51 protein-coding genes, 1 pseudogene and 2 riboswitches (1 of these 54 running past the window's edge) are annotated in these 57,671 nt (G+C 69.7%); of the genes and pseudogenes, 13 read left to right on the top strand and 39 right to left on the bottom strand.

The window, feature by feature from the left end:
- The 7 genes from murC to NLI01S_RS13735 form a co-directional block, all read right to left on the bottom strand.
- A protein-coding gene (gene murC, locus NLI01S_RS13765; protein WP_067604372.1) for a UDP-N-acetylmuramate--L-alanine ligase crosses the window boundary here: on the bottom strand, positions 1-917 show its 5' portion. 538 nt of this gene lie to the left of the window's left edge; the window shows 917 of its 1,455 coding nt (coding positions 1-917); it begins with the start codon at positions 915-917; its stop codon lies off the left edge, out of view.
- Complete coding sequence (gene murG, locus NLI01S_RS13760) at positions 914-2,074, bottom strand: undecaprenyldiphospho-muramoylpentapeptide beta-N-acetylglucosaminyltransferase (protein ID WP_067604371.1); 1,161 nt, start codon at positions 2,072-2,074, stop codon at positions 914-916. The genes murC and murG overlap by 4 nt, the downstream gene beginning before the upstream one ends.
- Positions 2,071-3,459, bottom strand: coding sequence for a putative lipid II flippase FtsW (gene ftsW, locus NLI01S_RS13755; RefSeq protein ID WP_067604370.1), 1,389 nt, complete (start codon positions 3,457-3,459; stop codon positions 2,071-2,073). Before ftsW ends, murG begins: the two co-directional genes overlap by 4 nt.
- Positions 3,460-3,636: 177 nt before the next feature.
- On the bottom strand, positions 3,637-5,103 hold the full coding sequence (gene murD / locus NLI01S_RS13750; RefSeq protein ID WP_067604368.1) for a UDP-N-acetylmuramoyl-L-alanine--D-glutamate ligase: 1,467 nt from the start codon (positions 5,101-5,103) through the stop codon (positions 3,637-3,639).
- Between the two features lie 4 nt (positions 5,104-5,107).
- Entirely contained in the window at positions 5,108-6,181 is a 1,074-nt protein-coding gene (gene mraY / locus NLI01S_RS13745) for a phospho-N-acetylmuramoyl-pentapeptide-transferase (protein ID WP_067604366.1), read from the bottom strand.
- Positions 6,178-7,620, bottom strand: a complete 1,443-nt coding sequence (locus NLI01S_RS13740) for a UDP-N-acetylmuramoyl-tripeptide--D-alanyl-D-alanine ligase (RefSeq protein WP_067604364.1) — start codon at positions 7,618-7,620, stop codon at positions 6,178-6,180. The genes mraY and NLI01S_RS13740 overlap by 4 nt, the downstream gene beginning before the upstream one ends.
- 389 nt (positions 7,621-8,009) lie before the next feature.
- Positions 8,010-9,674, bottom strand: a complete 1,665-nt coding sequence (locus NLI01S_RS13735) for a UDP-N-acetylmuramoyl-L-alanyl-D-glutamate--2,6-diaminopimelate ligase (protein WP_067604362.1) — start codon at positions 9,672-9,674, stop codon at positions 8,010-8,012.
- A gap of 141 nt (positions 9,675-9,815) precedes the next feature.
- Between NLI01S_RS13735 and mmuM the strand changes: the two genes are divergently transcribed.
- Positions 9,816-10,715, top strand: coding sequence for a homocysteine S-methyltransferase (gene mmuM, locus NLI01S_RS13730; RefSeq protein ID WP_067604419.1), 900 nt, complete (start codon positions 9,816-9,818; stop codon positions 10,713-10,715).
- A 49-nt stretch (positions 10,716-10,764) separates the two neighbouring features.
- Here the strand turns inward: mmuM and NLI01S_RS13725 are convergent, their stop codons facing one another.
- The 4 genes from NLI01S_RS13725 to mraZ form a co-directional block, all read right to left on the bottom strand.
- Positions 10,765-12,738, bottom strand: a complete 1,974-nt coding sequence (locus NLI01S_RS13725) for a peptidoglycan D,D-transpeptidase FtsI family protein (RefSeq protein ID WP_067604360.1) — start codon at positions 12,736-12,738, stop codon at positions 10,765-10,767.
- Positions 12,735-13,178 carry a hypothetical protein gene (locus tag NLI01S_RS26395; RefSeq protein WP_067604358.1) on the bottom strand — a complete coding sequence of 148 codons (444 nt, stop codon included), beginning with the start codon at positions 13,176-13,178 and terminating at the stop codon, positions 12,735-12,737. The genes NLI01S_RS13725 and NLI01S_RS26395 overlap by 4 nt, the downstream gene beginning before the upstream one ends.
- Positions 13,179-13,187: 9 nt before the next feature.
- On the bottom strand, positions 13,188-14,216 hold the full coding sequence (rsmH, locus tag NLI01S_RS13715; protein ID WP_067604417.1) for a 16S rRNA (cytosine(1402)-N(4))-methyltransferase RsmH: 1,029 nt from the start codon (positions 14,214-14,216) through the stop codon (positions 13,188-13,190).
- Positions 14,217-14,490: 274 nt separating this feature from the next.
- On the bottom strand, positions 14,491-14,922 hold the full coding sequence (gene mraZ / locus NLI01S_RS13710; RefSeq protein WP_067604356.1) for a division/cell wall cluster transcriptional repressor MraZ: 432 nt from the start codon (positions 14,920-14,922) through the stop codon (positions 14,491-14,493).
- A 472-nt stretch (positions 14,923-15,394) separates the two neighbouring features.
- On the opposite strand from mraZ, the gene NLI01S_RS13705 reads away from it, so the two are divergent.
- Genes NLI01S_RS13705 through NLI01S_RS13695 form a run of 3 tightly spaced genes read left to right on the top strand, consistent with a single transcriptional unit; the run spans position 15,395 to position 20,009 of the window.
- Positions 15,395-16,387 carry an AAA family ATPase gene (locus NLI01S_RS13705; protein ID WP_067604354.1) on the top strand — a complete coding sequence of 331 codons (993 nt, stop codon included), beginning with the start codon at positions 15,395-15,397 and terminating at the stop codon, positions 16,385-16,387.
- A gap of 38 nt (positions 16,388-16,425) precedes the next feature.
- A complete protein-coding gene (locus tag NLI01S_RS13700) occupies positions 16,426-17,667 on the top strand; it encodes a DUF58 domain-containing protein (protein ID WP_067604352.1) in 1,242 nt (413 codons plus the stop codon).
- Between the two features lie 8 nt (positions 17,668-17,675).
- Positions 17,676-20,009: a transglutaminase family protein gene (locus NLI01S_RS13695; protein ID WP_067604349.1), complete on the top strand. Its 2,334-nt coding sequence runs from the start codon at positions 17,676-17,678 to the stop codon at positions 20,007-20,009.
- Between the two features lie 177 nt (positions 20,010-20,186).
- Here the strand turns inward: NLI01S_RS13695 and NLI01S_RS13690 are convergent, their stop codons facing one another.
- The 14 genes and pseudogenes from NLI01S_RS13690 to NLI01S_RS13630 all read right to left on the bottom strand — a co-directional run bounded on the left by NLI01S_RS13690 (position 20,187) and on the right by NLI01S_RS13630 (position 31,797).
- Complete coding sequence (locus NLI01S_RS13690) at positions 20,187-20,606, bottom strand: DUF3040 domain-containing protein (protein WP_067604347.1); 420 nt, start codon at positions 20,604-20,606, stop codon at positions 20,187-20,189.
- Between the two features lie 244 nt (positions 20,607-20,850).
- Positions 20,851-22,137: a DNA polymerase IV gene (gene dinB / locus NLI01S_RS13685; protein WP_067604346.1), complete on the bottom strand. Its 1,287-nt coding sequence runs from the start codon at positions 22,135-22,137 to the stop codon at positions 20,851-20,853.
- A gap of 119 nt (positions 22,138-22,256) precedes the next feature.
- Complete coding sequence (locus NLI01S_RS13680; protein WP_223809234.1) at positions 22,257-23,054, bottom strand: methyltransferase domain-containing protein; 798 nt, start codon at positions 23,052-23,054, stop codon at positions 22,257-22,259.
- 68 nt (positions 23,055-23,122) lie between these two features.
- On the bottom strand, positions 23,123-23,536 hold the full coding sequence (nusB, locus tag NLI01S_RS13675; protein WP_067604344.1) for a transcription antitermination factor NusB: 414 nt from the start codon (positions 23,534-23,536) through the stop codon (positions 23,123-23,125).
- Positions 23,536-24,099 (bottom strand): elongation factor P, encoded by a 564-nt coding sequence (gene efp / locus NLI01S_RS13670; RefSeq protein ID WP_067604341.1) that lies wholly within the window; start codon positions 24,097-24,099, stop codon positions 23,536-23,538. Before efp ends, nusB begins: the two co-directional genes overlap by 1 nt.
- A 138-nt stretch (positions 24,100-24,237) precedes the next feature.
- Positions 24,238-25,338: a 3-dehydroquinate synthase gene (aroB, locus tag NLI01S_RS13665; RefSeq protein ID WP_067604339.1), complete on the bottom strand. Its 1,101-nt coding sequence runs from the start codon at positions 25,336-25,338 to the stop codon at positions 24,238-24,240.
- Complete coding sequence (locus tag NLI01S_RS13660; RefSeq protein ID WP_084392575.1) at positions 25,335-26,003, bottom strand: DUF4276 family protein; 669 nt, start codon at positions 26,001-26,003, stop codon at positions 25,335-25,337. The genes aroB and NLI01S_RS13660 overlap by 4 nt, the downstream gene beginning before the upstream one ends.
- Before the next feature lie 4 nt (positions 26,004-26,007).
- Positions 26,008-26,955, bottom strand: coding sequence for an AAA family ATPase (locus NLI01S_RS13655; protein WP_223809236.1), 948 nt, complete (start codon positions 26,953-26,955; stop codon positions 26,008-26,010).
- 63 nt (positions 26,956-27,018) lie between these two features.
- Positions 27,019-27,219: pseudogene (locus NLI01S_RS26745) on the bottom strand (AAA family ATPase); the annotation flags it as partial.
- Positions 27,212-27,727: a shikimate kinase gene (locus NLI01S_RS13650; protein ID WP_190318463.1), complete on the bottom strand. Its 516-nt coding sequence runs from the start codon at positions 27,725-27,727 to the stop codon at positions 27,212-27,214. The pseudogene NLI01S_RS26745 and the gene NLI01S_RS13650, both read right to left, overlap by 8 nt.
- A gap of 159 nt (positions 27,728-27,886) precedes the next feature.
- Positions 27,887-29,068, bottom strand: coding sequence for a chorismate synthase (gene aroC / locus NLI01S_RS13645; RefSeq protein ID WP_067604410.1), 1,182 nt, complete (start codon positions 29,066-29,068; stop codon positions 27,887-27,889).
- Positions 29,069-29,366: 298 nt separating this feature from the next.
- Positions 29,367-30,296: a prepilin peptidase gene (locus NLI01S_RS13640; protein WP_067604333.1), complete on the bottom strand. Its 930-nt coding sequence runs from the start codon at positions 30,294-30,296 to the stop codon at positions 29,367-29,369.
- A 91-nt stretch (positions 30,297-30,387) separates the two neighbouring features.
- Positions 30,388-31,095, bottom strand: coding sequence for an SseB family protein (locus NLI01S_RS13635; RefSeq protein WP_067604331.1), 708 nt, complete (start codon positions 31,093-31,095; stop codon positions 30,388-30,390).
- Positions 31,096-31,320: 225 nt separating this feature from the next.
- Positions 31,321-31,797, bottom strand: a complete 477-nt coding sequence (locus NLI01S_RS13630; protein WP_067604329.1) for a MarR family winged helix-turn-helix transcriptional regulator — start codon at positions 31,795-31,797, stop codon at positions 31,321-31,323.
- 160 nt (positions 31,798-31,957) lie between these two features.
- On the opposite strand from NLI01S_RS13630, the gene NLI01S_RS13625 reads away from it, so the two are divergent.
- The 4 genes from NLI01S_RS13625 (at position 31,958) to NLI01S_RS13610 (ending at position 37,003) form a co-directional block, all read left to right on the top strand.
- A complete protein-coding gene (locus NLI01S_RS13625; RefSeq protein ID WP_067604327.1) occupies positions 31,958-32,500 on the top strand; it encodes a YceI family protein in 543 nt (180 codons plus the stop codon).
- Positions 32,501-32,743: 243 nt separating this feature from the next.
- Complete coding sequence (locus NLI01S_RS13620; RefSeq protein ID WP_067604325.1) at positions 32,744-33,052, top strand: DUF2470 domain-containing protein; 309 nt, start codon at positions 32,744-32,746, stop codon at positions 33,050-33,052.
- 220 nt (positions 33,053-33,272) lie between these two features.
- Positions 33,273-35,978, top strand: coding sequence for a protein kinase domain-containing protein (locus NLI01S_RS13615; RefSeq protein ID WP_067604408.1), 2,706 nt, complete (start codon positions 33,273-33,275; stop codon positions 35,976-35,978).
- A gap of 98 nt (positions 35,979-36,076) precedes the next feature.
- Entirely contained in the window at positions 36,077-37,003 is a 927-nt protein-coding gene (locus NLI01S_RS13610) for an aldose 1-epimerase family protein (RefSeq protein WP_067604323.1), read from the top strand.
- A 38-nt stretch (positions 37,004-37,041) separates the two neighbouring features.
- On the opposite strand, the gene NLI01S_RS13605 is transcribed toward NLI01S_RS13610, so the two are convergent.
- The 10 genes from NLI01S_RS13605 to fmt all read right to left on the bottom strand — a co-directional run bounded on the left by NLI01S_RS13605 (position 37,042) and on the right by fmt (position 47,388).
- Positions 37,042-37,662: a nucleotidyltransferase family protein gene (locus tag NLI01S_RS13605; protein WP_084392579.1), complete on the bottom strand. Its 621-nt coding sequence runs from the start codon at positions 37,660-37,662 to the stop codon at positions 37,042-37,044.
- A 125-nt stretch (positions 37,663-37,787) separates the two neighbouring features.
- Positions 37,788-38,954 carry an XdhC family protein gene (locus tag NLI01S_RS13600; protein WP_067604321.1) on the bottom strand — a complete coding sequence of 389 codons (1,167 nt, stop codon included), beginning with the start codon at positions 38,952-38,954 and terminating at the stop codon, positions 37,788-37,790.
- A gap of 376 nt (positions 38,955-39,330) precedes the next feature.
- Positions 39,331-39,792, bottom strand: coding sequence for a PH domain-containing protein (locus tag NLI01S_RS13595; RefSeq protein WP_067604319.1), 462 nt, complete (start codon positions 39,790-39,792; stop codon positions 39,331-39,333).
- Positions 39,793-39,886: 94 nt separating this feature from the next.
- Positions 39,887-40,360, bottom strand: coding sequence for a 6,7-dimethyl-8-ribityllumazine synthase (ribH, locus tag NLI01S_RS13590; protein WP_067604317.1), 474 nt, complete (start codon positions 40,358-40,360; stop codon positions 39,887-39,889).
- Positions 40,361-40,435: 75 nt separating this feature from the next.
- Positions 40,436-41,740, bottom strand: coding sequence for a bifunctional 3,4-dihydroxy-2-butanone-4-phosphate synthase/GTP cyclohydrolase II (locus tag NLI01S_RS13585; RefSeq protein WP_067604315.1), 1,305 nt, complete (start codon positions 41,738-41,740; stop codon positions 40,436-40,438).
- A gap of 100 nt (positions 41,741-41,840) precedes the next feature.
- Entirely contained in the window at positions 41,841-42,479 is a 639-nt protein-coding gene (locus NLI01S_RS13580; protein ID WP_067604312.1) for a riboflavin synthase, read from the bottom strand.
- A gap of 116 nt (positions 42,480-42,595) precedes the next feature.
- Positions 42,596-42,726, bottom strand: a riboswitch (FMN riboswitch).
- 67 nt (positions 42,727-42,793) lie between these two features.
- Entirely contained in the window at positions 42,794-43,795 is a 1,002-nt protein-coding gene (locus tag NLI01S_RS13575; protein WP_067604404.1) for a phosphatase PAP2 family protein, read from the bottom strand.
- A gap of 284 nt (positions 43,796-44,079) precedes the next feature.
- A complete protein-coding gene (gene rpe, locus NLI01S_RS13570) occupies positions 44,080-44,748 on the bottom strand; it encodes a ribulose-phosphate 3-epimerase (protein WP_067604310.1) in 669 nt (222 codons plus the stop codon).
- Between the two features lie 164 nt (positions 44,749-44,912).
- Positions 44,913-46,376 (bottom strand): RsmB/NOP family class I SAM-dependent RNA methyltransferase, encoded by a 1,464-nt coding sequence (locus tag NLI01S_RS13565; RefSeq protein ID WP_067604308.1) that lies wholly within the window; start codon positions 46,374-46,376, stop codon positions 44,913-44,915.
- A gap of 76 nt (positions 46,377-46,452) precedes the next feature.
- The gene (gene fmt, locus NLI01S_RS13560; protein ID WP_067604306.1) at positions 46,453-47,388 is read right to left on the bottom strand and encodes a methionyl-tRNA formyltransferase; all 936 of its coding nucleotides are present in this window, start codon (positions 47,386-47,388) and stop codon (positions 46,453-46,455) included.
- 126 nt (positions 47,389-47,514) lie between these two features.
- On the opposite strand from fmt, the gene NLI01S_RS13555 reads away from it, so the two are divergent.
- The gene (locus NLI01S_RS13555) at positions 47,515-49,725 is read left to right on the top strand and encodes a primosomal protein N' (protein ID WP_067604304.1); all 2,211 of its coding nucleotides are present in this window, start codon (positions 47,515-47,517) and stop codon (positions 49,723-49,725) included.
- On the opposite strand, the gene NLI01S_RS13550 is transcribed toward NLI01S_RS13555, so the two are convergent.
- The 4 genes from NLI01S_RS13550 to NLI01S_RS13535 all read right to left on the bottom strand — a co-directional run bounded on the left by NLI01S_RS13550 (position 49,726) and on the right by NLI01S_RS13535 (position 53,583).
- Positions 49,726-50,256 carry a DinB family protein gene (locus NLI01S_RS13550; protein WP_067604302.1) on the bottom strand — a complete coding sequence of 177 codons (531 nt, stop codon included), beginning with the start codon at positions 50,254-50,256 and terminating at the stop codon, positions 49,726-49,728.
- Entirely contained in the window at positions 50,247-50,963 is a 717-nt protein-coding gene (locus NLI01S_RS13545; protein ID WP_190318462.1) for an SAM-dependent methyltransferase, read from the bottom strand. Before NLI01S_RS13545 ends, NLI01S_RS13550 begins: the two co-directional genes overlap by 10 nt.
- 293 nt (positions 50,964-51,256) lie before the next feature.
- Complete coding sequence (locus tag NLI01S_RS13540) at positions 51,257-52,057, bottom strand: SAM-dependent methyltransferase (protein WP_067604402.1); 801 nt, start codon at positions 52,055-52,057, stop codon at positions 51,257-51,259.
- Positions 52,058-52,191: 134 nt separating this feature from the next.
- Positions 52,192-53,583 (bottom strand): aminotransferase class V-fold PLP-dependent enzyme, encoded by a 1,392-nt coding sequence (locus NLI01S_RS13535; protein ID WP_067604298.1) that lies wholly within the window; start codon positions 53,581-53,583, stop codon positions 52,192-52,194.
- 64 nt (positions 53,584-53,647) lie between these two features.
- Positions 53,648-53,762: riboswitch (SAM riboswitch) on the bottom strand.
- 216 nt (positions 53,763-53,978) lie between these two features.
- Between NLI01S_RS13535 and NLI01S_RS13530 the strand changes: the two genes are divergently transcribed.
- The 4 genes from NLI01S_RS13530 (at position 53,979) to NLI01S_RS13515 (ending at position 57,509) form a co-directional block, all read left to right on the top strand.
- The gene (locus NLI01S_RS13530) at positions 53,979-54,362 is read left to right on the top strand and encodes a DUF3870 domain-containing protein (protein ID WP_067604296.1); all 384 of its coding nucleotides are present in this window, start codon (positions 53,979-53,981) and stop codon (positions 54,360-54,362) included.
- A 3-nt stretch (positions 54,363-54,365) separates the two neighbouring features.
- Positions 54,366-55,667 (top strand): CaiB/BaiF CoA transferase family protein, encoded by a 1,302-nt coding sequence (locus NLI01S_RS13525; RefSeq protein WP_067604294.1) that lies wholly within the window; start codon positions 54,366-54,368, stop codon positions 55,665-55,667.
- A 43-nt stretch (positions 55,668-55,710) separates the two neighbouring features.
- Positions 55,711-56,901 (top strand): acyl-CoA dehydrogenase family protein, encoded by a 1,191-nt coding sequence (locus tag NLI01S_RS13520; protein WP_067604292.1) that lies wholly within the window; start codon positions 55,711-55,713, stop codon positions 56,899-56,901.
- A 140-nt stretch (positions 56,902-57,041) separates the two neighbouring features.
- Positions 57,042-57,509 (top strand): nitroreductase/quinone reductase family protein, encoded by a 468-nt coding sequence (locus tag NLI01S_RS13515; protein WP_067604289.1) that lies wholly within the window; start codon positions 57,042-57,044, stop codon positions 57,507-57,509.
- The last annotated feature ends 162 nt before the right edge of the window (positions 57,510-57,671 follow it).

Genomic DNA, 57,671 nt, shown 5'->3' with positions numbered 1-57,671 from the left:
TCGTGCCCGAGTTGGTCGGCCACGGCCACCGCGGCGGCCGCGTTGAGGACGTTGTGCAGCCCCGGGACGGCGACCGTGCCGTCGATCGGGTCGCCCCCGACGGTCTGGAGGGTGAACTCGGTGGTGAAGCCACGGGCGCGGATCCGGGTGATCCGGTAGTCGGCGTCGGCCGCCTCACCATAGGTCAGCACCCGCTTGCCGCGCTCTCGGGCCAGCTCGGCGACCTTGCGGGCACCGGGGTCGTCGACACCCACGATGAGGGTGCGCTCGACGCGGTCCACAAAGTTCGCGAAGTTGTCGTGGATCTCGTCGAGACCGCTGTAGTTGTCCAGGTGATCGGCCTCGACGTTGGTGACCACGGCGATCTTGGGCGAGAGCATCAGGAAGGAGCCGTCGCTCTCGTCGGCCTCCACCGCGATGGCGTCACCGATCCCCGCGTCGGCGCCCAGACCCGTGGTGACCAGCTTGCCGCCGATCACGTAGCCGGGTTCGGCGCCCAGGTGCTGCAGGACCACGGTGACCATGGAGGTCGTGGTGGTCTTGCCGTGGGTGCCGGAGACGGCGATGCCCTCACGGTTCAGCAGCAGGGCTCCCAGGGCCGCGGCCCGGGGCAGGATCCGGATGCCGCGGCGGCGCGCCTCGACCAGTTCGGGGTTGTCCTCGCGGATCGCGGAGGAGACCACCAGGGTCTCGGCGGGGCCGAGGTTCTCAGCGGCGTGTCCCACGTGGACACGCGCCCCCATCTGTTCGAGTTCGCGCAGCGTGTCACTGTCGCGGGTGTCACTGCCCGAGACCTCGACCCCGGACTGCAGCAGCACACGGGCGATACCGGACATGCCGGCTCCTCCGAGGCCGATGAAGTGGGTGCGTCCCAGCTTGTCGACGGGGACCGGTTCGGTCTGCCGGACCAGGCTCATCTCGCGTCCTTACCGTCGTCGTAGTAGACCTCGTCGCCCTCGTCCTCGGGCAACGGCATCTCCGGGGTGGGTTTGTCACCGCGCGCGATCGCCATGACCTCGCGGGCCAGCTCCATGTCGGCGTCGCGGCGGCCCATGCGGGCGGCCGCCTCCGACATCGCCACGACCCGGTCGGTGTCGGTGAGCAGCGGGATGAGCTGCTGGACGATCCAGTCGGGCGACAGGGCGGCGTTGTCGATCGTGATGCCGCCGCCCGCCTTGACGATGGGCTCGGCGTTCAGGGACTGTTCGCCGTTGCCGATGGCCAGCGGGACGAACGCGCCCGGCAGGCCGACGGCGGTGAGTTCGGCGCAGGTCAGCGCACCGGAACGGCACATGGCCACGTCCGCGGCGGCGTAGGCCATGTCCATGCGGTCGACGTAGGGAACGGCGACGTAGGGAATGCCGTCCTGGGTGAGGTCCTGGGGTTCGTCGGCGTTCTTGGGGCCGACGACGTGCAGAACCTGCACACCGGCGTCACGGAAGGCGTCGCGGGCGGCGAAGGCGGCCTCGTTGACGCGCTGGGCGCCCTGGGAGCCGCCGAAGATCAACAGGGTGGGCAGGTCGGGACGCAGACCGAAGTAGGTGCGCGCCCTGTCGCCCATGGCCAGACGGTCCAAGGAGGTGACCTGCTTGCGCAACGGGATGCCGATGAAGCGCCCGTTGCGTATCTGGGCGTGGGGGTGCCCGGTGAAGACGTGCGGGGTGAGCCGCGCGCCGAGCCGGTTGGCCAGGCCGGGCAGCGGGTTGGCCTCGTGCACGATGATGGGCATCTTGCGACGACGGGCCGCGAGGTATCCGGGAGTGGCGACGTAACCGCCGAAACCGACCAGGACGTCGGCCTGGATCCGGTCGAGCTGTTCGCCCGCGGCGCTGAGGGCGCCGGCGAGTTTGCCCGGCACGGTGAGCAACTGTGGGGTGAGCCTGCGTGGTAGGGGGACCGCGGGGATCAGGCCCAATTCGTAACCGCGCATGGGGACGAGTCGGGTCTCCAGACCACGCTCGGTTCCCAGGCAGAGGATCTCGGTGTTCGGGTCGATGCGCCGCAGCGCGTCCGCAAGTGAGAGTGCGGGCTCGATGTGCCCGGCCGTGCCGCCTCCGGCGAGGGCTACCCTCATCGTCGTCGATTCCTCCTTGGCCGGTCACCCGCCGGGACCGGGCCGCTCTGGTTCTTGGCCGTTGTCTTGGTGTCGCGCTTGCGCGTCGGGCGAGGGGTGCTCGGCGCGGACGTGCGCTTGGAAGTCGTGCCTCCGGCCCGATTCTGGACGGAAGCGACGAAGTTCTCCAGGCCAAGCCAGCTTAGAGCCCTTTGGAGCCAACCGGGACCGCGAGCCGCCAGCACCTTCTGCGCTTGGGGCTCGTTACGGGCGAGCGCGAGCAGCACACCGAGGGCGAGCATCGTGGGGATCAGCGCCGAACCGCCGTAGGAGACCAGAGGCAGCGGGATACCGGTGACCGGGACCAGGCCGATGACGGCGGCGATGTTGATCATGGACTGGCCGATGATCCAGGCCGAGATGGCGAAGGCGGCCAGGCGCGAGAAGGGGTCCTTGACTCGGAAGGCGACCCGCAGTCCGGCGTAGCCGAGCATGCCGAGCAGGCAGAGCACGAGGATGGTGCCGATGAGACCGAACTCCTCGCCGATGATGGCGAAGATGAAGTCGGACTCGGCGAAGGGCAGGAACCCCCACTTCTCACGGCTGGCGCCGATACCGACCCCGAAGATGCCTCCGGTGCCCAGCGCGTACAGGCCGTGCAGGGACTGGAAGCCCGATCCGGAGGGGTCGGCCCCCGGGTCGAGGAAGGCGGTGATGCGGGTCATCCGGAACGGCTCGATCGCGATGACGATCGCGGCCAGGCCCAGGACCAGTCCGAACATCGCGACGAACAGCTTGCCCGGAGCCCCTACGACCCACAGCAGGGCGAGGAAGACCAGCAGCAGCACCAGGGTCGTGGACAGGTCCGATCCGATCAAGACCAGCAGGGTGAGCAGACCACAGCCGGGCACCAGCGGGATCAACAGCTGTCGCCACTCGGTGAGCTCCTTGAGTTCCTCCTTGCGGGCCAGGATGTTGGCGCCCCACAAGGCGAAGGCGAGCTTGGCGGGTTCGGAGGGCTGGATGACCAGGCCGCCGATCTCCAGCCAGCGCATCGCTCCGTTGACCTCGGTGCCCTGGAAGGCGGTGAGCAGCAGCAGCGCCACCGACACGATCATGGCCGGGTAGCCGACCATCCGAAAGATCCACAGCGGCATCTGGGAGGCCAGCAGCATGAGGGGAAGACCGATCGCCGCCGACACCAACTGACGTTGGAAGACGGAGAAGGCCGATCCGGTCTCGGTGATGGAGTTGACCATCGTCGAGGACAGGACCATCACCAGCCCCAGGGCGATGAGCATCATCCCGGTACTGAGGATCAGGTAGTAGGAGGTGAGCGGCCGGTTCAAGGACCTGGCCCACTCACGCCAAAGCGCACGCTCGCGCCCAGCTTTCGTCTCCGCCATCCACACACCCTCCGCACGCTCGGCGCCTCAATAGTGGCGTACCGGCGGGTCGGGACCGGTGGACATTTCCCGCGTGTTGGCCATCTTCGGCCGACTCGGGGGGTGGTACGGCGCACAACGGGGCCACCGGGACACGGAGTGTCGTGACCCGGTGGCCCTGAGTGTGGGATCGGTGTCTCAACCGAGGCGGTGGACGGCCTCGGAGAAGAAGCGGCCCCGCTCGGGATAGTTGGTGAACATGTCCATGGACGCGGCGGCCGGGGCGAGCAACACCGTGTCACCCTCCCGGGCCAACGCGGTGGCCTCACCGACCACGACGTCCATGACGGTGTGCTCGGGCGGAGCATCCGCGGCGGGCCCCTCGACCTCCACCACCGGCACGTCCGGGGCGTGCGCGTCCAGGGCCTCCCGGATGCGCGCACGGTCGGCGCCGATCAACACCACGCCGCGCAACCGGGCGGCGGCCTCGGCGACCAGGTCGTCCACCTCGGCGCCCTTGAGCAGCCCACCGGCCACCCACACCACGGACTCGTAGGAGTTCAGGGAGGCCGCGGCGGCGTGCGGGTTGGTGGCCTTGGAGTCGTCGACGTAGTCCACGCCCGCCACCTTGGCCACGTGGGCGATCCGGTGGGGTTCGGGAACGAACGCGTTCAGACCGGCGCGGATCGACTCGGCTGCCACACCGATCGATCGGGCCAGTGCCGCCGCGGCCAAGGCGTTGGCGACGTTGTGCGGGGCGGGCGGACGGACGTCGCCCAGGGTCGCCAGTTCCTCGGCGCTGCTGTGGGGTTGGGCGACGAAGGCCCGGTCCACCAACAGGTCCTCGACCACGCCCAGCTCCCCCGCACGCGGGGTGTCCAGGCGCAGGCCCACCAGCGGGGTGTGCGGGTCTCCGTCCTCCTCGGCCAGGCGCACCGACCATTCGTCGGCGGTGTTGACCACGCGCACGGTACCGCGGGCGAACACCTTGCCCTTGGCTCGGGCGTAGGGGTCGAGTCCACCGTGCCAGTCCAGGTGGTCGGCGGCGATGTTGAGGACGATGGCGGCGTCCGGGCGCAGGCTCTCGGACCAGTGCAGCTGGAAGCTGGACAGTTCCACGGCCAGGACGTCGTACACGTGACCGTCGGAGTCCGGACGGACCGCGTCGATGACGGGGGTGCCGACGTTGCCGACGGCGAGCGCGTCGCGGCCGTCCGCGCGCAGGATCGATTCGAGCATGCGCACGGTGGTGGTCTTGCCGTTGGTGCCGGTGATGGCCAGCCACACCTGGTCGGCGGGCTTGATCCGCCAGGCCAGTTCCACGTCACCGATGACCTCCACGCCGGCCTCGGCGGCGCGGAGCAGCAGCGGCGAGTCGGGGCGCCAGCCGGGTGAGGTGACGACCAGGTCACAACCCTCGGGCAGGGGCGTGTCACCGAGGAGGACCTTCGCGCCCGCCTCGGTGAGTTCGGCGGCCACGGCACGGGTGGTCTCGTCGTCACGGCCGTCGACGACGATCACCCGGGCCGCCTGTGCCAGAAGCGCCCTGGCGACGGGGGGACCGGAGACGCCGAGACCGGCGACACAGACCAGCGCGCCCGCGAAGGGGTTCTCGCCTTCGGCGGGCGCGGTGGTCCGGGAGGTGGAGGAACGGTGGTGCGGCATGCCTCTAGCTTGGCATCCATTCGAGGTAGAACAGGCCGATCGCCACCGCCATGAACAGACCCTGGATGATCCAGAAACGGATCACGATGGTCGGTTCGGCCCAGCCCTTGAGCTCGAAGTGGTGTTGCAGTGGCGCCATGCGGAACACGCGTTTGCCGGTGAGGCGGAACGACGTGATCTGGATCATCACGGACATGGTGATGATGACGAACAGACCACCGATGATCAGCAGCAGCAGCTGGGTGCGGGTGGTGATGGCCAGACCCACGATGAGACCGCCCAGGGCCAGCGAACCGGTGTCGCCCATGAAGATCTTCGCCGGGGGTGCGTTGAACCACAGGAAGGCGATGCAGGAGCCGAGCACGGCGGAGGCCACGACGGCCAGGTCCAGGGGGTCGCGGACCGTGTAGCAGCTGGAGGTGAGGGCCTCCACGCAGGACTGTCGCAGCTGCCAGTTGCCGATGATGACGTAGGCGGCCAGCGACAGGATGACCGCGCCGGTGGCCAGGCCGTCCAGACCGTCGGTGAGGTTGACCGCGTTGGAGAACCCGACGATGAGGAACAGCGCCCAGATGACGAACACGCCGATCATCAGCGGCGGTCCGAAGTCGCGCAGGAAGGACAGTTGGGGGGCGGCCGGGGTGTAGCCGTACCCGTTGGGGAACTGGGTGACGCCGTAGGCGAAGCCCACACCGATGACGGCCTGACCGACCATCTTGGCACCACTGCGCAGACCCAGGCTGCGGCGCTTGTAGATCTTGATGAAGTCGTCGAGGAACCCGACACAGCCCATACCGACGAACAGGAACATCACCAGCAGACCGGAGGCCGTGGGCCCGGAGGCCGTCGGCTGGACGATCCACAGCACCAGGTGGGAGCCGAAGTAGCCGATCACCGCACCGAGGATGACGACGATGCCGCCCATGGTGGGCGTGCCCTGCTTGGTCTTGTGACCCTCGGGTCCGTCGTCGCGCACCTCCTGCCCGAACTTGAACCGGTACAGGAGCTTGATGAGCGGCGGCATCAGCAGCATGGAGACGATCAGCGCGAGCGCCGCCGCGATGGTGATCCCGATCATTGATCATCACCCTTGGTGATGAGGTCGATAACCCTTTCGAGCGCAGCCACGCGCGATCCCTTCACAATGACGACGTCTCCTGTGCGCATCCGCTCGCGCACCGCTTCGGCTGCCGCCTCGGCGTCGGGAACTCGGATGCTCTCACCGCTCCACCGGTCGGCGGCGCGTTCGGCACCGACGGCGATGCCATCGGCCGCCTCCCCGACCACGACCAAGTGGTCCACGCCGATGTCGGCGACGAGCTCGCCGATCTTCTCGTGTTCGGCGTCGCCCTCCTCACCGAGCTCCGCCATATGGGCGAGCACGGCGATGGCGCGGCGTTCCCGGGCCAAGGAGGCCAGGGTGGTCAGCGCGGCCCGCATCGATTCGGGGTTGGCGTTGTAGGCGTCGTTGACGAGGGTGACACCGTCGTGTTCGGTGACCTCCATCCGCCAACGGCTGACCGGGGTGGCCGCGCCGAGGGCGGCGGCGATGTCTTCGATGTCCATGCCGAGCTCGTCGGCGACGGCGGCGGTGGCCAGGGCGTTGCTCACCTGGTGGGCGCCGACCAGTCCCAGTCGGACCGGGGTCGAGCGACCGTTCAGGTGCAGCGTGAACGCCGGGGCTCCGCTGCCCTGGGTGGTGATGTCGGTCGCGCGCACGTGGGCGTCCTCGGCGGTGCCGTAGAGGACGACGCGCGCGCCGGTGCGGGAGGCCATGGCGCGGACCAGTGGGTCGTCGGCGTTGAGGACGGCCACGCCGCCCGCGCCGCGCCGCTCGGAACCGGCCGGGAGCGCCTCGACGAGTTCTCCCTTGGCCTTGGCGATGGCGTCGCGGCCACCGAATTCGCCCATGTGCGCGCTGCCGACGTTGAGCACCACGCCGATCCGGGGTGGGGCGACGCGGCACAGGTGGGCGATGTGCCCGACGCCGCGCGCGGCGACCTCCAGGATCAGGTGGCGGGTGTCGTTGTCGGCTCGCAGCACCGTGAGCGGGTGACCGATCTCGTTGTTGAAGGAGCCGGCCGGGGCCACGGTGTCCCCCATACGACCCACGACCTGGGCGATGAGGTCCTTGGTCGTGGTCTTGCCGGAGGAGCCGGTGACGCCGACGATCCGCGTCGTGGCGTCCTCGCGCGTCGGATCGCCGAGTTCACCGGCCACGTACCTGGCCAGACGGGCCAGGGCCGCTACGACCTCGTCGTCTGCGCCGTCCACCAGCAGGTGCGGTGCGGGGACCGGGCGCGAGACCAGGACGGCGACCGCCCCGGCCGCCACCGCGGACTCGGCGAAGTCGTGTCCGTCGACCCTCTCTCCGTTGAGCGCGACGAAGAGCGCTCCGGACTCCACCTGTCGGGAGTCGATGACGACGGGGCCGTCGATGACGGCGTCTGGGCGCGCTGATCCGCCGATGGCGGTTTGGGTGATCTCAGCGATCCGATCGAGCGTGAGCGCGATCAAATCCACTCCTCAGGTCAGGCCCGGCCCACAGCGCCCCAAGGGCATTGGCCACCCGGCCTCGGGTTTCGGGTCAGGGGATGGCACCGCGGATACCGTGCGCGCGGTGCCGCACCGGGCCACTGACGACCCGACGATGCCGGGTCATGGGCGCCACGTGGGGCGGCACTATCGGGCTGCGATTGCCGGACCTACCTTAGAACATGTTGGGGCGTCCGGGGTCCCGGCAGGGCCCTGTGAGCGCCAATATGCTCCACTTCGTGACCGCCAAGGACCATACCGAGAGTGATACGTACACGTCAGGGCGCTCTATGTGACCGGGACACGACCACGGGCCGTGTCCCGGTGAGTGGACGGCACCATTTTCGGCGCGTCTTCGGTGTGTCGGAGCCTCAGCCCTGGTCCGGTGCGCGGTGCACGTCCCGCAGGGCGTCTCCGAGCCGTTGTCCGGCCCGGATGCGCAGCGCGTCCTCGATGGCCCCCCGCAGCACCTCGCGGTCGTCGAAGGGCAGGACCTCGCCCTTGACGTACTGGCCGGTCTCGTGGCCCTTTCCGGCGACCACGACGACGTCGCCGGGGCCGGTTCGGGCCACGCCCAGACCGATCGCCTCGGCCCGGTCGAACTCCACGGTGACGCGTGCCCGTCGATCCTCGGGAACCTTGGCGACCCCTTCGAGCATCGCCGTGGCGATCGTCACCGGGTCCTCGGTGCGCGGGTTGTCGTTGGTGATGATCAGGTGGTCGGCCAAGCGCGCGGCGGCCTCGCCCATGAGCGGGCGTTTGGCCCGGTCACGGTCGCCGCCGCAGCCGACCACCATGGTGACCCGACCCTCGGTGGTGGCGCGCAGGGCGCTCAGGACGGCCTCGATGGCGCCGGGCTTGTGCGAGTAGTCGACCAGCGCGGTGAAGTCCTGTGGCTGCGCCGCCTCGCGGGCGTCCACCTGTTCCATACGGCCCGGGACACCGGGCGCCGCGGCGACGCCGGCGATGGCGGTCTCCATCGGCAGGCCCGCCTCGACCAGACCGACGATGGCGGCCATGGCGTTGGAGACGTTGAAGGGTCCCGGTAGCGCCACGGACGCCTTGGACTCCATGCCGCCGGGCCCGACGACGCGGAAGGTGCTCCCGGTGGCCCCCAGATGGACGTCCACGGCGTTCCAGTCCGCTTCCATGGCGCTCTCGGGGTCGGCGTCGGAGAAGCCCTCCACGGCGAAGGTGGTGACGGGGACGTCCCCGCGCGGCTGCACCATGTCCACCAGTGCGCGGCCGAAGCGGTCATCGACGTTGACCACCGCGATGTCGCAGTACTCGGGGGTGAACAGGAGCGCCTTGGTGTCGAAGTAGTCGCGCAGGTCCGAGTGGAAGTCCAGGTGGTCCTGGGACAGGTTGGTGAAGATCGCCACGTCGAAGCGTGCACCGCCGACCCGACCCAGGGCGAGGGCGTGGCTGGAGACCTCCATGGCGGCGGCGGTGACGCCGCGTTCGGCCATGACGGCGAAGAGTCCGTGCAGGTCGGTGGCCTCCGGCGTGGTCAAGGAGGAGGCGACTCGTTCGTCGCCCACCCGCATCTCCACGGTACCGATCAGGCCGGTGCTCATCCCGGCCTGGCGCATTCCGGACTCGATCAGGTAGCTGATCGTGGTCTTGCCGCTGGTGCCCGTGGTCCCGACCAGGAGCAGGTCGCGGGCGGGCTCGTCGAAGACCCAGGCCGCGACCGTGCCGAGCGCGGCGCGTGCGTCGGGAACCACGATCACGGGCAGGCCGGTGGCGGCCGCCTCGTCGGCGCCGTCGGCGTCGGTCAGGATCGCGGCGGCCTCGGCGTCGGCCGCCTGCCGGGAGAACCGGGCGCCGTGGACGCGGGTTCCGGGCAGGGCTACGTACAGGTCGCCTTGGCCGACCTGTCGCGAGTCGTGGGTGATGCCGCGGACGTGGATCTCACGTGGAGGCATGTCCGCGGGCCGGTCCGGGTCCAGGTCCGGGCGCATCAGGGTGATGTCCGGACCGAGCTTCGTCGCCAGGTCGGACAGTGGACGGAGTTTGGAGTGTTCAGGTCGCATTACCGGTGGCACGTCTGGAGATTAACGGCTGTGGAGGGCCTGTCGGTAATTTCCACGCTGGGTCGGTCCGCGTTTCCCTGTCAAGGGATGGTGCGGCCTTTCGTCCAGGTTGGAACAGGTGGGTCGAGAAGGGTGGTCACGATGGCGGACCGGGCACTGGTGTTGGACGGGGGACTCGCGACGCGGTTGGAGTCCTACGGCCGTGACCTGGGCGACGGCCTGTGGTCGGCCCGGCTGTTGGCGCGGGAGCCGGAACTGATCGCGCGGGTGCACCGCGACTACTTCGAGGCCGGTGCGGACGTGGCGATCGCCGCCGGCTACCAGGCGAGCGTCGACGGGTTCATCACCCATGGGTACTCGCGCGCCGAGGCCTTGGGGGCGATGGCGCGGTCGGTGAAGCTGGCGGTGACCGAACGGGACGCGTTCGGCTCGGGTCTGGTGGCGGCGGGTGTGGGCCCCTACGGAGCGGCCCTGGCGGACGGGTCTGAGTACACCGGCGACTACGACTTGGACGAGGAGGGGCTGTACCGGTGGCACCGGGAGCGGTGGCGGGTGCTCACCGACTCCGGAGCGGATCTGGTGGCCTGTGAGACGCTGCCGTCGGCCGCCGAGGCGCGGGCGCTGGCCCGCTTGGCGGAGGAGACCCCGGGGGTCCGTGCGTGGTTCTCCTTCTCCTGCGCCGACGACGCTCGGATCGCCGATGGGACGCCACTGCGCGAGATGGCGGAGGGGTTGGCGCCGTTGTACCGGGAGGGGCGGGTGGTGGCCGTGGGCGTGAACTGCGTTCCGCCCTCGGACGTGTCCGCGCTGGTGCGGGAGGTGGCCTCGGTGGGTCTGCCCTCTGTGGCCTACCCGAACTCGGGCGAGGTGTGGGACGCCCGACGCCGGACGTGGACGGGTGCCACGGACGTCGAGGGCTTCGCCGCGGCGGCGGCCGGTTGGTGCTCGGACGGCGCGGTGCTGGTGGGTGGTTGCTGCCGTACCGGTCCCGCCCACATCCGGGCCCTCCGCGAAACCGTGGACGCCGGCCACGCCGATTAGAACACCACGCCCGGGGGAACGGCGTGCCGTCCGCCCCGGGTGTGGTGTGTCAGCCCTCGGCGTCCTCGTCCTCCACCAGGCGGATGGCCGGGGCCTCCTCGTCTGTCGGTGGGACCTTGTAGGACTTCAGCGCGAAGGACATGATGTCGTTGAACACCGGGCCCGCCGCCTCACCGCCGTAGTAGGTGCCCTGCGGGTTGTGCAGCACCACCTGGACCACCAGTTCCGGGTCGTCCGCGGGGGCGAACCCGGCGAAGGTGGCCGTGTAGCCGCCCTCGTCGTAGCGGCCCGTCTCCGGGTCGATCCGGTTGGCGGTGCCGGTCTTGCCGGCCACCCGGTAGCCGTCGATGCGGGCCTGCGGCGCGGTTCCCTCGTCACTGGTGACCGCCTCCAGCATCAGTTGGAGCTGTTCGGCGGTCTCCTCGCTGATCACCCGCTGACGGGCGGGCTCCTCGGCGGCGGTGAACTCTCCCTCCGGGTCGACCGTCCCCGAGACGAGCGTCGGTTCGACCCGTACTCCCCCGTTGGCGACGGTGGCGTAGACCGAGGCCATCTGTACGGCGTTGACCGACAGACCGTGTCCGATGGACACCGACGGCAGCTGGGTGCCCCACCAGTCGTCGGGGTCGGTGAGCACACCGGTCTCCTCGCCCGGCAGGGCCAGTCCCGTGGGCTGCCCCAGACCGAAGTCGGTCATGTAGCGGTGCAGGACCGAGGCGCCCACCTGGTCGGCGATCTTGATCGTGCCCACGTTGCTGGACTGGGCCATGATCCCGTTGGTGGTCAGGCGCTGGGTGCCGTCGTTGCTGGAGTTGCGGAAGGTCTGGTCGTAGTACTGGAGCGCGTAGGGCACGGTGTAGACCGTCTCCGGGGTGGTCTTCTTCTCCTCCAGGGCGGCCGCCAAGGTGATGACCTTGTTGGTGCTGCCGGGCTCGAAGGTGGAGGACACCGACCCGTTGCTCCGGTCCTCGGGCTCGGAGGAGGCGATGTCGGTCTGGTCGTAGGTGGGGAAGTCGGCCATGGCCAGGATCTCCCCCTCCTTGTTGGAGACCACGACGCTGCCCGCTTCGGCATCCAGTTCCTCGACCCGATTCGCCAACGCCTGCTGGGCGTACCACTGAAGGTCGCGATCCAGGGTCAGGCGTACGTCCTTACCGGCCTCGGGTTCGCGAACCAGACCGCCGGCCATGGGGATCTGGGTGCCGTCCTGGCCGACCTCGACCTGCCGCTTGCCTGCCTCACCGGCGAGCGTGGAGTCCATGTAGCCCTCCAGGCCTTCGAGGCCGTGCCCCTCGGCACCGACGAAACCGACCAGGTCGGAGGCGCCGGTCTCGTCGGGGTAGACCCGGTTGTAGTCGACGTCGGCGCCCACTCCGCTCAGGCCGAGCTCCTGGAACTCCCCCCAGTCCCCGGGCGAGATGTCCTTCGCCACGACCTGGTAGCGGCTGGGTTTGGCGTCGACCTTGGCCGCCACCGTCTGCTCTTCCAGGTCGAAGCGGCTCACCAGTTCGTCGATGAGCCGGTCCCGTTCGTCCTCGGCGACCTCCTCGGGGTCGACGAAGACGTTGCGCACCTCGACCGACAGGGCGAAGGGGTTGCCTTCGGAGTCGGTGATCCGTCCACGCAGGGTGGGGATGTCGATGGTCTGCATGCGCAGGTTCGCCGCGGCCTCGGCGTAGGTCTCGGCGTCGATCCCCTGGATCTGGGTGAGGCGTCCGGCGAACAGCATCAGGATCACCACGATGATGACCCCACCGGCCTTGATCCGCTTACGCGGGTCACCGGCCCTGAAGGTACGGCGTAGCAACGGCGGGGGCGGAGGCGGACTCGACCGACGGCGGGGGCGTTCCCCCCGCCGCACAGGACGGCCCGTGCCGCCGGATCCACCACCGGCCCGGGCTCGCCCGCTCTGGGCCGGCCGGTTCGGTCTCCTCTGTGGGCCCTTGTTCGGCCGCGACCCGGAGCGACTGGTCGCTCCGGGTCGGCGGGGGTCACGTGGGCGTCGGTCCCGAGGGGTGCTCAATCATCGCTCCCGGCGTCCCCGGTGATCTCACCGTTGTCCAAGTCCAGGAAGAGCGGGGCCTGACCCGGTTCCATCCCCATCTCCTCCGCCTCCTGCGCGATGCGGTCGGAGGTCTCCAGGTGGGCGACGGACTCCTCCAGCCGTTGTTCCTCGTAGGACATCTCGCGGTTCTCGGACTGCAGGCTGGTGATGGCGTAGGCCTCCTGCGCCACGAGACTGCGCAGCAGCAGCAGGCTGACGAGGGCCCCGCCCAACAGGCACAGGATGAGCAGCACGAAGGGGATCTTCGGGGCGCGACTCGCCGCGTCTCCCCCCGTCGTGCGTGCCGTGGCGGTCGGTGCCTTGTTGCGCACCGAACGCGAGGGTGCGTCGGTACGGGTGGTGGCCCCGGTGTGTCCGCGGTCCTTGCCCTTGCGGCGGGTGTCCGTCTTCGTGCCCATCTGTTCTCCCTACTGCCGCGACGGTTCGCGCACACGCTCGGCCGCCCGGAGACGAGCGGACTGCGCGCGCGGATTGCGTTCGTTCTCTTCCTCCGTGGGGAGTTCGGCGCCCCTGGTGAGGAGCTTCAGTTCCGGCTGCCGGTCCGGGAGCGGGACCGGGAGGTCGGGAGGAGTGGTGTCGGTGGCCAGCGCGGCGAAGGCCTTCTTGGTCATCCGGTCTTCGAGGGAGTGGTAGGACAGCACCGCGATGCGTCCGCCCATGGCCAGCCGGGACAGGGCGGCGGGCAGGGTCTCCTTGAGGATGGACAGTTCGGCGTTGACCTCGATGCGCAACCCCTGGAAGGCGCGTTTGGCGGGGTGTCCTCCGGTGCGCCTGGTCGCGGCGGGGATGGACTCGCGGACCAGGTCGGCCAGTTCCCTGGTGGAAGTGATGCGGCCCTGTGCCCGGCGGCGTTCGATGGCCTTGGCCACGCGCGGCGCGAAGCGTTCCTCGCCGTAGTTGCGCAGGACGCGGATGAGCTCACCGACGGGATAGTCGTTGACGACCTCTTCGGCGGTGAGTCCCTGGGTACGGTCCATGCGCATGTCCAGGGGCGCGTCCTGGGCGTAGGCGAACCCGCGGTCGCTCTCGTCCAACTGGGGTGAGGACACCCCCAGGTCGAGCAGGACGGCGTCGGCCCGGTCGAATCCGGCCTCGTCCAAGGCCCGCGGGATCTCCGAGTAGACCGCGTGCACGAAGTGGGTGCGCTCGGCGAAGGGCTTCAGTCGTTCGGCGCTGCGCTCCAAGGCGGTGGTGTCGCGGTCCACACCGACCAGCCGCAGGTTCGGACAGGCCTTGAGCAGCGCCTCGGAGTGGCCGCCCAGACCGAGGGTGCCGTCGACGAGCACCGCGTCGGGGCGGGTGAGCGCCGGGGCGAGCAGTTCGACGATCCGGTCCAGCATCACCGGCACATGGGCCCGCGCGGTGTCGCCGAGGTCGTCGTGGTCCTGTGACGCGTCGTCCCCGTCGGGACGGTCGTGCTTGCGGGTCTCCCCCATGCGGTGCTGTTCCTCCACGCTGTCGCGGTCTCCCCCTGAGTCCATGAGCGCGCCCCGGGGGCGCGTCACGGTGTCCTTCGCGTGGCCCGGCCGGAAGTCACCGGCGGGCCTCCGGACACGGCCGCTATTGTCCACCCTTCGGTGGGATCAGCGTCCACGACCTGGCACCGGGGAAGTCGCGCCAGCTCGTGTCGGTCGTGTCCGGAGACCACTGCCGGTCCCGGCATTGCATGGACGTAGTGCCGTCCGCGCGGCGCGGAAAGGGCCGCCCCGCTCACAGCACCCCGGGCAGCACCTCCTCTGAGAGTTGCGCGAACTCCTGCTCCTGTTCGGCCTCGTAGTCCGACCACGCCTGGGAGTCCCAGATCTCCAAACGCGTGTTGGCGCCGATGACGACGCATTCCCGGTCCAGGCCCGCGTACTCGCGCAGTTTCGGCGGGACGGTGACCCTGCCCTGCTTGTCGCAGGCCTGATCCGACGCGCTGGCGAAGAGGACCCGGCTGTAGTCGCGAACCGCCTTGGCGGTGACCGGTGCGGAGCGCAGGGCTGCGGTCAGACGAGCGAACTCGTCCGTCGGAAAGACGTAGAGGCAACGCTCCTGGCCCTTCGTGATCACCACACCCCCCGACAGTTCGTCGCGGTACTTCGCGGGAAGGAACAGCCGTCCCTTCTGATCGAGGCGAGGTGTGTGGGTGCCGAGGAACACACGCTCACCCCCTCACCCCCCAGAGTGGAGAATTCGCCCTCTCCACGCCGCTCCACCTTACTCCACTCTTCCCCACCGTCAACAGTTCGAATCGGCGCGTGACGCTGGAAAGATCGATGAATGCGCAGGTCACAGCGGTGACACCTGAGTGGTGCGGTGGAGGGGGCCGGGCGTCGCGGCGCCACCCTCGGCCGGTCCCCCACCACGGCGACGCCGCAGAAACGGAACCGTGTAGCACCACGATGTTCCGTTGGCCACTCCCCGGCTCGCACCATGGCCGGCTCCTCGCATCCGTCCGGCTTCCCGAAACCCATCCCGACCGATGATCAGAAGCGCCATTTCGGGCCGTGTGGAACATTGCTCCACAGGTCCCCCCATTCCACGGCCGATTTCGGCACTTTGGTTTGCTTAGGGCCTGATTGGGCCTAGCCTCGGATCGATACACCGAGACATATGGAGCGAGAGGGGTCTCGTGTCACTCGGCACACAGCACGACGGTCACGGGGGTGACGTCCAAGAGGACGTGGACGCCGTCGCGACCGTGGCCGACCGCGTCCGCGACGCGATCGAGACGGTCATCGAAGGCAAACCCGACGTTCTGCGCATCACGCTGACCGTTCTGCTCGCCGAGGGCCACCTGCTCATCGAAGACGTCCCCGGTGTCGGCAAGACCATGCTGGCCAAAGCCCTGGGACGGGCGGTGGACTGTTCGGTCCAACGCGTCCAGTTCACCCCGGACCTGCTGCCCAGCGACATCACGGGCGTCAGCATCTACCACCAGGACCGCGGCGAGTTCGAGTTCAACCCGGGCCCGGTGTTCGCCAACATCGTCCTCGGCGACGAGATCAACCGTGCCTCGCCCAAGACCCAGTCGGCCCTGCTGGAGTGCATGGCCGAACGACAGGTCAGCGTGGACGGCGAGACCCGCGCCCTGGAACGCCCCTTCATGGTGGTGGCCACCCAGAACCCCACGGACATGGAGGGCACCTACGCCCTGCCCGAGGCGCAACGGGACCGGTTCATGGCCCGCGTCTCGGTCGGGTACCCCTCGCCGCAGGCCGAACTCGACATGATCGACTCCCACGGGTCACGCTCCCCGCTGGAGCACCTGGCCCCCGTGACCAACGCCGCCGAGATCCGGGACCTGGTCGAACGGGTCCAGCACGTCCACGTCGCCCCCGGCATGCGTCGCTACGTCGTCGACCTGGTCAACTCCACCCGGACCGCACCCGAACTCAAGCTCGGTGCCTCCCCCCGCGCCACCCTGCACCTGGTGCGCGCGGCACGAGCCCACGCCGCCTTGGAAGGCCGCCACTACGTGGTGCCCGACGACGTTCAGGCGTTGGCCGTTCCCGTCCTGGCCCACCGGCTCCTGCCCGGGCCCGAGGCCCATATGGAACGCCTCAGTCCCGAACAGATCGTGGCCAAGCTGGTCGCTCGACTTCCCGTGCCCGGACCCCGCTGACCCTTACGGCAGCGCCCGATCCCACCCAGAGACGGACGATGCGCCCGCAACGCACCCTCACCGCCCGTGGCGGCCTGATGCTGTTCTTCGGAGCGGTCGCACTCGCGAGCGGTCTCGTCGTCGGTCAACGCGAGATCGTCGGTGCCGGACTGCTCCTGATCCTGGTACCGGCGATCGGCGCGCTCACGCTCATCGGAGCGTCCGCGCGCATCGTCGACAGCCGTGACCTGCGTCCTCGCCGGATCCCCGCGGGCACCGAAGCCCAGGTCCTGGTCCGCGTCGGCAACGTCTCCCCCGCCTGGCCGGTGGGCTGGGTCCGTCTGCGGGACACCCTGCCGGTCCGACTCGGCCACGAACCCCGTTTCACCGTCGGCTTCCTGGGTCCGCGCACCGTCAGCGACATCACCTACCTGGTGCGTCCGCCCATTCGCGGTCGCTACCCGGTGGGGCCCTTGCGAGTGAGCGTGCTCGACGCGCTGGGTTGTGTTCGCGTGACCCGTTCCCTGGGCTCGCCCACCCCCTTGTTGGTCACGCCCCGCTTCGTGTCCCTGCCCGAGCGGGGCCGCACCGACGGTGCCCCCGGCGACGACGCCCCTCGTCGATCGGTGACCGGTGTCGGCGAGCAGGACCCGATCCCCCGGACCTACCGTCACGGCGACGATCTGCGCCGGGTGCACTGGCGTTCCACGGCCAAGCACGGCGAACTGATGGTGCGCCGGGACGAACAGCACCGACGCGAATACAGCACCCTGTTACTCGACACCCGCGTCGACGCCCACGCCGGAGACGGCCCACACGACTCCCTGGAGACGGCGGTGAGCGTGGCCGCGTCCGTGGCCCTGCACGTGCTCGAACACGGGCACGAATTGCGCTTCCACACCGATCGCGGTCCTCTGGCCACCGAGCACGCCACCGGTGTGCTGGACGGACTGGCCGTGGTGGAGGCCTCCGACACCCCCCGGCTCGGCGGCGGCATCACCGAACTGGAGGGAGTGCGCGGGATCTCGGCCGGGCTGGTCGTCGCGGTCGTGGGCGCCCTGGACAGCGAAGACGCCGTCGCCCTGTCGCGGGTCGACGGTTCCGCGACACGGGTGGCCGTGTTGTGCGTCAACGCCGCCTGGCCCGACGCCGAGGCCGCGCGACGAGTGGGCGACCTGCTGTCCGCCAACGGCTGGCGGGTCCTCCCCGTCGCCGAGCCCGCCGAACTTCCCGCCCTGTGGCACGGCGCCGTCGCCCCCGCCGCCTCGGCGACACGAAACCCCTGGGAGGGCCCGCGTTGAGAGCGTTGATGCCCCTGGCCGCCCTGGTCACGATGCTGGCCTCACTCTCCCTGCTGAGCGGCCTGGTCCGCGGCGACACGTGGTGGGTGCCGGCCGCCGTGCTCATGACGGTGGTCGCCCTCGTCTCCGCGGCCTACCGGTCGCTGGTGGGCGGGGCCTTCGCCGTGCCCTTCCTCCAGCTGTTCGCGGTGCTGCTGCTGTACGCGCCGCTGTTCTCTCCCGAGACCACCGTTCTGGGTTTCCTGCCCACACTGGACACGCTCGACCACACCGGGGCCCTGTTCGTAGAGGGTCTGCACACCGTCAACACCAACACCCCCGCGGTGTCGCCCACGCCGGGGCTCATCGTGATCATCGCCATGGTGTTCATGGTGTTCACGATGACCGCGGACTTCCTCGCCGTGACCGCCCGCTGCCCCGGCATGGTCGGTGGTCTACTGCTCTCGCTGCTGGCGGTACCGCTGTTCGTGGACGATGCCGGGGTGTCCTGGGGCCCGGCCGCGATCACCGCGATCGGCTTCCTCGCCCTGTTGGCGGTGGACATGTGGGTCCGTTCCCACGAGTGGGGGACGCGTGTCTCCACCAGGCGTGGGCCCGGTACGCCCCCCGACGGCGTGCTCGGTCGCGTGGGCCTGGCCGCCGTCTCGGTGGTGGCTGTCGTCCTCGCCCTGCTGTTGCCGCAGGCCCTGCCCTCACTGCGCACCGACGCCCTCTACACGCTGGCCGAGGGCGGGATCGTGGCCAACGACTCGGTGACCACCACCCACCCGATGGTGTCCCTGCGCCGGGACCTGGGGGCCGACTCCGATCGCACCGTGCTGACCTACCGGACCGACGACGAGGAACCCGAGTACCTGCGCACCTTCGCCCTCGACGAGTTCGACGGTGAGAACTGGACCATGACGCCGGTGCACGCGGGTCGGGACAGCGGGGTCGACGGCACGCTGCCCACTCCCCCGGGCCTCGCGTTCGCGCCCGACGAGGACGAGCTCGTCACCACACGGATCTCCCTGGACTCCGACACCCCGCCGATGGACTTCCTTCCGCTGCCCTACCCGGCCCGCTCGGTGGAGATCGCCGGGGACTGGTACGTGGACGAGAGCAGCCTGATGGTGTTCACCACCGAGACCCCGCCCAGCGGCTACAACTTCGTGGTGACCTCCGCGGAGAACCGGCCCGGGGCCCGCGAGTTGGACACCGCCGGGCCGCCGCGTTCCCTGACCGACGACCGGCTTCACCTGCCGCAGGACCTGGACGAGCGGGTGCAAGAGCTCACCGGCACCCTCGTCGAGGGCGCCGACTCCGACTACGAGAGCGCCCTGGCCCTGCAGGAGTTCTTCATCGGCGGGGACTTCACCTACGACCTGAGTCCGCCACCGGTGCCCGAGGGCACCGACCCGCTCACCCACTTCCTCTTCGAGGACCGGATCGGCTACTGCGAGCAATACGCCGGCGCGATGGCGGTCATGGCCAGACAGGCCGGCATCCCCGCCCGCGTCGCGGTGGGCTACACCGCGGGAAAGCCCAGCGGTGAGGACCGATGGACGGTGACGGCGAGCGACGCCCACGCCTGGCCCGAGCTGTACTTCGAGGGGTCGGGCTGGGTGCGATTCGAGCCCACCCCGGCCGACCCCGACGGTGGGCAGGGCACCGCCTCCCGGCCGGACTACAGCTCCGGGGTGGACGAACTGCCGGACGACGTCGCTCCCGAACCGAACACCGAGGACGAGCCCGAGGCCGACGAGTCACCCGAGGAGGGGCCCTCCACCGCCCCGGAGTCGAGTGAGGCCCCGGACGAGGAGTCGGGTGCGGCCACCGACGGGTGGGACGAGACCAGCGCGGTGAGCGGTGGCCAGGGTCCGCCCGGGTGGCCGGCCGCGTTCCTGGTCGGCCTGTTGGTGTTGTCGGCGGCGGCACTGCCCGCGCTGATCCGCGCGCTCGTGCGCCGGGCACGCCGGTCCGCGGTGACCGCCGGTGGGCCGGCGGCCGCGCACACCGCCTGGCGGGAGGTGCGCGACACCTGTCTGGACCTGGGGATGGACTGGGACCTGACCGAGAGTCCGCGAAGTACCGCCGCGCGACTGGCCGCCGTGGGTGAGAAGGGGCTCGGACAGGAGACCGAAGGCGCCCTGTGGCGGCTGGCCCTGGCCGAGGAGGCTGCTCGATACGCCCCCGACCCGCGACCCGTCCAGGGGCTCCAGGGTGATCTGGGCACCGTCGTGGCCGCGCTGGCCGGATCGGTCACGAGCGGTCGGCGGTGGCGTGCGGTGCTGTTGCCGCGATCCCTGGCTCCCTGGCGTCGGCCCCGGATCGAGGCGGATCCGGTCCCCGGACTGCTCTGATCGGTCCGTCCTGAGGCCCGCACGGCTTTCAGGCCCATACGAAGGGTCCACACGTAGGTGGGGCCCGTGGATGACCGATGGCGGTCATCCACGGGCCCCACCTACGTGAAACCTCTTGTGTTCGGGGAACACCCGGCTCCGGGGCGGAACGGATCCCGCCGATCGGTCACCGGTCGTCTACTGGTCGTCGCCCTCTTGGCGGCGTCGCCAACGCTCCTCGAACCGGTTCATCATCCCGGGCCGTTTATCGCCTTTGCGACGCTTGGGCTCGGGTTCCTCGGCCGCCATCTCGGCACCACCACCGGACGCCTTGCGCCATGCGTTGGCCCCCATGAGGAAGGAGGCCAGCATCAAGACGAACCCGAGGACGCTGATGGCCACCGGCAACACCATGGAGGTGTCGGGGTTGCTCAGCAGCAGTCCCAGAAGCAGCAGCACGATACCGGCGACGAAACCGGCCCCGGCCCTGATGATCCAGCGCTTGTAATGCACCGAGGGGTTCGTCTGCCGAACGGTGTTGGCGAACTTCGGGTCCTCGGCATACAGCGCCCGCTCGATCTGGTCGAGCATGCGCTGCTCGTGTTCAGAGAGCGGCACGGCGCCTCCCTACGGCAGTCCCCGGTTGGGGTGACGGGTACTGATGAACTGTCTCTTGCTCGGTGATATGCCCAGAATACGGGGCGCTAGCGCCTGATGGAAAGAAAAGCTGCGTGTGTACCTGGCCCACCACAGCCACGATACCCTCGCCCTCTTGAGGAAACACCGGCTTCCATGCCTCTCTTCTTACCCTGCACTCCGGTTCTACTCTTGCAACGCTCAGAGGGCCCCGGAAGTTGCCGTATCATACGTCGTTTTCGTCACGTTTGGCCAACACTGCCGACTGTATCGCGCCCGGCCCGAAACGTGCCGTCACACGGTCCATAACCCGTTCAACGTCACGCCAACCGGTGTCCTCCTCTCCCAGTGCCAACTGTCGGTGGTTCCGTCCCTCGGCGATCACGCCCTCCACCCGCACACCCACCAACCTCAGCGGGACGCCTTTGAGCCCCGAGGCGGCGTGGAGCTCACGCGCCACCGTGCTGATCTCCCGGGCCACGTCGGTGGCCTCCGAAAGGGTGCGCGATCGGGTGACGGTGGAAAAGTCGGCCCGACGGAGTTTCAGGCTCACCGTGCGCCCCATCTGACCGGTGGCGCGCAGCCGGCGCGCCACCTTCTCGGACAGACGCAGCAGTTCGCGATCGATCGTCTCGGGGTCGTCGACGTCCTCCGCGAAGGTCTCCTCCGCGCCGAGGCTCTTGTCCGGTGTATCCGGCACCACGGGGCTGGGATCTCGGCCACGCGCCAGTTCGACCAGACGGGTGCCGGCCTTGTCGCCCAGCTCCATCCGCAGCAGTTCGGGATCGGTGCGGGCCAGGGCGCCGACGGTGCGCAGCCCCAGCCGGCCCAGCACACGTTCGGTCTTGTCTCCCACACCGGGCAGCGCACCCACCGGCAACGGGTCCAGGAAACCCTGCACGGTGTCGGTGGGCACCACCAACATCCCGTCGGGCTTGCAGTGGGTGGAACCGAGCTTGGCGACGAAACGGGTGGCCGCCACCCCCACCGAACAGGTCAGGCGCTGCTCGCGGCGGACCCGTTCCCGGATCATCGCCGCGATGCGGGCGGGGCCGCCCAGCCGTCGACGGGCACCGGACACGTCCAGAAATGCCTCGTCCAAGGACAGTGGCTGCACCAGCGGCGTAACCGACCGCAGGATGTCCATGACGGCTTCGGAGGCCTGCCGGTACGCCTTACCGTCGGGTGGGAAGACCAGGGCCTGCGGGCACAGGCGCATCGCCTGGGCCATGGGCATGGCCGAGTGCACGCCGTGGCGGCGGGCGATGTAGTCGGCGGAGGAGACGACGCTGCGTGGCCCGGTACCGCCCACGATCACCGGTCGGCCGCGTGCTCGGGGGTGGCGCAGCTGTTCGACGCTGGCGAAGAACGCGTCCATGTCCAGGTGCAGGATGTCGCAGTCCGAGTCGGGACCGGAGCCGTCCAAGGGGAAACCCGAGTCGAGGGGCACGATGGCGTCAGGGGTCACCACTCCCCGCAACGCGGCCCCACGTTCCAGTTGACGTCGGCTCATGTGTCCAGGTTATGCGCTGTCCCGGACCGACCCGCCCGGGCCCCGGAACTCCGTCGCCCCGCCGGACCGGACGTGACCCGGTCGAGCGGGGCGACGGTGCCGTACATGCGAGGGATCGCTCAGGCCCGGTGCGCGATGACATGCAGCTGGGTGGCGATACCGAGCAGCTCCGGGTGGTCCGCGGCGGCCTTCTCCAGCTCCACCAGGTGCTGGCCGACCTGTGCGTCCCCTTCCCAGGCGTGCCCGGGAAGGACGTCCGCGAACACCCGTACCCCACGGATGGTCTCACCGGTCAGACCGGCCCGGGCGATGAGCTCCAACAGCTGCTGTCGGGTGAAACGTCGCGGCATCGGGTCGGCCTCGCCCCACCGACCGTCGGCGTCCGACAGCAGGTGCTGGGCCTCGCTGATCCGCCCGGCCAGGGCTCGGTGCAGGGCCCCGGCGACCGCGTTGGTCACCAGCAGGCTCACCGCGCCGCCGGGTCGGGTGATCCCCACGACGTCGGCCAGCGCGGCGGCCGGTTCATCGACGTATTCCAGCACGTTGTGCACCAGCACCAGGTCTGCGCTGCCCTCGGGGAACAGGGACGCCAGGTCCCGGGTCTCCCCTTGGACCCCACGCACCGTCACACCGCTCTCCGCCGCGCGGCGTTCCAGGGCGGCGAGCGAGTCCGGGCTGGGTTCGACGACGGTCACCCGGTGACCCAACTCGGCGAGCGGGACGGCGGCTCCCCCGGTGCCCCCGCCCGCGTCGACGATCTCCAGGGGACCGTCCTCGGACAGGCGGCTCAGCAGCCGGGACAGCGCGTCCCACACCACCGCGGTCCGTGCGGCGTTGGCCGCGCGCGCCGGGCCGGTCAAACCGCTCACTCCGAAACCACCGGTGGCGGTCGCGGGCGTGCCGCTGCTGTCAGTCACCTGTTCCCTCATTCAGCTCGTGGCCCCTCACCCGAAGCGCCGGCGGGCGTCGTCGCCGGTAAGGCGCCTCAGAGCGAGAGCGTGGACTTGTTCTCCATCAGCCTAGACAGAAGACCGCTGATGAAGTTGGGCGAATCGTCGGTGGACAGCTCCTTGGCCACGCCGACCGCCTCGGCGATCGCCACGCCGTCGGGGATGTCGTCCGCCCACAGCAGCTCGAAAGCGCCCATCCGCAGGATGTTGCGATCGACCACCGGCATGCGTTCCAAGGTCCACCCGATGGCGTACTCGTTGAGGAGCCCGTCGATACGCTCACGTCGTTCGTCGACGGAGCGGGCGAGCCGCTCGGTGAACTCGTTGATCGGCGGTTCGGGCTGGGCCAGGCGACGCTTGATGACGTCTTCGACCGTCGTGCCGCGCACCTCGGCCTCATAGAGGACCTCTACCGCGCGCCTACGTGCCTTGCGCCGTGCACCGCTCATCAGTTGACACGCCCGAGGTAGTCACCGGTGCGGGTGTCGACCTTGACCCGCTCGCCCGTGGTGACGAACAGGGGCACCTGGATGGTGGCGCCGGTCTGCACGGTGGCGGGCTTGGTGCCGCCGGTGGAGCGGTCGCCCTGGACGCCCGGGTCGGTCTGGGTGATCTCCAGCTCGACGGCGGCGGGCATCTCGATGTACAGCGGGTTGCCATCGTGGGTGGCGACCGTGACCTTGGTGTTCTCCAGCAGGAAGCCCTTGGCGTCGCCGACGACGGCCTCGGGGACCGAGAGCTGGTCGAAGGTCTGGTTGTCCATGAAGATGAAGGAATCACCGTCGTGGTACAGGTACTCCATGTCACTGCGGTCGACGTTGGCGAACTCGACCTTGGTGCCGGCGTTGAAGGTCTTGTCGACGGTCTTGCCGGTGAGGACGTTCTTCAGCTTGGTACGGACGAACGCGCCGCCCTTGCCCGGCTTGACGTGCTGGAACTCGATGACATTCCAGAGGACGCCGCCGTCGAGTCGAAGGGTGGAGCCGTTCTTGATGTCGTTCGTCGTGGCCACTTCGGTCGTCTCTCCAAGAGGTTTGACACGTCGGAGACCGGACATGGCGGTCCGGTCGATGATCGGTGTGACGAGGCGTGGGGTCCGTTACCGTGCTACTTCACGGCCCACGGACGCTCCCCGCCTTCCTTCCGCAGTCTAGTGGCAACGCGGCGCGCCGGTGTCGCCCGAGATCAAGCGGTAGGCCTCGTCGAGCAGTTCGGGGGCGGGGCCGGCGAGGATCGCCGGGGTGGCCAGGTCGTCCAGGACCACGAACCGCAGGGTGTTGCCACGGGCCTTCTTGTCCACGCTCATGGTGGCGCGCAGTGCCTCCCAGGACTCGGCCGTGTAGGAGGTGGGCAGGCCGACCGAGGCCAGGACGTCGCGGTGGCGGCGGACCAGCGCCTGGTCGACGCGCCCGTCCAACCGGGCCAGTTCCGCGGCGAAGACCATGCCGATCGCGACGGCGTAACCGTGCCGGAAGGTGTAGTTCTCGGCACGCTCGATGGCGTGCCCGAGGGTGTGGCCGTAGTTGAGGACCTCCCGGCGCCCACTCTCCTTGAGGTCGCCGGAGACCACGTCGCCCTTGAAGCGGATGGCGCGCTCGATGAGCTCCCGGGTGTGCTCGCCACCGGGGGTGGTGGCGCCCTCGGGGTCGTCCTCGATCAGCTCGCAGATGACGGGGTCGTCGATGAACCCGGCCTTGATGATCTCCGCCAGGCCACCGATGTAGTCGGCCTTGGGCAGGCTCTCCAAGGTGGTGAGGTCGCACAGGACCCCCACCGGTGGGTGGAAGGCGCCGACGAGGTTCTTGCCCTGGGGGGTGTTGATACCGGTCTTGCCACCCACGGCGGCGTCGACCATGCCCAGCAGCGTGGTGGGCACCAGCACCGAACGCACTCCGCGAAGCCAGCTCGCGGCGACGAACCCGGCCAGGTCGGTGGCGGCGCCACCGCCCACGCCGACCACGGCGTCGCTGCGGGTGAAGTTGAACGAGCCCAGCCTGGACCACAGGTCGGTGGCGACGGCGGCGGTCTTGGCGGCCTCTCCGTCCGGCACGGGCATCGGGCGGACGGTGTATCCACCGGCCTCCAGCGCGGCGACCACGTCTTGGGCGATGTCGGTGAGGCCCGCCGGGTGGATGACGGCGACCTGCGCGGCGCCCTCCACCAGTCCGGGCAGCTCGCTTCGGAGGTTCTCTCCGACCAACACGTCGTAGCGTCCGGCGGGGTCGCCCACACCGATGCGGGTCACGCTCATGTCTGCTCCTTCAACAGGTTGTGCACACCTTCGAGGAACACTCGAAAGCTGGTTGATCTGTTGCGTACAGGATCCATGTGCGGACCGATGCGGTCGGCCCAGTCAGGCTTACTCGCATTACGGATGCCAGCGGCCTTTAGCGTGTTCTCGAAGACTTCAGAGGTCTTCTTATCCCGCTGATCGGCGTTACCTCGGTAAGCGGCAGGGACCCTTGCGTTCAACTTGGGGAAGGCACTCTTTGCAGCGTCCCAATCACCGAAGTACCAGTTCTCCAGTTCACGCACGACGATGCGATTGACTACGAAATGGGCACCCGATCGGGCACTGCTCCGTGTCACCATCCCCGCTTTCTGAGCCATTCGGTCAAGTGAGGTCTTGAGCTTGACACAGTCATCTCTGTCCTGGTCGACCAGGACCAGCACCCGAACGTCGTACCCCTTCCTACGCAAATCGGCGTAGCCGGACAACAAAGTGGGCAGCTTCTGCATCAGCGCCGGTTTTCCCCGAAACGGATGAACTTTGATGTCGACCCCGAGGTCGCATGCGATCCAGGAACGCAGGTTCTTACGCAGCAATCTTGCTGCGGACTCCTCCTCAACCAGGACCTCTAACTGAACGCCGCTGCCGACCTTTTTCTTGGTCTTGGGGTGCTGTTTTCTTCCCAAGAGTTCAAACCCCGTCCGCGAGGAATCCGACCCGAGGCTCTGGCAGGTTGAAGTACTGCGCCTCCCACAACCACCCCAATTGTGCCCCTTGTTCCATCATCGACTCGACGACCGGCAACTCCGAAGGACGGATGACCTTCGTGTACCCGTCTTCACCTCGATAGAGGGCAAGAACCTCGCTGGGCTTACAAGCGTCCACGAACTCGGTCGAATGAGTCGTCACGAGGACCTGAGAGTTCTGTGTGGCGCTCCGACAGCGCTCAGCCAGACCAGGCAAGAGACTCGGGTAGAGGAAGTTCTCCGGCTCCTCGATGCCGATAAAAGGCGCCGGGTCCGGATCCGCGAGCACCACCAGGTAAGAGAGCATCTTCAGTGTCCCATCCGAGACGTAGCGCGCCAGTACAGGTTCACTGAACTGCTCGTCACGCACTAGGAGCACCAGGCGCCCATCGGGCGAGGTTCGATACTCGACTTCTCCCAAGGTCGGGATCGCGGCCTTGAGTTCGTCAACGATCTGGGTCAACCGCGCCGGATACCTTTCTTTAAGGTATTGGAGCACGTTGGTCAGATTGTCACCCGACTTACTCAACCGTTCCTGAGGGCCGGCCATAGGGACACTGCGCTCGTCTTCGATGTTCAGGTATGACATGTACCATCCTGAAACAAAATCCTTGAGCGCCATGACACGAGGATGATTACGCAGTTGCCCCAATGCACTGACCGCCAAAACATCCGGCCCAGAGAGCTCCTGATCTTCTCGACCTTCTGCCTCCTCGTCCGCAACCTTTCCCACACCTCGACTGAAATCGATGACGTGCTTGGGTCTTCCCGGACCTGGGCTACTGTTCCAGCGCAACAATTCGCGTTCGATGACCGGGCGGCCGTTTTCCTCACCAAGGGAAAGATGGTAGGTGAGTTTTCTACGGCTGCTCTTCGAAGCCAGAGTCACCATGCTCTCGTATGTGATCTCGACCGTAACTGGCCCTTCTGAGCCACGAGACCTTAGTTCCGGAACACCTCCTCGTATGTCGCACGCCCTACGAATCCCATCAGTGAAGCAATCACTGAGAAAGGCGAAGACATCGAAAAAGGTTGATTTACCACTCCCGTTAGGCCCAACGAGGACAGTGAAAGAGTTGAGGTTATCGATGTCCAGCCGGCGAAGCGTACGGTAGTTTTCCACTTTGAGCCGGGTAATTCGAGGAGGCTTAGCCATGGGCTTGTCCCAGGGAAGCGATAATGGTGTCCACGATCTCCTCGGGGTGGAAGTCCGTGGTCGGCACCGTCACCGAGGCCAGGCCCTCGTAGACGGGCAGGCGCTCGTTGAGGAGCTTGCGCAGCCGGGTACGGGGGTTACCGGACAGCAGGGGGCGGGCCACGTCCATGCCCACGCGCTTGGCGGCCTCACCGAAGTCGACCTGAAGGTAGACCACGTGGTGTTCGGCCAGGTCCTTGCGGGTCTCCTGATCCAGGACGGCGCCGCCACCGACCGCGATGACGCCCTCCCAGGCCCGCAGTCCCTCCGCGACGACCTCTCGTTCCAAGGCGCGGAAGTGCTCCTCGCCGTCCTCGACGAAGATGTCGCCGATGGGCTTGCCCGCGCGCTTCTCGATCTCGGTGTCGGTGCACAACAGGTCGGCGTCCAGGCGGCGGGCCAACGCCTCGCCGACGGTGGACTTGCCCGAACCGGGCGAACCGATGAGGACCGCGATCGCTCTTGCCACGCTCTGCCTACCTATCGGGGGTCACGTCCTCCCACGAACGCGGGAGGGGAAGTCGCTGCCGTTCGTCCTCTTGTCTAGCAGAAAGCCCTCGCGGGCGAGTACGAACGGTGTCGAGGGCCGGCCCGCCCTCCGGGTGGGAGGGTGGGCCGGGTCGTTCCTCTAGCGGATCGTCAACGAGTCCAGGTAGCTCTGGAGGTTGCGGGCGGTCTCGGGGACCGAGTCGCCGCCGAACTTCTCGATGGCGGCCTCCGCGATGACCAGGGCCACCATCGCCTCGGCGACCACGCCGGAGGCCGGGACCGCGGTGACGTCGCTGCGCTGGTGGTTGGCCTTGGTGGGCTCGCGGGTCTCGACGTCGATGGTGTCCAACGCGTTGGGCACGGTGGCGATGGGCTTCATCGCGGCGCGCACCCGCAGCGGGTCACCGGTGGACATGCCGCCCTCGACGCCGCCGGCGCGGTTGGTGCGACGGCGCACACCGTCGGGGCCGGGCTCGATCTCGTCGTGGGCCTCGGAACCGCGGCGGGCCGCGGTGCGGAAACCGTCACCGACCTCCACGCCCTTGATCGCCTGGATGCCCATGAGGGCACCGGCCAGACGGGAGTCCAGACGACGGTCCCAGTGCACGTGACTGCCCAGGCCGGGCGGCAGTCCGTAGGCCAGCACCTCGACGACTCCGCCCAGGGTGTCCCCGGACTTCTTGGTGTCGTCGACCTCCTCGACCATGCGGGCGCTGGTGGCGGCGTCGAAGCAGCGCAACGGGTCCTCGTCGATCGCGGCGAGGTCCTCCGGGCCCGGTTCGGGCGTGCCCTCGGGTACGGCCACCGGTCCCATGGAGACCACGTGGCTGAGGATCTCGACGCCGAGCGCCTGGCGACAGAATTGTCGAGCGACCTCACCGACGGCCACGCGCGCCGCGGTCTCGCGGGCGCTGGCCCGTTCGAGGATGGGTCGGGACTCGGTGTGCCCGTACTTCTGCATGCCCACGAGGTCGGCGTGGCCGGGACGGGGCCGGGTCAGCGGGGCGTTACGCGCCAGGCTCTCCAGTTCCTCGGCGGGAACCGGGTCCGGCGACATCACCTTCTCCCATTTGGGCCACTCGGTGTTCCCGACCTCGATGGCGACCGGTCCCCCCTGGGTACGGCCGTGTCGGATGCCTCCGATGACGGAGACCTGGTCTTTTTCGAACTTCATCCGGGCGCCTCGACCGTACCCGGCGCGGCGTCGGAGCAGCGCGGCGGCGATGTCGTCAGAGGTGACGGACACGCCGGCCGGGAGGCCCTCCAAAATCGCGACGAGTGCCGGTCCGTGGGACTCCCCCGCGGTCAGCCAACGCAACATGTGCACGATCCTCCCACGGATCATGACCCGAGGTGGCACCCGGGATACGGGTTAGGTTCCTGTTCGGTGCGCCACAAGGGGTTGCTCGGGGGCGGAGAGCCCGGGTTCGTTTCAACACCGCGCAAGAGGAGTCGAGGAACGAGCTTGATTCGTGCCTGTGCGCGTCAGCGCTCCGTTGGGGCGGTGGTGGGTGACGGGCGGGCGCAGACGACGATGTCGTGTTGCTTGAGACCCGAAGCATCTGCAAAGGCCCCGAACACGGGTCGAAGCGCCGGCGGAGGCCCCGAAACAACACAGCTCAGGGGATGAGTGGTCGACCTGCGACGACGGTGGCGAGGGTGGCGGCGATCATGAACGGCCCGAGCGGCAGGGGATCGGAGCGCCCGGCTCTGCGTAGCAGCAACAGGACCAGGCCGACCACCGCGAAGGCGGCGAAGGCCCAGAACGCGCCGACCAGCGCGCCGACCGGTCCCCCCGCCCAGCCGGCGTACAGACCGGTCAGTCCGGACAGTTTGACGTCGCCGAAGCCGAGCCCGCGCGGGTGGACCCGCCACAGGCTCCAGTACAGGACCGTGACGAGCGCCATTCCGACCAGGGCCTGGGCACCGCGGTGCAGGTCCGGGCCGCTGGGCGGCAGCAGCACCGAGGCGGCCAGCAGCAACCCGGCCATGGGGTAGGCGGGGGCGACGACGGCGTCCGGCAGGCGCATCACCCGCAGGTCGATGGCGGACAACAGGGCGCCCAGGGCGGCGAACCACAGGACCGCCGCGAGACCGAACAGGGACCAGCCCTGTAGGTGGTGGGGGAAGACCGCGCCGATCAGGGCGAACAGTACGGCGGTGGTGATGGCGGCCGGTGCGTGCGGGCCCACGCCCCGTTCGCACCAGGGGCAGCGTCCGAGGCGTCGGAATTCGCGGGCGGCCACGGCCGGTAGACCACGTACGAACGACAGTTCGGTGTGGCAGTGCGGACATCGTGGTGGCGGAGGACCGGTGTCCTGCTCGTCCAGCGCGCCTTCTTCGGCGACGGCCCCCGGTATGGCACCGTCCTGACCCGGGGGTCCCACGGACGCGGGACGGACCGGTTCGGGGTGGGGGTGGGCCGGACCGAACAGGTGCACCAATCGACCGGTGGCGCGTCCGACGAGCAGACCGACCAGGCCCAGTGTGAGGGCGGCGGGGATCGACCAGAGCGTCAGGGTGGGGCTCAGCACCAAGGGGGTGGACATGATCGGAAACTACCCGTCCCGGCGCCGGGATCACAGTGCCTCGGCGAGCCTGTGGACGACCCTGGAGGGGACGCGCCCGGTCCGTCCCCGCTCACTCCCGGTCGCGTCGGGCGCGCACCACGGCGCTGAGTTCGATCCCGCCCGGCAGCACGTGCTCGAGTTCGGTGGACAGTCGTTCCGCGACCCGGCGCAGCGACTCGTCGTCGCGTTCGTCCAGTTCGAGGCGGATGCCGATGTCGCCGCGTTCGGAGGAGTGGATGCGTACGCGCTCGATGCCGAACTCCGCGTGCGTCACCCGGTAGATCAGGGCCAGCACCTGGGGGTCGTCCTTGGGCTCTGGGACGGCGCCCTGTTCGGCGAGCATGGTGAGGAAGCGGCCCTGGATGGTGTGTGGCACCGGGCCGGACACGTCCAGGACCAGCGCGTCGGCGTTCTCCTCCAGGGTGGCCTGGCAGGCGTCCTGGGCGGTGAACGGAACGGGCCGGGCGTCGGGACGCCAGCGCCGAACCGCGTCCACGGAGGTGAAGGCGAGCACTCCCCGGCGACCGTCCTTGCCGGTCATGATGGGGATGGCGACTTCGCTGTTCTTGTCCTTGGTGAGGCCGTCCACCCCCTCTTCGGTCTCGGTGGCCACGGCCACGACCGGGATGAGCACTCGGGAGTCGCTGAGCGCGGCCAGGACTTGACGGTCGCCGATCTTGCCTGCGGCGTGGTCGCGCAGCCGGGCCTCGACTACCGGATCGGCGCTACCGTCGTCGTCGCGGAAGTTCTGGGCGCCGGTGATGGATGGTCTGCTCACGGGCCCCGACTCTACCTGGGATGCGCGTCCGTCATGGGAACGCTTGTCGGACAGAACGATGTGACCTCTCCCCTCCTCCGGCCGCGGACGGCCACCGTACGGGGCCGTCCCCTCACTCGTGCGCCGGCCCCGGTCCAGCTTCACAGGAGTGGGCGGTGCGGGCCAGTGGTTCGCCGAAGTAGGCCCGAAGTGGCCGTGGGTGCGATCAGGTGCCCGCCGGATCCGCTATCGACCCGGGCTTCCGTCGGGAGGACCTTCTGGAGTCCCCCCGAGGGCCCGGACGATCTCACGGAGGCCGTCGAGCTGTTCGGGGGTGAGCCGATCGAAGACCAGGGAGCGCACTCGGGTCGCGTGCCCGGGCGCGGCCACGCGCAGGGCTTCGGCGCCCGCTTCGGTGAGCACCGCCCAAAAGCCCCGCCGGTCGTCGGTGCAGGCCTCGCGGCGAACGTGCCCGTCGCGTTCCAGGCGCGCGATCTGGTGGGACAGCCGGCTCTTGGACACGATGACGGTGTCGGCGAGGTCGCGCATGCGCATGCGCCGGTCCGGCATCTCCGACAGGTGGGCGAGGATCCCGTACTCGGTGAGCGTGAGCCCGTCACGGTCGCGCAGGTCACGTTCGAGCTCTTCGTAGATCGAGGAGTTCATCCGCAGGAACCCGCGCCAGACCCGCTGTTCTTCGGCGTCGAGCCAGGCCTTGTCCATATTCGCCGATTCTAACGGGAGGGGCTTGCCAACCCACGAACGATCCCCTAAGCTACTTCCCAGGAAGATACTTCTAAGGCACCTTGCTCCGAGCAAAGCACTTGATCGCAGGAACCTCGACCCCCGAACCGGGTCGTCCACAGACACAGGGAGAAACACCATGGCCACTCAGGAACTCAAGCCCGGCACCTGGAAGATCGACAGCGCCCACAGCATCGTCGGGTTCTCGGTCCGCCACATGATGGTCAGCAAGGTCCGCGGTCGCTTCGAGAAGTTCGACGCCACCCTGACGGTGCCGGAGGACGCCACCAAGGCGTCCGTCGAGGCCACCATCGACGCGGGCTCGATCAACACCGACAACACCGACCGTGACACCCACATCCGTTCCGCCGACTTCTTCGGTGTCGACGAGAACCCGGACTTCAAGTTCCGCTCCACCGGCATCGAGGCCAAGGGCGAGGACTTCGTCCTCAAGGGTGAGCTCACGATCAAGAGCAACACCCACCCGATCGAGCTGGACCTGGAGTTCAACGGCTCCACCCTCGACCCCTATGGCCTGGACCGCGCGGGCTTCTCCGCCACCACCACCATCAGCCGCAAGAAGTTCGGCGTGGACATCGAGATGCCGATGGACGGTGGCGGCGTGGTCGTCGGCGACAAGATCACGATCGAGATCGACGCCGAGTTCACTCGCCAGGCCTGATCGTCTTCGACGGGGGACGTCCCGGCCCGGAATCCGACGGCCGCCACCGGCCGGGTCCCCCGAGGCTCCTTCGACCTCGGGGAACGATGTCCGGGCGTGGCCGCGCGGGGGAGCGGCCACCGCCCCAGGTTTGACGACACCACGTCATAACCCTGAGAGGCCTCGGATATCGTCGACGGAGGAGGGCCGGCCCGGCCCTCCTCCGTCCTTTTCGTGCGTACACCATCGACAGGAGCCCCGACCGTGCCGTCCAACCCCTTCTCCCCCGAGGTCGTCGACGCCGTCACCCGCCACATGAACGACGACCACCCCGAGGACACCCTCGTCATCTGCCGTGGTCTGGGTGGAGAACCCGACGCCACCGCGGCCCGCATGGTGGGCTTGGACGCCGAGGGCGGCGACTACGTGATCATCGTGGACGGGACCGAACGCACGATGCGCGTGCCCTGGGGCGAGAAGCTCACCGAACGCGCTCAGATCCGTTGGGAGGTCGTGCGCATGTACCGGGAGTCCTGCCTGAGGCTCGGCCTCTCCCCGCGCCGCGAGCACTGACCCGCGGCACCTTCCGAAGGTGATTTCCCGGACCGGATCGGGAACCGGAACGGCCCCGGCGGAGTCCAACCGAAAAACGGGGGAAGGGGCGTGCACGCCCCGCCGGCAAGGGGTGGGGGCGCCCCTCCGCTCGGGCACGCGTACGACCTAGCCTGGAAGGGACGTTCCCTCCCCCGGACGCCCGTACAGCCACGCCGCTCGAAGGATGGATCCGGCCTCGATGGTCACGCCCGACCCCGGTGACGACAACGCACCGACCCGACGGATCGACCCCGTCACACCCACCACCCGCGTCAACCCGACGGGGGCCACGCGCTGGGTCACACGTGTGTTCCGGCCGGGAGCCACCCGCCCCCCGGAGCCGCGACCCGACGAGTCCCCCACCCGCGTGGTACCGCCGGCCGGCGCCGACGCCACCCGGGTCGTTCCGCCCGAGTCCGCGGGCCACTCCCCCGCCGCGCCTCCCACCGGGGTCGACGCCACCCGGGTCCGACGACCCTCGTCCGGCGGCTCCCGGCCCGGTTCCGATGGTTCCGGCCGTACCCCCTGGTGGCGTGTGCTCTTCGGCCCCCTGTTGGACTGGATCGCCCGCCTTGCCTCGCGCGTGGTCATCGGTCCCGCCGGTGACCTCGACTACGCCGTACCCGCCGAGCTGCGCCGCCGCTACCAGGTCCTGGACCGACTCGGCGCCGGTGGTGAGGCCGTCGTCTACCTGGCCGAACCCACCGACTCCCCGGGACGCCGACTCGCCCTGAAGGTGTACCGGCCCGGCCACGACATCAACCGCGAGCTCCTTGACCGGCTGCGAGCACGCGGTACCGCCTCCCCCCACACACCCGCCATCCAGGGGTACGGCACCGCCGCCAGCTCCTGGGGCGAGGACCTGGCCTGGGAGGCCCAGGAGTACTTCGCCCACGGAACCCTGCGCGAGATCATCGACGAAGCACCCTTGGACGACGCACGCGCCGAGGCCGTCGTGCGCTCCGTCGCCGACTGTCTGCACCACTGGCAGGCCGAGCTCCAGCACAACCACACCGACGTCAAGCCGGAGAACCTCCTGGTACGCGACCTGGACCCACCGGTGGTCGCGCTCACCGACTTCGGCGGCGCCGTGCGTGCCACCATGAGTCGTGTCTACGGCGGACAGGCCATCACCGAGGACTACGCCGCCCCCGAGGTCATCGAAGGCCGGCGTGAGGCACCCGCCGCCTGGTGGTCGCTGGGTGTGATGGTGCACGAGCTGGTCACCGGCCGCCGACCCGAGCGCGGCGGCAACTGGCTGACCGCCCGCAACACCGAGGTCGACATCTCGGCGATCACCGACGAACGCTGGCGGCTGCTGGCCCGAGGTCTGCTCGCGCCCACGCCGGCCGCCCGTTGGGGACACGACGAGGTCGCCGCGTGGCTGGCCGGCGAGCGGCCCCGGATCCGCACCGCACGCAGGCTGCGCCCGATCTCGTTCGCCGGGGCCACCCACGAGGACCCGCCCAGCCTGGCCTTCGACCTGCTGGACCGTTCCGACACCGGCGCGCTGTGGCTACGCAGCCACTGGTCGGAGCTGCGTACCTGGCTGGATCGCGAGGTCAACGACTACACCTTCGACCGTTCCTACCTCACCGGCCTGGACGAGCGCCCCGACCTGGCGCACGTGGCCATCAGCGCCCTGGCCGCCCGCTACGTGCCCGGCATGCCGCCCAGGTTCCGAGGCCACGAGATCAGCGCCGACGGACTACTGACCCTGGCCACCGGAGACGCCAGCCGACACTCGGTGGTGCGCGAGGCCGTGGAGTCGGGCGTGGTGGGACTCGGTTCCCAGCACTGGTGCCCGCACCCCACCTGTCGCTCGGGCGGCTCGGGCCGTTGCGCGCTACTGGAGCGCGTCCAGCACGAGGTTCCACTGCTGATGCACCGCGTCCACGAGACCGTCGACGGTCTGGTCGGTTCGGACTCCGATTCGCCACGCCGACCCGCCGCGCACGAGCTCGACACCACCTGGGCGCGCGCCGTCGAGCTGGTCCTGGTCCCCGAGACGGCCTCCGGACACCGGTCGTTGCTTCGCCGCCGGTCCTGGCACCCCCGGCAACGCAGCTCCGCACCGAACGCGCCCTGGTGGTCGGACCTGCGCCGCTCCGCGCTGCGTGACGGCGGCGACCCGCTGACCTCACGTTCGGCGATGCTCACCGCCCTTCTCCTGTTGCCCGAGGCGGACCGGATCGGCGCGATCATCGCCGAGCGCGAGCGCGCCGACGGCCGTGCCCGCCGTCAGGACCGGTGGGCCTCCCTGGCGGGCTCGGCGCGCGAGAAGTGGAACAACACCAAGGAGAAGGCGGCATCGGTCAACCAACGTCGGGCCGAGGCCGCCACCCGCCCCGACAACCCGGCCGTTCCGCACGACCCCACCCGCCCACAGGACGCCGTCACCCCCAAGGAACAGCGCAGGCTGGCGCGTCGACAGGAACGCGACTCCCGTCGGGTCGAGCGGACCATGGGGCAGATCCAGCGGGCCATGCGGGCCGGACGCTGTCGCAGGTTCGCCTACCCGGCCGCCCTGCTCGGACTCGTCGACGGGCTGGGGCGGGCACTGCGCCCCGAGGAGGGCTTCTTCCCCGACAGCCCCATGGTGGTGGACGCCTACACCGGACTGTTGGACTTCGGCACCAACCCGCTGAGCGACGGGGCCGCCGCCCTGACCGGGTCGTTGCCGGGTGGAATGGGCGCCTCCTGGTGGTTCCCGGTCCTGCTGGCCGTGGCCCTGCTGTACCTGGGGCGCACCTCAGCGAGGGAGAAGGTGAAGGCGCGTCGTCGACTGGCCGCGTTCCGACTGGCCGTGGGAGGTTCGGTCCTGATGGTGATCGTCCTGATGTCCACCGGCCTGCTCGCCCTCGGGTCGGGTCTTCTCATCCCGCTGGACACCATCCTCGGATGACCGCGTATCGACCGACCCGCGTTTCCGCCGGTCCGTACCGGTCACGCTAAGATCGCCGGGTTCGGCGCGGGCCGGACCACGATGAGGAAGGCGGACAGGTGGGCGAGGCGTTCGAACTGCGCTCGGGTGACTACCGAGCGCGAGTGGACCGGATCGGTGCGGGCTTGCAGGCCCTCACCTGGCGCGGCCACGACCTGGTGTGGCCCTATACCCGGGTGGAGGGGCCCCAGGCGTTCCAGGGCCAGTTGTTGGCTCCCTGGCCCAACCGCGTCGCCGGGGGGCGTTACACCTTCCAGGGAACCGAATACCGCCTGGCGATCGACAACCCCGAGACCGGTTCGGCCATCCATGGCCTGGTGCACGACCAGGACTGGAGCCCGGTCGACGCGCGCGAGGACGAGGTGACCCTGCGGCTGGCCTTCGAGGGCACGCCCGGCTACCCCTTCCCGCTGGAGCTGACCACCCGATACCGGCTCTCCTCCGAGGGACTGACCGTGAGCGTGAAAGCCGTCAACACAGGGGAGCGCGACGCTCCCTACGGTGTAGGGTTCCACCCCTACCTCACCCTGGGCAGGCCCCTGGACGAGTTGTCCGCGCGCGGCGTGCTCACCGTGTCCGCCGACGCCGGAAGTAGCCTGCCCACCGACGAGGACCTCATCCCCACGGGTGCACCCGTACCGGTGGCGGGTGGCGGGTTCGACCTGCTCCCACCCGGCCGCGATCTGGGCGACACGGTGCTGGACACGGCCTTCACCGACCTACGGCGGGACGAGCGCGGACGTGCCTGGGTACGGCTCGGCGGCCCCGAGCACCGGGTGGCGCTGTGGGCGGGCGCCGGATACGACTGGCTGCAACTGTTCAGCGCCGACACCCTGGGCGGGGACGCGCACCGTGCCCACCTGGCGGCCGAGCCCATGACCTGTCCGCCCGACGCCTTCAACAGCGGAACCGACCTGTTGGTGCTGTCCCCGGGTCAGAGCGTGGAACACGACTTCGGTGTCCTCGCCGAACCGCGGGCGGGCTGAGTCCCACGGGGCCCGGGCCACGGGTCGCACCCGGGCCCTCAGGCGCGGTCGAGCACTTCACTGAGCCGCGCCAGGTCCTCGGCGGTGTCGATGTCCTCGGGGCTGGCCACGTCGTCGCAGGGCACCGTGGTCACCACGTGCGAGTAGGCGCGTAGGAAGGGGCGGGCCCCCACGTCGCGTTCGGCCATGGAGTAGACCGTGGACCAGTGTTCACGGCCCAGGAGCACCGGATTGCGGGGGTTGCCGTTGTAGGTGGCCGCGGCCGCGCGCGCACCTTGTTCGAAGGCCTCCACCAGACGGCGGACCGCCTCGGGGGTGATCAGCGGTTGGTCGGCGAGGGCGACGAGGACGGCGTCGACGGTGTCGGGGAGGGCGTCGATACCCGTCCGCACCGACGAACCCATTCCGGTGGACCAGTCGGGGTTGTGCACGGTCACGGCGCCGTCGACCGTGGTGTCGGCGGCGCCCAGGACCACCATGACGCAGGCGCAGCCTCCCTCCGCCAGGGTGCGCACCCCACGGTCGACCAGGCGTTCGCCGCCCAGTTCGACCAGTGCCTTGGGACGGCCGAGTCTGCTACCCGAGCCGGCCGCCAACAGCAATCCCGCGACGTTCCCCCTGTACTCGACCCCTCTGCCCTCCGCTTCCCCGATAGCCATGACGCGATGATGCCACGCGTCGAAGCCGCGCATGGGCCGCCTTCAGGAGCCGGTGGAGGATTTTCGCTACCCCGCGTCGCGATCACCACTCTGATCTGCGCGTTCATCAGCAAAGGAGTTTCGGTTCACCTTTGAGGGTGACCGAATCCGGCCGGAACCAGCGGGGACACCGGGGTGTCCCGGTGGATGCGTCCGGTGGTCTCGCGCAGGGCGCGCCCACTGCCACCCCACCGGCTCCGCACCAGTTCGGCGGCGATGGACACCGCGGTCTCCTCGGGTGTGCGCGCTCCCAGGTCCAGTCCGATCGGCGAGTGCAACCGCTCCAGGGCCTCCTCCGAGACACCGGCCTCGCGCAGTCGATCCAACCGGTCCTCGTGGGTGCGGCGTGAGCCCATCGCACCGATGTACCCGGCCTCGGTGCTCAACGCCCGCTTGAGCACCGGCACGTCGAACTTGGGGTCGTGGGTCAGGACACAGATCGCGGTGCGCCGGTCGATCTCCTCGGCGATCTCGTCCAGGAACACATGCGGCCACTTGACCACCACCTCCTCGGCGGTGGGGAAACGCTTGGCGGTGGCGAAAACCGGCCGAGCGTCGCACACCGTCACCCGGTAGCCCAGGTAGGTACCCAGGTCGGCGACGGCCGCCGCGAAGTCGATCGCACCGAACACCAGCATCCGAGGGGCCGGGGCGAACGACTGGACGAACACCTCCAACTCGTCACCGCGTCGCTGCCCGTCCACGCCGTAGTGCAACAGACCCGTGCTGCCCTGAGCGAGCATGCCGCGCACGTCGTCGTCCAAGGCGTCGGCCAGGCGCTCCCCTCCCGGGCCCAGATCTCCCTCGGCGTCGTCGGGCCACACCACTCGGCGGCGGCCCACCCTCCCGGGCCCCGAGGGGTCGGACACGATGGTGGCCACCGCCACCGGCCGGTGCTCGTCGATGGCGGCCAACACGGCGCCCAGCTGCGGGTAGGTCTCCCTACTGATCGCCTCCACGAACATGTGCAGGGTCCCGCCACAGGTCAGCCCCACGCTGAAGGCGTCGTCGTCGCTCACGCCGTAGGTACGGCGCGCGGGGTCTCCGGTGCGGATGGCCTCCAAGGACTCCTCGTAGACGGCGCCCTCCACGCAGCCCCCGGACACGCTGCCCGTCACCTCACCCGAGGTGCTCACCAGCATGGCCGCCCCGGCGTCCCGGGGCGCGCTCTTGTAGGTGTCGATCACCGTGGCAATCGCGAAGGTCTCACCTGAGGCGTACAGGTCGGACACGGTCGCTCGGATATCACGCACACGGCACCTCTTCCAGACTTCCTCCCGGCGGGTCGATCCCGAGGTCCGCCGGACTCGGTACCAACCTATGTGCCCCACACAACACCGAAGAGCCCCCGTTCCTCCAGGAAACGAGGGCTCGATTCGGTTGCTTCTACGAAGAGGCCCGGTCACGGCGGTCGGCGACCGGTGATCGAAACCGGCGACTAGGTTCTGTTTTGGGAACCACGGGGGGTCACCCGTTCGAGCGCCGTCAGGCCCTGTCTTCTGCAAACCCGGGGAGGTGTCGTAGGTGGGATCCGAGGAACGAGGATCACACCGTAGGCACCGAAGGTTCCTGACTTTTTGGGGCGCCCGAACACGCCGAAGCGCCGGCGGAGGCTCTAAAAAACACTGCCTAGCCGGGCCGGCTCGGCTCGGCGGCCTCGCCCCGGCCCAGCATCGAACGGAACTCCTCCAGGTTGCGCCGGGACAGATCGCCATCGGTGCTCTGGATCCCCATCACCGGCAGCGAGGTGCCATCGGACAGGTCCACGCTCGGCCAGGGCTCCCCCACCGGCATGCGGATGTCCAGCACCTCGGGCCACGCCAGGTGGTGGGTGCGGATCCCGTTGATGACGACCACGTTGTCCTCGGTGGCGATCAGCCGCGGACGACCCAGCATGTGCAGCCCGGCGGCGATGACCAATCCCAGTCCGACGATCATGAACCGGTCCAGTGCCCGCCAGTCACTGGGCAGAACGATCGCGAGCACCAGCATGGTCCCCACGATCAGCACGCACATCCCGTAGGCGACCCAACGCACCGTCCGGGGACGCCAGGTCCTCGGCAGCTCGGGCCGCTTCGACGCCTCGTCCACAGGTTGTTCCTTCGTCCGCACCGACTGCTCCATCCGTGACCACACGGTCCTGCTGGGATACGACCATGGCGCGCACCGACGAGGAGGGTGTGGTTCAGCGACGCAGCCCGCGCAGGGCCACCGCCGTGTCCAGGGCGGCCAACGCAGCCTCGGCACCCTTGTTCTCGGCGCTTCCCGGCAGGCCGGCACGGTCACGCGCCTGTTCCAGGGTGTCACACGTGAGCACGCCGTTGCCCACGGGGGTGGATTCGCGCAGGGCCACCTCCGTCAACCCGTGGGTGACCGCCAGGCACACGTAGTCGAAGTGCGGGGTACCGCCACGGATGACGGCGCCCAGCGCGATCACCGCGTCGTGCTTTCTGGCCAGTTCCTGTGCCACGACGGGGATCTCCACCGCACCGGCCACGTGGACCACCACCGGATCGGAGACCCCGGACTCCTTGACGACCTCCAGGGCGTTGGCGAGCATCGGCTCGATGATCGGGGCGTTCCACCTGGTGGCGACGATGCCCACCGAGAGCCCCCCGGCCTCGACCCGCTCTTGTTCGGGACGTCCTGTACCACTCATGACCGGCCTTTCCACGTGATGACGAACATGCTGTGGGCCCGCCCGACGGCGGGCCCGAACGGAGGGTCTCGCCCGCTAGCGGGCGACGCCGGCCAGGTCGTGACCCATCCGGTCCCGCTTGGTCAGCAGGTAGTCGAGGTTGTCGTCGGTGACGAACGTGGGCATGGGCACCCGTTCGCTCACCCGCACCCCGTACTTCTCCAGTGCCTCGGCCTTGACCGGGTTGTTGCTCAACAACCGCGCCGAGGACACCCCGAGGTCGGTGAGGATCTGTGCTCCCGCGCCGAACTCGCGTGCGTCGGCGGGCAGACCCAGCCGCAGGTTCGCGTCGACGGTGTCCACGCCCTGGTCCTGGAGACTGTAGGCGCGCAGCTTGTGCAGCAGGCCGATCCCGCGTCCCTCGTGACCGCCCAGGTAGACCACGACCCCGCGGCCCGCCTCGGCGATCTCGGCCATGGCGGCGTCCAGTTGGGCGCCGCAGTCGCAGCGCTGTGAACCGAAGGCGTCCCCGGTCAGGCACTCCGAGTGCAGGCGGGCCAGGACGTCGACGCCGTCGGTGAGGTCACCGTGGACCAGGGCGACGTGCTCGGCGCCGTCGGTGGTGCCCTTGTAGCCGACCGCCCGCCACTCACCGTGCCGGTTCGGCATCCGGGTCTCCACCTGGCGTGTGACCAACGCGGGGGCGGCCTGCTCGGCGGTGAGGGTCTCCCCCATGGCGGTGCGGTGGGCGGCCAGCTGCTCCACCGACACCAACTTCAGGCCGTGCTCGTCGGCGAACCGGCGCAGTCGCGGCAGACGGGCCATGGTGCCGTCGTCGTTGACCACCTCGGCCAGGACACCGGCGGGGCGCAGGCCGGCCAGGCGAGCGAAGTCGATGGAGGCCTCGGTGTGTCCGCGACGGGCCAGGACACCGCCCGGTCGGGCGCGCAGCGGCAGGACGTGGCCGGGGCGCACGAAGTCGGTGGAGGCGCTCTCGGCGGAGGCCAACAGCCTGACGGTACGCGCGCGGTCGGCGGCGGAGATCCCGGTGGTCACGCCCTCGCGTGCGTCGACGGTGACGGTGTAGGCGGTGCGCAGGCTCTCCTCGTTGCGCGCGGTCATCAGCGGCAGGTCGAGGCGATCCAGTTCCTCGCCCTCCATGGGCACGCACACCACGCCGGAGGTGTGGCGGATCATGAAGGCCAGGAGTTCGGGGGTGGCGAGTTCGGCGGCGAAGATGATGTCGCCCTCGTTCTCCCGGTCCTCGTCGTCCACGACCACGATGGCTCGTCCGGCGGCGAACTCGGTGATGGCGTCCTCGATCGGGTCGAGGACCACGGTGTCCACGGGCTCTTCCGAGTCGGTGGCCTCGGCGGACGGGGTGGTGTCGGTGACGGTCATTGCCGCTCCCTGAAGGTACGTCGGTGGTGGGTGACGGGTCACGGCCGCTGGGTCCGTGCCCGGGTGGGTGCCTGTGGGTGCGCCCAGGACGCGGGCTCCCTCAGGTGCGGGCGCTCTCGCGAGCTCGTGCGACGGCGGTGATGCGCTCCACGTACTTGGCGATGACGTCGACCTCGACGTTGACGACGGCGCCGACGGCCAGACCGCCCAGGGTGGTGGCCTCCAGGGTGGCCGGGATGAGGCTGACCTCGAAGGACTCCTCCAAAGCTCCGGGGTCGCTGACCGCGGAGACCGTGAGGCTGGTGCCGTCCACGGTGATGGACCCCTTCTCCACCACGTAGGGGGACAACTCCGGGGCCAGGGCGAAGCGGAGCACGTCCCACTTGTCGCCCGGGGCTCGGGAAAGGAGGACCGCGGTACCGTCCACGTGTCCCTGGACGATGTGCCCGCCCAGACGGCCGTCGCTGCGCGCGGCGCGCTCCAGGTTGACGGGGGATCCGGGGACGAGGGACCCCAGACTCGACCGGTCCAGCGATTCCTTCATGACGTCGGCGGTGAAGGTTCCCTCACCGAGCTCGACGACGGTCAGGCACACGCCGTTGACCGCGATGGAGTCGCCGTGCCCCGCGTCGGAGCTCGCCAGGGGCCCGCGCACGGTGAGCAGCACGGCCTCGCCGGAGGTTCCGGCCGGTTCGACGGAGATGACCTCGCCGAGTTCTTCCACGATTCCGGTGAACACGCCCTACGTCCCTTCGCCTGCGTCAGGCTCCGGGGAAAAGGGTGTGGAAACGGGTCCACGACGAGACCGGGTCCGAGTGGGTACGCCGATGGTCGGCGACGCTCGAGACCTTCCCAACGCGTACTGCCTCCCATCCGGACTTTAACCGTCGGTACCGGAATCCCACCGGTTCAACCGGTCGATGGATTCGACCGGGTCGCGGACTATCACCGCCGGTTCGGACTTTCACCGACCCCGGAGCACGCGTTCGATAACTACAACGATCCCGATCCTAACCCCTGGCCGCTCGGGACGCCTAGCCGCTGTGAGGGGTGTCACCCCTGGTCGGTGCGCTCGGCCTCTTGCGCTTTGGCGGCGAGTCCACTGGTGACGAACATCCGCGGCGCGCCGTAGGTGGCCCAAAGCGCCAGGACGGCGTAGACGACGAAGGAGGACAGGGCACCGATCGGCCCGCCCGGATCACCGAAGAGGACCTCGTCCATGACCACGATGAGCACGACCACGGAGATGCCGAGCGCGAACCGCGACACCCTCGCGGTGGCGGTGCCCTCTGCGCTGTACCAGCCCCACCGGTGGAGCAGGGTGAGCCCGAGCACGCCGCCGAGCACCCCCCCGGAGGCCGTGTACAGACCGGCCAGGGAGTGTCCGGACGGGTCGGCGGGGGTGGCGCCGATCCACTCGGTGACCGGCGGGACCCAGTCCCCTCGCGCCCCGAACTGCCAGGCCGCCCCCAGTGCGCACGGCACCAGGGTGATCAGCAGCAGGTAGGAGACCCAACGCGTGGTGTCCAGCGAACTCCACCAGGTGAGCACTCGGTCCTCGAAGCGCAGCATCAGCCACAGGATGAGCGCGCCGATGGACAGTCCGACCACGACATCGCTGAAGAAGTGGGCGCCCAGGTAGATCCGGGAGAACCCCACCAACGGAATGATCACCGCCGCCGCCCACATCAGGGCACGACGGCCCGAGCGGATCCCCAGGTAACCCCAGGCCACCATGGCGGCCTGGCTGTGCCCGGACGGCATTCCGAAGCTCCCGTGGTGGCTGTAGCCGGTGATCTGGGCGTCGAACCAGTAGGGGCGAGGCGTGTAGGACACCGACTTGAGCAGGCCGTTGACGGCGCCCGAGGCGATGACCACGACGAGCAGTCGGGCGCCCAGGCCGGGGTTCACGCACCAGAAGACGGCGGCCATCAGCACGATGATCACGCCCTGGGACCCCAGGTGGGTGATCAGTCCGAGTGGATACGAGAGCGGATCACCGGCTCCCTGCAACCAGCGGATGGCGGTGCTCTCCGCCTCCCAGATGGTGTCCATGGCCAGGTGTTGGGCTTGCACGCGTAACTCCACGGGGTCCGCGCCTGGCAACGCGCTCACGCCGCGCCGCTCCCCCGGTCACGTGGTGGTACAGGGGAAGACGGAGCCGCGACCAAGCGAAAGTTCTACGACTACCGCCGAAAGCCTAGGCGCCTTCGGGACCCCTGGCCAGACCCGCTCCTCGAGGCGGGGCGGGATCCCGGGAGGGGAATGGGGCGGGGCGCGGCCGCACCGGGGTGGTGGGTGCGGGCGGCCGCGCCCCTTCGGAGATGGTCTTTTCGGTTCTAGTCCCGACCGCTCGCCTTGCGAGCCTGGGCGCGGAGGGACTCGACGGCGCTCGCGGGGTCCTGTGCCCCGTAGACGGCCGATCCGGCGACGAAGACGTCGGCTCCGGCCTCGGCTGCGCGTTCGATGGTCTCATCGGAGACCCCTCCGTCGACCTGTAGCCAGACGGAGGCCTCCCTGCTGTCCAGGATCTCACGAGCTCGGCGGATCTTGGGCAGAACCAGGTCAAGGAACTTCTGTCCGCCGAACCCGGGTTCGACGGTCATCAACAACAGCATATCCATCTCGCCGATGAGGTCCACATAGGGTTCGACCTGCTCGGCGGGGTTGAGAGCCAGTCCGGCGCGGGCGCCCTGCCCGCGGATCTCCCTCAGGGTGCGCACCGGTGCGCCGGCGGCCTTGGCGTGGATGGTGACGCTACCGGCCCCGGCCTCGGCGTAGGCGGGCGCCCAGCGGTCGGGGTCCTCGATCATCAGGTGGCAGTCCAGCGGGGTGGTCGTCGCCTTGACCAGGGATTCCACGATGGGCAGACCCAGCGTCAGGTTGGGGACGAAGTGTCCGTCCATGACGTCGACGTGCAGCCAGTCCGCGGTCGGCACGGCGGCGGCTTCGTCCGCGAGGTGGGCGAAGTCCGCGTTCAGGATGCTGGGAGAGATCTGAATTGCCACGTCAGCAGTGTATAGGCCTTGTCCGGTGGTCGGTCCCCGGGACCGGGGACGCCGCTGTTCGATCGACTTCGCACCACATGGCCGAACCCCTACCTTTACGAGGTAGATCCGCATATGTCCGTTTCGCCCGACACCGAGGGCGTCGGGCGAAACGACGGGTGACGCTATCCGACCTTGCAGCGCAGCAGGGCCAGGAACATGGCGTCGGTGCCGTGGACGTGCGGCCAGAACTGCGCGTACCTTCCCTCCGGTCCCGCGGCCAGGTCGGGAACCTCGTCGAGGTGGTCGGGAGCGCGCAACAACTCCAGGTCGTCCCGCTCGGCGAGCACGCCCTGGACGATGGTGTCGGTCTCGTCCAGGTGCGGAGAGCACGTCACGTACGCCACCACCCCACCCGGACGCACGGCCGCCACGGCGTTGACGAGCAGCTCCCGCTGGAGCGGGGCCAACTCGGTCACGTTCTCGGGGCCCCGACGCCAACGCGACTCGGGACGACGCCGAAGGGCCCCCAAGCCGGTACAGGGCACGTCCACCAGGACCCGATCGAAGACACCCGGCCGCCAGGCTGGTCGGGTGCCGTCGGCGGCGATCGCGCGACCGGCGTCGCGTGGGGCCCGACGCACCGCGCCGGCCACCAGCCCGGCCCGGGCGGGCTGCAACTCGGAGGCGACCAGACGGGCGTCACGCCGCCCCGCCAGGGAGGCGAGCAGACCCGCCTTGCCACCGGGGCCGGCGCACATATCCAACCAACGGGCGTCTTCCCCGTGGACACCGACCCGGGTCAGGGCCAGCGCGACCAGTTGGCTGGCCTCGTCCTGGACCGCTGCCCGGTTCTGGCGCACCTCCAGGATCGCGCCCGGGTCGCCCTCGGGCAGGTAGGCGGCGAAGGGCGAGTAGCGGCCCGGCTCGGCGCCGTACTCCTCCAGGTCGGCGACCTTGGACCTGCCCGGCTTGGCGACCAGGGTCACCTTGGGACGTTCGTTGTGCGCCTCGAGCAACTCCTCGGTGCGGGGCAGACCGGCGTCCTTGGCCCGCTCCCCCAAGGCCCGGGCCAGTTCCTTGACCACCCAGCGCGGGTGGCTGTGCACCACCGACAGATATCCGCTCGGGTCACGGTCGCGCTCGGGAGCCACGATCGGAAGCCAGGCGTCCAGGTCGCGAGCGCTCACCTTGCGCAGGATCGCGTTGACGAAACGGGAGCGGTGATGACCCACCACCTTGCGGGCCAGCGCCACCGACTCCCCCACCGCGGCGTGCGGCGGGATGTTGGTGGACAGCAGCTGGTGGGAACCCATCCGCAGCAGCGGGAGCACCTCGGCGTCCACCGAGGCCAGGGTGCGGTCCACGCAGGTCTGCAGGATCGCGTCGTAGGTGCCCTGGCGGCGCAGCGTCCCGTAGGTGAGTTCGGTGGCCAGCGCGGCGTCGCGGCCGTGGATGCCGCGCTCGTTCAGCAGGACCGGCAGCAACAGGTTCGCGTAGGCGTCGCGCTGCTCGACCGCGCGCAGTACGTCGTAGGCCACCCTGCGCGCGGGATCGCGCGGCTGGGGCGGCCCGGACCGCCGACCGCCCTGGTGGGGCTCACCGCCCCGGCTCGGACGACGGTTCTGGGAACGGGACTGCTCGCTCAACGTGTGCTCTGCCTCAACAAGCCGGGGACGTGTGCCGGCGAGCGACCGCGCCCACCGGCCTTGAGACTACGACAGGTCAGCGGCCCATCCGGTCGTCTTCGGTGGGACGCACACCACGCGCCCAGTCCACCGCGGACATGGCCTTCTTGCCCTGGGGTTGGACCTGGCCGAGTTCGACCGGGTGGGTGCTGGTACCCGCCAGGACCCGCTTCTTGTCCACGAACAGGTGGCCGGGGTCCAGGTCGGGGCGGTCGGCGTCGGTGACGGGGCGGACCGGTCCCACCTTCAAACGAGTGCCGCGGAAGGTGGTCCAGGCGCCGGGGGCCGGGGTACAGGCGCGAGCGACCCGATCCAGACGCAAGGCGGTCCAGGTGAAGTCGAGTTCGGCGTCCAAGGGGGTGAGCTTGCCTGCGTAGGAGACGTCGGCGTCGGGCTGTTCGACGGGGACCAGGTCCCCGGCGGCGATGCCGTCGATGGTGCGTGCCAGCAGACCGGCCCCGGACTCGGCCAGGCGGGCGAGGAGTTCGCCGCTGGTGTCGGTGGGGCGCACGGTCTCGGCCACGGTGCCGAAGACCGGTCCGGCGTCGAGTTCCTTGACGATGCGGAAGGTGGAGGCTCCGGTGACGTCGTCGCCGTGCAGGAGGGCGTGCTGGACGGGGGCCGCGCCACGCCAGGCCGGCAGCAGGGAGAAGTGCAGGTTCACCCAGCCGTACTCGGGGATGTCCAGGGCGGACTGGGGCAACAGGGCACCGTAGGCGACCACCGGGCAGCAGTCGGGGGCGATCTCGCTCAGGCGGGCCAGGAAGTCGGTGTCACCGGCCTTGGCGGGCTTGAGGACCTCGATGCCCTCGCTCTCGGCGAGCTCGGCGACCGGACTGCCCGACACCTTGCGGCCACGCCCGGAGCGGGCGTCGGGCCGGGTGACGACCGCCGCGACCTCGTGTTCGGAGTCGATCAGGGCCCGAAGTGAGGGCACCGCCACCTCGGGTGTACCGGCGAAGACCAGCTTCATGTTTGGACCATTCCCCCTCGACTGCGACCACACGTCACTGTTCTATCGCACTCCCCACAGAGAACGCGCCTGTGTCGGGCTTCTCGGGTCCCTGGACCGTCGTGGTCATCTGATAGACCAAAGGTGATGACAGCGCAGCCCGACCAGCCCGAAGCGGCCCTCTTCGACCTGCCTGCGGGGGAGCCGAAGGAAACGGCGAAGGCCAGGGCCGCCTCCGCCAAGAGCCGTCGGCCGGCCAAGCGCAGGCCCGCCGACCGGCTCCCGGTCGCGCGTGTCGTGGTGGACACCCCGTTGCCGCACCTGGACCGCTACTTCGACTACCGCGTACCGGCCGACATGGACCAGACGGCCGTGCCCGGCTGCCGGGTGAAGGTGCGATTCAACGGTCGATTGCTCGCCGGTTTCCTGGCGGAGCGGGTGGAGAGCTCGGAGTTCTCCGGACGCTTGGCCTATGTGGAGACGGTGGTCTCCCCCGAGCCGGTGCTGACCCCGGAGGTCCTCGCGCTCTCCCGAGCAGTCGCCGATCGATACGCGGGCACCCTGAGCGACGTGCTGCGGTTGGCGGTACCGCCCCGGCACGCGCGGGTGGAGAAGGAGGTCGACCGGCGCGCGCGGGAGAAGGCACAAGACCTGGAGGGGACCGAGGAGGACCAGGCCGGGGCGCCACGCACCGCCGAGGAGCCCCCGCCGACCGGGATCGAGCCCGTCGCGGCGCCGCCCGGCGACGCCTCCGCCGTGCAGGAGACGGTGGAGACCGCCGTACTGGAGGTCGACCCCGGTCCCTGGGACGCTTACGCGGAGGGCCCGGCGTACGTACGTGCGCTGCGCGGTGGGCTCCCCGCGCGCGCCATCTGGAACGCCCTGCCGGGTACCGACTGGACCGACGCGATCGCGGTGGCCGCCGAAGCGACCCTGGCCGCCGAACGCGGCAGCGTGATCGTGCTCCCGGACGGCCGTGACGTGGCCCGGGTGGACGAGGCGCTCAGCCGCCGGTTGGGCGAGGGGCGGCACGTGGCGCTCACCGCCGACCTGGGGCCGGCCGAGCGTTACCGACGCTGGCTGGCGGTCCTGCGCGGCGAGGTCCGTGTCGTGGTCGGGACCCGCGCCGCGGTCTTCGCCCCCGTACGCGACCTGGGCCTGGTGGTGCTGTGGGACGACGGCGACGACGTGCACGTGGACCCGCACGCTCCCTACCCGCACTCGCGCACGGTCCTGGCGATGCGCGCCCACAGGGCGGGCGCCGGTGCGCTCATCGGCGGGCACACCCGCACCACCGACGCCCAACTGCTGCTGGAATCGGGGTGGGCGCACCCGTTGATCGCCGACCGTGCGACACTGCGTCGACGCGCCCCCCTGGTACGAGCGGCCGGAGACGACCGTGAACTGGCCCGAGACCAGGCGGCTCGTTCGGCGCGCATGCCGAGCGTGGCGTTGCGTTCGGCCCGGGAGGCCGCGCGGGTGGGGCCGGTACTCTTCCAGGTTCCTCGCCGCGGCTACCTCAACAGCCTGGCGTGCGCGGGCTGTCGCGAACCCGCTCGCTGTGACGGCTGCCGCGGCCCGCTCGCGGTGCGCGGCTCGCACGCCCTGCCCTCGTGCGGCTGGTGCGGCCGGGTGGCCGGCCAGTGGGCCTGCCCCGAGTGCGGGGTGACCCGAATGCGCGCGGTGGTGGTGGGCGCCCGGCGTACCGCCGAGGAACTGGGAAGGGCCTTCCCCGCGCTGACCGTGCGCACCTCCGGACGCGAGGACGTGTTGCCCGAGGTCTCGAGCAGACCGGCCCTGGTGGTGGCCACCCCGGGGGCCGAACCCGTGGCCGAGGGCGGCGGTTACGCGGCGGCGGTCCTGCTGGACGGGTGGGCGCTCCTCAACCGGGCCGACCTACGGGCCTCGGAGGAGACCCTGCGTCGGTGGCTGAACGCCGCCGCGCTGGTGCGCCCCGGAGGCACCGTGGTGGTGTCCGCCGACGCCTCGCTGCCGTTGGTGCAGTCACTGGTGCGCTGGGACCCCGCCGGGTTCGCCGAACGCGAGCTGAGCGACCGTCGCGAACTGGGTTTCCCGCCCGCGGTGTCGATGGCCTCCATCACCGGTGGCCCCGAGCATGTGCGTGAACTGCTGGACCAGATCGCCTTGCCCACGGGCGCCGAGCTGTTGGGGCCGGTCCCCGTCGGGTCGGAGACGGCGGACGACGGGTCCCACGTGACCGAACGCGCGCTGCTACGAGTCCCGCGCAACGGGATCGGTGAGTTGGCGCGTGCGTTGAAGGCGGCGGCGGTGGCCCGCAGCGCCCGCCGCGACGAGCACCTCGCCCAGGTCCGCGTGGACCCCCTCCGCGTCATTTAGCTAGCCGGCACGATACAGGTCCCGCAGGAGGGCCACTTCGGCTCCGTGGTGGATGAACTCCCGGTTCAGGTGCAGGAGCAGCACCACCATCGGGAACTCCGACCACTGGGCGACCTCGGCCCCGCCCACGGGCGCGACCAGGGCGTCGTCGTCGAGTCGGCCCACGTGTTCGGACCAGGTGAGGTAGGCGGTGCGCAGGCGTTGGCGCGCCTCGGCGGCGGTGGAGGGCCAGTCGATGACGTCACGGCTCGCGGTGCGGTCACCGAAGTGCCAGTTGATCCGGGTCTCCAGCACGTCCACGATGATGTGGCCCAGCCGCCAGGCGATCGTGGTGACCGGCGGCGGGACGGGTTCGGGGTAGGCGCCGTCGGGCGCGTGTCGGCCGTCCTCGCGCCGACGTACCGTCCAGCAGTCCGGCACCGGTTCCCAGTAGAACTCCTCGTCGGTGAGTCCCTCCAGGCGCGGCCACAACGAGAAGTCCCAGTAGAACTGCATCTGGGCGAGGATCTCACCGTTCCAGTTCACCGCCATCGGGTCGTTCCCCCTCCGCGTCTCGACACACGGCCCAATCCTGCCAGAACTCCGCTGCCCCGGGCGGTGACGTCCTCGTCGGGGTAGGGCCACCAGGTGAGGTCGGCCACGCCGGGTTCGAGGGGCAGGAAGGGGCCGAAGGCGCGTTCGACGTCGGCTCGGGGCGCCGTGGAGGTGAGGGCCAGGTAGCCGCCGCCGCGCATGAGTCGGGACAGGGTGTCCAAGCCCGTGGGCGGGGAGTCGGCTCCGAAGGTGCGGGTCATCAATACGGCGAGGGGCTCGTCGAGGTCGACGAGCCCACCGGTGTGCAGGCGACGCAGGAGCGTTTCGGAGCACACGCCGTCGCCGGACGGCACGGCGGAGTCGTCGGGAGAGGCCAGGATCCCCGCCGCGCCCTCGGGGGCGATGCGCACGACGGTGGCGTCGGGGTCGGCGCGGCGCACGCGTTCGGTGGTTCCCGGGACGGGACCGCCCCAATCGACGAACTGGCGTATGCCCGCGTCGGCGCTCAGGTAGTCGACGACGCGGCCGAGGAAGGCCTGGTGCAGACGGACGTGTTCGGCCAGGGCCGGATCGTTGGGGACATGGGTGCGGTCCCTGTCGCCGAGGTCGACGACGCGTGGTCCCCGACCGGGCTTGCGAAAGGATGTCCTTCGTCGGAACACGGCCGCGAGGGGGCCTGCCTCAGGTCCTCGGACGTCCGTCACGTTCACGCTCCCCCAGCCGGTTCGCTCGTGGGAGGCAGGACGTCCGTCGTCGGTGGACCGATCGGGTCCGCGACGGTGCGCCCTGCCGTCAGGGCCAGATAGTACCGCTTGCGAACGTGATACCCCGCACACCCCCAAGTGAAATGGGCCCTATCGCGCCGTTTGTCACGACCTGCGTCGCAAGTTCTTGTGAGCCCAAGGTCCCGAATTCCCATCCACGAACACCGCGGGCCGACCCGGAGGTTCCGGGTCGGCCCGCGGTACGGCTTCGGGCACGGACCCGAGACCGAGTGTCAGGGCTTGCGCGCCACCCCGCCGTACTGGTCCAGTCCGCGCCGGGCACCCACGATCGGGGGCCGCCACAACGGGCAGGGCACCACACCGGGCTCCAACAGCTCCAGGCCCTCGAAGCGCTCGGCGATGGCCTCGGGGCTGCGCAGCAGGTACGGCACGTCGCCGTGCTTGTTGCCCTCCTCGATGGCCTGGTTATAGTCCTCGCTCGTGTCGGCGCCGTCGTAGCTGACCAGGTAGCTGCCCGAGGGCAGGGCGTCCAGCAGCCTGCGCACGATCGGTTGGACGTCCTCGTCGGGGACATGGCCCAGGATCCCCATGAGCATGAGCCCGACCGGCTTGTCGAAGTCCAACGTCTCGGCGGCCTTGGCCAGGATCGCGTCGGGGTCCCGTAGGTCGGCGTCGACGTAGTCGGTGACCCCCTCGGGGGTGCCGACCAGCAGGGCGCGGGCGTGCGTCAACACGAGGGGGTCGTTGTCGACGTAGACCACCCGGGTCTCCGGAGCGATCGACTGGGCCACCTCGTGCGTGTTGTTGGCGGTGGGCATGCCGGTACCGATGTCGAGGTACTGGCGGATGCCCTCCTCCCGGGTCAGGTGGGTCACCGCGCGGACGAGGAACTCCCGGCTGGTGCGGGCCAGGTCCCGGATCTCCGGGAAGGATTCGGCCACCGCGTCTCCCGCCAGACGGTCGACCGGATAATGGTCCTTTCCACCCATCCAGTAGTTCCAGATCCGGGCCGAGTGGGTCCGGGTGGTATCGATCTTCGAGCCCGGGGCCGGGGCGGTCGAATCGTCGGTCATGCGGTCATCCACCTCGATACGCAGGGGGTTCTCGGCGGGGAACGGGAATTCGACGGCCGCGCGCGGAACATCCCGTTCCCACCGATTTTTTCGCATTGATCATAGACGACGGGACCACCCCGGGCGTGTTCCGTTCAGAGCGCGTCGCGCGGGTCCGAAGCGGGAACCAACCGGCCATCGAGGTCGACGTACTTCCAGCTCGGCCCATGGGCGACCAGATCCGCCACGGCGCCGACCAGCCGGTCCACGTGTTCCTCGGTGGTGCCCACGCCCAGGCTGGCCCGGACCGCCTGCGTGTGCCCCTCCGGCAGCAGGTGGGCGGTGAGCGGGTGCGCGCAGAACAGACCGTCGCGCACCCCGATGCCGTACTCCGCGGACAGGGCGGCGGCCAGCAGGTCGGCGGGCAGCCCGTCCACCACGAACGAAACGATGCCCACCCGCGCCTGTTCGGGCCCCCACAGGGTCAGCTCGTGCACACCGTCGATCTCGCAGAACCCGGCGCGCAGGCGCTCCAAGAGGGCGGACTCACGGATGTGCTGTAGGTACAGGGTGTCCTCGGTGAAGGTGGCGCAGGCCGCGGCCAACGCCACGGCGCCCAGGACGTTGGGGCTGCCCGCCTCGTGCCGGGCCGGCAGGTCGTTCCAGAACACGTCGTGGTCGGTGACCTTCCGCGTAGCGCCACCGCCGGACAGGTAGGGCGTGGCCTCTCCCAGCCAGTCGGCGCGGCCGGCCAGCACACCCGAACCGAAGGGCGCGTACAGCTTGTGTCCGGACAACGCCACGTAGTCGGCGCCGGTGTCGGTGAGGCTGAACGGCAGGTGCGGCACGTACTGGGCGGCGTCGACCACCACTCGGGCGTCTTCGGCGTGGGCGGCCTCGACCAGCTCCTCCACCGGCCAGATCTCACCGGTGACGTTGGAGGCCGCGGTCACGCACAGCAGCTTCGGACCCCTGGGGGCCTCGCGCAGGGCGGCGCGGGCGGCCTCGACGGCGGCGTCGGGGGTGGCGGGCAGTGGCAGGCGCACCACCTTCGCGGAGCGGGCGGCCGGGTGTTCCCACGGCAACAGGCTCGCGTGGTGCTCGGACTCGAACACCACCACGGTGCAGCCGTCGGGCACGCAACGGGCCAGCAGGTTGAGCGCGTCGGTGGTGCCGCGCACGAACATCACGGCGTCGGTGTCGGGCCGGGTGCCCAGGAAACCGGCGACGCCGCGACGGGCTTCTTCGTAGGCCTCGGTACTGATCCGGGAGTGGTGGCCCGCGCCCCGATGCACGCTGGCGTAGTAGGGCAGGGCGGCTGAGAGGGCGTCGGCGACCGCGGTCAGGCAGGGCGCGCTGGCCGCGTAGTCGAAGTTGGCGTAGTCGACGTACTCACCGGTGACCAGCGGGACCCCGCCGTCGGGGGTGACGATCGAGAGGTCCGAGGCTGTGTCGACGGGGTGCGACTCCCGGCGCGCACGCGCGTCCCGAACGGCCTGGCGGGTGCGGGGGCGACGGGTGGAGTCGAACGGGATGACGGTGGTCATAGGGCACCTCTTCGGTGGGTCGTGGGACCCACGGGGTACGCCGCTCGACGGCCGCGTCTTCCTGGGTCCGCGCTTGTCCGACACGGTCGTGTCGGGACCTGGTCCTCACCCGGGGCACCCCACCGCGGAAGGAGGGTTGCCGACCAGCCAGCCGGGGCTTGGCGCTGGTACTCGTGACCTGTGCCGAAATGTAACACACGGTCCGTGCGCGACGCACCCACGGGATTCGTGTGGCCTGGGACACGACCCCGCTTGACAGTCGGCGCGACGGTGACGACATACTGGTCTCGAACTGCCCTCACGTCGCGGGTGTCCGGTTTCCCCCGGTCGCCCTTCAGACGCGAGACTCCAGTCGGTAGGAGTTTTCGCGTGCCCGCAGACGAGAGGTGTGTCCGTTGCCCGGCGACGACCGTGTTCAGCAGCTCTTCCGCAACCCCCGGGTTGTCCTCATCTCCGGCTACGCCCGTCTCCCCGATTCGGTGGCGAGCCATTCCCAGTACCAGCGGCTCGGTGTCGTACTCGCCGTGGACACCGCCGACGACCGGATCGTCTCCGCGGACACCACCCTGCTCACCGACCTGGCCAAGGACTTCTTCCGTGCCCTGGTGGAGGGAGCCTCGGTGACCGAGGACATCGCGAAGATCGTCCAGCGGGTACAGACGCGATACGCGGGCCAGTCGGGCGCCGCGCTCACCACCGCGCTGCGCCGCTGCCTGGAGACCTACTACCAACTGCGCGACGGCGACCAACTGCCCGGTTCCCCCGACGGCGAGGAGTGACCCTTGACCCCTTCCAGTCACGAATCCACACCGCAGGCGCGAGCCCCCGAGAAACCCGGGACGGGGAGCGCACCACTCCCCCTGGCCGGCGTGCGGATCGCCGACCTGTCCCGAGTCCTGGCCGGCCCCTACGCCACCATGTTGTTGGCGGACATGGGCGCCGAGGTGATCAAGGTCGAACAACCCGGGCGAGGCGACGACACCCGCTCCTGGGGACCTCCCTACGCCGAGCCCACCGAAGAGCACCGCGCGGCGCACTCCCCCGGCGAGGCCGCCTACTTCCTGTCGGTGAACCGGAACAAGCGCAGCCTCGCCGTGGACCTGAAGGACCCCGACGGACTCGCCGCGGTCCGGGAACTGTGCGCCGGATCCGACGTGGTGATCCAGAACTTCCGGCCCGGGGTGATCGACCGGCTGGGACTGGGCTACGAGGAGATCGGCAAGCGCAACCCGGCGGTCGTCTACTGCTCGGTGAGCGGCTTCGGTCCCGAACACCGACCGGAGGACCGTCCCGGCTTCGACATCGTCGTGCAGGCCGAGAGCGGGCTGATGGCGACCACCGGCCCGGCCGACGGACCGGCCAGCAAGGTGGGTGTGGCACTGACCGACGTGCTCACCGGTCTCAACGCCGCCGTGGGCATCCTCGGCGCGCTCATGCGGGCCAAGGCCACCGGCCGCGGTGAGGACATCAGCGTCTCACTGGTCAACTCCACCCTGTCGAGCCTGGTCAACCTCACCCAGCAGGCCCTGGTCACGGGCAAGGAACCGGCCCGGGTCGGCAACGCGCACACCACCATCGTCCCCTACCAGGTCTTCCCCACCGCCGACGCGGAGATCGTCGTGGCCGCGGGCAACGACGCCCTGTACCGACGGTTGTGCGCGGCCATCGACCGCCCCGACCTGGCCGAGGACTCCCGCTACGCCACCAACCCCGAACGGGTGGCGCACCGCGAGGAGCTGGTCGGCGAACTCACCGAGACGCTGACCTCCCGTCCCGCCGACCATTGGATGGACGTCCTGGTCACCGCAGGGGTCCCGGTGGGTCGGGTACGCGGTGTCCTGGACGCGCTGCGTACCGCCGACGCCTCGGGGGACGACGTTCTGCGCACCGTCGAACACCCCACCGCGGGGCTCCTCGAACAGGTCCGGGCGGGCTTTCGAATGGCGCACACCCCCGTCCCCCTGTCCGCCCCCCCGCTGCTCGGCCAGCACTCCCGAGAGATCCTCACCGAGTTGGGTCTGGCACCCGACCGGATCGAGGGACTGTTCGAGCGCGGCGCCGCCCAACAGACCGACGTCGACTGACCAACGGACTTCGTACACCACGCACCCCGAAGGGACACCCACCATGAGCGACTCCCGCAAGGCCGCAGCCCCCGACCCGCTCGACTTCCTGGCGGTGGACGCCGAACTGTCCGACACCGAACGCGACATCCGCGACGCCGTACGGGAGTTCTCCGCCGCGGAACTGCTGCCCGAGGTCGCCGACTGGTTCGAGGCCGGAACCCTGCCCGACCCGCGCGGCCTGGCCAAGGCCTTCGGCGACCTCGGAGTGCTCGGCATGCACCTGGAGGGCTACGGGTGCGGAGGTTCCAGCGCCGTCGCCTACGGCCTGGCCTGTCGCGAGTTGGAGGCCGTGGACTCCGGGCTGCGCAGCTTCGTGTCCGTGCAGGGCTCCCTCGCCATGGCCGCGATCCACAAGTTCGGGTCCGAGGAGCAGAAGAACGAGTGGTTGCCACGCATGGCCGCGGGCGAGGCCATCGGTTGCTTCGGGCTGACCGAACCCGACTCCGGTTCCGACCCGGGTTCGATGCGTACCCGCGCCCGCCGGGACGGCTCCGACTGGATCCTCGACGGCACCAAGATGTGGATCACCAACGGTTCGGTGGCCGACGTCGCCGTGGTGTGGGCCGCCACCGACGAGGGCGTCCGCGGGTTCGTCGTGCCCACCGACGTCCCCGGATTCAGCGCCAACGTCATCCACAAGAAGCTGTCGCTGCGCGCCTCCATCACCTCGGAATTGGTCCTGGAGGGCGTGCGTCTGCCCGCCGACGCGATCCTGCCCGAGTCCAAGGGGCTCGGCTCTCCCCTCTCCTGCCTCAACGAGGCCCGCTACGGCATCGTGTGGGGCGCGGCCGGCGCCGCCCGCGCCTGCTACGCGGCCGCCCGCGACTACTCGCTCACCCGCGAGCAGTTCGGCGGACCCATCGCCGGTTTCCAGCTCACCCAGCGCAAGCTCGCCGACATGGTCGTGGACGTCAACCACGCCGGCATGACCGCCCTGCGCATCGGTCGTCTCAAGGACAGGGGCGAGTGCCACCACAACCACGTCAGCTTCGGCAAGTTCGCGAACGTGGCCGCCGCCCAACGGGTGGCGGCGACCGCGCGCGGTCTGCACGGCGCCAACGGCATCACACTGGAGTACCCGGTGATGCGGCACATGGTGAACCTGGAGACGGTGGCCACCTACGAGGGCACCGAGGACATCCACGCGTTGAGCATCGGCCAGTCCGTCACGGGGATCTCCGCGTTCCGCTAGCGTCCGAGACCGCCCGGAGGGCCGGCCCGGCGCCGAGTCGCAGATGAGCGACGTGTGCCGGATCTCGCCGGTATCCAGGGTGCCAACGGGTGCTCCCAACCACCACAATGGGGAGCAGCCGAGTGAGGGAGTTGCCCAAGATGGTGAACGAACCGACGAAGCGGTTCGAGGCGACCAAGCTGCGCCGCGTCTCGGACGCGGTCGTCAGCAACTTCGTCAAGTACGGGGTCTGCCCGCAGGAGATGCACCTGCTGACCACCCGGGGCCGCAAGTCCGGGTTCTTGCGCACCACCCCGGTGAGTGTGCTGGACAGTGAGCGCGGCCGGTACCTGGTCTCCCCGTACGGCGAGGTGAACTGGGTGCACAACATCCGCAAGGACGGGTTCGCGACCCTGCGCCAGGGCGGCTGGATCGAACTGGTGAGCGTGCTCGAGGTGGACGCCGAGGAGGCCGGAGCGGTACTCAAGGAGTACCTGGAGCACCCGCGTTCGGCGATCGTCGGCCCGTACTTCGAGGCGCCGCCGGAAGCCCCGGTGGAGGCGTTCGTGGCCGAGGCGGACCGTCACCCGGTCTTCCGTGTCGTGCGGTCCACGACCATTCGGATCTGATCCGGACACGATCGGCCCGAGCAGACACGGCCCGAGCACGAACGGCCCCGGTCACCCCGTCGAGGGGTCCGGGGCCGTGGTGTTTCCCCGGCCTTCGTGTTCCACGGAGGTGCCGAAAGTATCGGGTGTGTGGGTGGGGCGCCTCAGGTAGGGACCCTGCCG

The sequence above is a fragment of the Nocardiopsis listeri NBRC 13360 genome, assembly GCF_001570765.1.
Classification (GTDB): domain Bacteria; phylum Actinomycetota; class Actinomycetes; order Streptosporangiales; family Streptosporangiaceae; genus Nocardiopsis; species Nocardiopsis listeri.
Note: the sequence above shows the minus strand (reverse complement) of the source record. Positions and strands in the feature narration are given on the sequence as shown.

What these genes read in the sequence shown, in the direction of transcription:
- murG (WP_067604371.1), bottom strand. Translation starts at nt 2,074, where the DNA reads ATGAGGGTAGCCCTCGCCGGAGGCGGCACGGCCGGGCACATCGAGCCC.
- ftsW (WP_067604370.1), bottom strand. Translation starts at nt 3,459, where the DNA reads ATGGCGGAGACGAAAGCTGGGCGCGAGCGTGCGCTTTGGCGTGAGTGG.
- murD (WP_067604368.1), bottom strand. Translation starts at nt 5,103, where the DNA reads ATGCCGCACCACCGTTCCTCCACCTCCCGGACCACCGCGCCCGCCGAA.
- mraY (WP_067604366.1), bottom strand. Translation starts at nt 6,181, where the DNA reads ATGATCGGGATCACCATCGCGGCGGCGCTCGCGCTGATCGTCTCCATG.
- NLI01S_RS13735 (WP_067604362.1), bottom strand. Translation starts at nt 9,674, where the DNA reads ATGCGACCTGAACACTCCAAACTCCGTCCACTGTCCGACCTGGCGACG.
- mmuM (WP_067604419.1), top strand. Translation starts at nt 9,816, where the DNA reads ATGGCGGACCGGGCACTGGTGTTGGACGGGGGACTCGCGACGCGGTTG.
- NLI01S_RS26395 (WP_067604358.1), bottom strand. Translation starts at nt 13,178, where the DNA reads ATGGGCACGAAGACGGACACCCGCCGCAAGGGCAAGGACCGCGGACAC.
- rsmH (WP_067604417.1), bottom strand. Translation starts at nt 14,216, where the DNA reads ATGGGGGAGACCCGCAAGCACGACCGTCCCGACGGGGACGACGCGTCA.
- NLI01S_RS13700 (WP_067604352.1), top strand. Translation starts at nt 16,426, where the DNA reads ATGCGCCCGCAACGCACCCTCACCGCCCGTGGCGGCCTGATGCTGTTC.
- NLI01S_RS13695 (WP_067604349.1), top strand. Translation starts at nt 17,676, where the DNA reads ATGCCCCTGGCCGCCCTGGTCACGATGCTGGCCTCACTCTCCCTGCTG.
- dinB (WP_067604346.1), bottom strand. Translation starts at nt 22,137, where the DNA reads ATGAGCCGACGTCAACTGGAACGTGGGGCCGCGTTGCGGGGAGTGGTG.
- nusB (WP_067604344.1), bottom strand. Translation starts at nt 23,536, where the DNA reads ATGAGCGGTGCACGGCGCAAGGCACGTAGGCGCGCGGTAGAGGTCCTC.
- aroB (WP_067604339.1), bottom strand. Translation starts at nt 25,338, where the DNA reads ATGAGCGTGACCCGCATCGGTGTGGGCGACCCCGCCGGACGCTACGAC.
- NLI01S_RS13655 (WP_223809236.1), bottom strand. Translation starts at nt 26,955, where the DNA reads ATGGTGACTCTGGCTTCGAAGAGCAGCCGTAGAAAACTCACCTACCAT.
- aroC (WP_067604410.1), bottom strand. Translation starts at nt 29,068, where the DNA reads ATGTTGCGTTGGCTGACCGCGGGGGAGTCCCACGGACCGGCACTCGTC.
- NLI01S_RS13640 (WP_067604333.1), bottom strand. Translation starts at nt 30,296, where the DNA reads ATGTCCACCCCCTTGGTGCTGAGCCCCACCCTGACGCTCTGGTCGATC.
- NLI01S_RS13630 (WP_067604329.1), bottom strand. Translation starts at nt 31,797, where the DNA reads ATGGACAAGGCCTGGCTCGACGCCGAAGAACAGCGGGTCTGGCGCGGG.
- NLI01S_RS13625 (WP_067604327.1), top strand. Translation starts at nt 31,958, where the DNA reads ATGGCCACTCAGGAACTCAAGCCCGGCACCTGGAAGATCGACAGCGCC.
- NLI01S_RS13615 (WP_067604408.1), top strand. Translation starts at nt 33,273, where the DNA reads ATGGTCACGCCCGACCCCGGTGACGACAACGCACCGACCCGACGGATC.
- NLI01S_RS13605 (WP_084392579.1), bottom strand. Translation starts at nt 37,662, where the DNA reads ATGGCTATCGGGGAAGCGGAGGGCAGAGGGGTCGAGTACAGGGGGAAC.
- ribH (WP_067604317.1), bottom strand. Translation starts at nt 40,360, where the DNA reads ATGAGTGGTACAGGACGTCCCGAACAAGAGCGGGTCGAGGCCGGGGGG.
- NLI01S_RS13585 (WP_067604315.1), bottom strand. Translation starts at nt 41,740, where the DNA reads ATGACCGTCACCGACACCACCCCGTCCGCCGAGGCCACCGACTCGGAA.
- NLI01S_RS13575 (WP_067604404.1), bottom strand. Translation starts at nt 43,795, where the DNA reads ATGGACACCATCTGGGAGGCGGAGAGCACCGCCATCCGCTGGTTGCAG.
- fmt (WP_067604306.1), bottom strand. Translation starts at nt 47,388, where the DNA reads ATGAAGCTGGTCTTCGCCGGTACACCCGAGGTGGCGGTGCCCTCACTT.
- NLI01S_RS13555 (WP_067604304.1), top strand. Translation starts at nt 47,515, where the DNA reads ATGACAGCGCAGCCCGACCAGCCCGAAGCGGCCCTCTTCGACCTGCCT.
- NLI01S_RS13550 (WP_067604302.1), bottom strand. Translation starts at nt 50,256, where the DNA reads ATGGCGGTGAACTGGAACGGTGAGATCCTCGCCCAGATGCAGTTCTAC.
- NLI01S_RS13540 (WP_067604402.1), bottom strand. Translation starts at nt 52,057, where the DNA reads ATGACCGACGATTCGACCGCCCCGGCCCCGGGCTCGAAGATCGATACC.
- NLI01S_RS13535 (WP_067604298.1), bottom strand. Translation starts at nt 53,583, where the DNA reads ATGACCACCGTCATCCCGTTCGACTCCACCCGTCGCCCCCGCACCCGC.
- NLI01S_RS13520 (WP_067604292.1), top strand. Translation starts at nt 55,711, where the DNA reads ATGAGCGACTCCCGCAAGGCCGCAGCCCCCGACCCGCTCGACTTCCTG.
- NLI01S_RS13515 (WP_067604289.1), top strand. Translation starts at nt 57,042, where the DNA reads ATGGTGAACGAACCGACGAAGCGGTTCGAGGCGACCAAGCTGCGCCGC.